A 57,671-nucleotide genomic window follows, 5' to 3' on the forward strand; every position below is an offset into this window, starting at 1 on the left:
TGCAGCCTCCTCTATTTTGAGGTAAGTTTTTCTCTGCAATAGCAGAAGGGCTAATCTTGCTACACGATCTGATTGATCTTCCATCTCCAGCGTCTGCATTTTCATACGTTTATACGCTTCCAAGTCTTCCAAGTTGAGTCTGTAACCTTTCCCCCTTTTAGAATCGATGATCGCTCCGAAAGTTGGTAATGTACTGGTCAATACACGCATATCGGTCCTTACTGTCCTCGCTGTTACCCCTAGCATGCCGGCAATCTGTTCACCGGTATATCTGTTCCCGCTTTCTAACAGTTCCAGAATTTTCATCTGCCTTTTTGACAGCAAATTGTATTACCCCTTCCTAAAAGATATGAACTTGTATGTTCCAAAAAAAGGTCTTGTCCCTAAGTCTTCGAAACATCATCTCGTAAAAGCAACAGAACCCTCTTTAAAGAATCGATACCACTGATGAATCTTCTCTTCTTCCCTGACCCTAAGTAATTTCAATATATCCTGTGCGAATTCCAAAGGTGCAGTTCCATTAGCGGTAATGAGCTTTCCATCCCATACAGATTGCGATTCGATATAGTATTGCTCGGCCCTGTAATCAAGGGCACCTTCCTTCAAATATTCCAAACTGTTGCTAGTATGCCTCACTTCCTCCAAGAACCCATACCTTCCAAGAAAAACAGTAGCATCACAAATAGCTGCCACTGGAATATTGTTTGCAAAGCAGTGTGCAATCAATTCTTTTACTAGGACAGTTTCGGGCTGTCTCCACGTGTTCCCGCCGGGAAGGATAAGCATGTGAAAGTCGATCGTCTCTGTATCTGCCAAACTGTAATCCGGGAGTACACGGAATCCTCCGATAGATGAAACTGGCTTTCCGTCCACCGTGACAGTCTTCACTTGATATTCTGATTGCCGCGCTTGCAGCTCTGCCGCGACATAGCTTGCTTCCCAATCCGCGTATTGGTCGATAAGGAAGATAAGAACTGTCTTTTTCATTCATGCAGCCTCTTTTCTACTCGTTTTATATGTTCCTGCTCATGAACATGAGCCTTTCTATTTCCTTGAATCCATTACGTTTATAGAAGTTTTCTGCTGGTAATCCACGGTCTGTCAGCAAGGACACTGTCTCTGCATCTGTCGTTCCAATAAGGTACTCCATTAATGCTTTGCCGATGCCTTTGTTCTGCTGATCAGATCGTACACACATTTCATTGATAAAGAATTCATCACCAGACCACCATTTCCTTTTTACACCGAATAGAAAGCCAATCACTTCTTCGTCCTCTACTGCAACAAGGCCTGTAAAACCCGGTGTATGATAAAAATCACTCAAATAAGCATATGCAGATTCGGCTGTCCAAGCTTCATTCCATGGAGTATCATTGAAAACCTTGGCATATGTATCTCCGCATGCTTTTACATCATTCTCTTTACATAAGCGAATTTCCATAACATCCTCACCTCAAAGTTTTTTTGTCTTCACCATTGATGCTGTCTCGTAACCTAGCTGACTATACAAATGCTGCGCACCCGTGTTGTTAGCAAATACATTCAGTGCTATTGTTCCAATTCCTTCTCGCTTCGCAACTTCTTCTAACAGCGTCAGTGCGGCACTGGCATAGCCCATCTTCCGGAATGCATCATCTATGTAGATATGAAAAATAAAAATCCTGTCCCTTTCTGGCTGCACGTTGTACCAGATGATACCAACATTCTCTTTCTTCTCCTCACAAAATACATTGCCAATAAAGTGATCTTTTTTCCTGTTTTCTTCTGTCAACAAATTATGCAGCTGTTTCTCCCCATCCTTGAGCGCCGCTTCTTTGGGGATTCCGAGATTAGCAGATACACTCTCTGCATAGTTAGGAATTTCAAATGCAATATAGCGCTGTACTTCTTCTGTATTCATTTTTTTGAATGTGACTTGCATTACGTAGTCCTCCCCAATTCCATATTTTTCTTTTTATTGTACAGGAATGGTATAAAAAAAAGATACAAATAACAAAAAAGACCTCCCACTAGAGGAAGGTCTTTTTTGTTATTTTTATTTGCCCCAGTCACGTCCATTGGATTTAATTAGATTTGAATACCAGTAATAAGAATCCTTCGGTATACGTCTTAGATCTAAGACTTCTTCATCCGTTGTATTGATATAAACCAAACCATAACGTTTCGCCATACCGTTGCCTGTACTAAGCAGATCAGTGAAAGACCATGGGTTATACGAGATGACCTCACAGCCGTCCATGATGGCTAGTCCTACTTGATAGATTTGGTCACGCAAAAATTCGATCCGTTTCGGGTCATGAACTTTGCCATCTTCTGATATTTGGTCATATGCTCCGTAGCCATTCTCTGTAATCATCATCGGAAGCTGGTAGTGATCCCACACATATCGAAGCATATATCGCATAGCTACTGGATCGATTTCCCAATCCCAATCTGTTGTCTCTACATATGGGTTCTCTGTAAGCTGATAAAGTCCAGGTACTTTAGGGAATTCCAGATTACCTTTTACACCGCTTTTATTCAGCTTATATTCGCGAGGCTCTTCATCGATTCCACAAGCCTTGGCCGTATTAGATCGGTAGCAGTTCAGGGCGAAGAAATCAATTTTCGCTTCCTTGATCAGTTCCATATCACCTTCGTGAATCTCTGGATCAATATCATTTTCTTTCCAATAGCTTTTGATGAAGCCATTGTATTCGCGATGCGCGTAGAGATCGTTCCATACTTTTTCAGTCAATTCTTCTGCATTCATGGCAGCAATCTGATCATCAGGGTGTGCGGACGCCGGATAAATCGGAACATAACCTGGGACCGGACCGATTTTACCGTCTTCAACGATTTCATGACAAGCAATGACTGCTTTCGCATGGCACATATTCATTATGTGATTGACCTTCCATTTATCCTTGAACCATGATTCCGGATACTTCGCAACACCAAGCCAATCACCATAGCAAATCTGCATATTTTGCTCATTCAGGGAATGCCAGTATTTGACCCTGTCACCGAACTCAGCGAAACAAGTACGAACATATCGGTCAAATGCTTCAATAATGCCGCGGTCATACCAGCCATTATATTTTTCATCGACCCAGACCGGCATATCATAGTGGTAAAGTGTTACGATTGGCTCGATATTATGTTTGATCAATTCATTTATTAGATTGTTATAGAAGTCGATCCCTTTTTGATTCGGTTCAGTTGAATCGCTAGGAAAAATACGAGGCCAAGCAATGGAGAAACGGTAAGAAGAAAATCCGCACTCTGCCATCAATTTGACATCCTCTTCGTAATGATGATAATGATCCGCTGCAATAGAGTTGTCAGTATAAGGTTTTTTCTTTTGACTGTTCAGATCGATAATTGCAGTTGTTCTGCCATCCTCATTCACTGCGCCCTCTACCTGCCAGGCAGCACTGGAAGCTCCCCACAAAAAGCCTTTCGGAAATACTGGATCTTGTTTGTAGAACATATTCCCATCCCTCTCCATTCTTTATTTGTGTTCCTATGATTACTGTAACCCTTCCTATCTTTTCATGTGGTGCAGCTTTTGGAACCTAGCTTTTGAACTTGCCAGATCTTCCAGCAAGGAATGTAGTTATGAAAGATACTATTGCCGCTAAAACGATAGTGACCAAGGCATACCAGAAGTTCGCACTCAAGCCTGATCCATCTGTCGGGATGAATGTTGGTATTGCTGCAATCCCAGGTGAAACAACTGCATATTGTTTTAAGAAGACAATTCCAGCAAATATACCGCCAACAAGTCCTCCTGCTATTGCTCCGACGAAAGCCGCTCGGAACCGGATCAATACACCGAAAATCGCTGGTTCCGTAATACCCATGACACCCGTAATACCAGCAGACAGACTCATCGCCTTCGTATCCTTATCTTTTTTCAGGAAGGACATGGCGAGTGCTGCGGCTCCGATTGCCACATTCGCAGCTAGCATGCCGCTCATTACAAACGCGTCATAGCCATTGTCTGCCATAGCCGCAAATACAAGCGGGAATAACGCCTGATTCGTACCGGTCATAACCAAAAGCGGCGTCAGTGCGCCAATTAATCCGACAGAAAGCCATCCGAGCTCCACATTGACGAAATTCAAACCAGATGCAATATACGTTCCGATGAAATTCCCAAGCGGGCCTAAAACAATCAATGTAACAGGAGTTACAATCAATATGGTAAGAAGAGGCTGAGCAAAGAACTTAATCTCTTTCGGAATGACCTTATTCCAACCCTTGTCGACTACCGACATGAACAATACACCTAGTATGATTGGTATGACTGAAGTGCTATAGGTCACTTGCGGAATGGCAATGCCTAAGAAATTGAGGCCTTCCGCATCATTGATACTGGAATGCACTAGGATTGCTCCAAGATACATCCCCATTAGAGGATTGATAGATAATTTCCTTGCAGCACTATAACCGATAAAGATTGGCAGGAAGAAGAATCCTGCATTATTAACGGCAGTTAATACCGTATACGTCCCGCTTGTATCTGAAAGACCGAAGAAAGTAACAGCTATATTCAGTACAGCAGCAACTAACCCCGCAGCAACTAGCACAGGAAGCACTGGCACGAATGTTCCGCTAATAAAATCGACAATCATTGCAAATGGATTCTTTTTTTTCTTCTTGTTTTCTTCATCCTGAACAAGATCTACTGCGGCAGCTTGTTTGGCTTGCGTCTCACTGAATTCCCCAACCTGCAAAACGCTGCTGTAAACATTTGCTACATCAGTTCCAATGATGACCTGCAGTTCGTTGCCTCGACTGACAACGCCCATGACTCCCTTCAGCTGCTTCAGCTCGTCTTGATTTACCCGCTCGATTTCAGAAACTGTCAGCCGCAGCCTTGTTGCGCAGTGATTGACGACTTTAATATTGTCAGGGCCGCCAGCACCTTCGATAATCTCTTTGGAGAGCTCATTATATTTGCTCATCTCATCCACATCCTCAAATTTAATGGTTGGTAATCTGAGTAATGCCGGTAGTTCATTTATTCTGTTTGACGTACTCGCTATAAAGCAGATCCAACATGAAATGTATTCCATACTTGCTGTAGATAGGGAAATTCAGCTCCTCGTTCTTCTTCGCTGAAAGATAATACACCTTGTCATAGAACGATTCGATTTGTGGATTCTCCACTCCGGTGATCAAAACTTTCGATGCCTTCAGTCCTTTTGTAAACGAGCAAGCTTGACCAGCAAATACACCAGAAGTAGAGAGCGTAATCAAGAGATCCTTTTCATCTAAATTCCTGATTAATTCATTTTCGGTGTAATGCTCGGAAATCAAGTAGATGATCCGTTTGTGGGTGATCAGCTTTTCTTGAAAATCCTTGATCAATCCTCCGTAAGCACCTGGAGTCATAAAAATGACATTTCGGCTTTTCTGAAATTGCTCTAATAAATCTTGTAAGACAGACTCACTTAGTGCTATCGACATATCCTGAATCATCTTATTGATTTCAAAGGAAAGAAGCTGCTGATAATTTAGTTGTTTATAGTACTCGATATTTTTGTAATACACTTCGTCATAGCGAAAGAATTCAGCTTTCAAATCAATGAAATTCTCGTATCCTATCGCTTTACAGAACCTCCTCACACTAGATCGAGATACAAAGCAATCTGTCGAGACATCAAAAATATTCAAATGCTGCAGTTCACTGTAATTTTCCAGGAAATAATGCGCCAATACATAATTTGTATCACGGACATTTCCTTCGTTGATGATAGAGAATAAACTGTGAAGCAAGCTGGAATGCAATGGACTAGATTGATCGGCCGTCATTGTCATAGTCTCCTTTTCAACTAGGAATAAGCATGATTGAAAGCGGTTTCTATTCCTACTATTATTGTAGAATGTCCAAGAGTTATTTGTGGTGCAAAAATTGAACCCAAAGCCATGTCATAAATATGTATTATGGTGAAAATAGCATACGCCTGCTCTCTATTTACGACAAGCACAAAAAAAGGCACATCCCCTAAAGATTTAGGATGTGCCTTTTTTTATTGAAATAAATGCTTCAAATATCCTTCCCGATTCTCCAAGAACCCTCTCGTAATCTGGTAATGTTCCGTCTCTTCATAATCCACAGACCGTATTCCGTCTTCACTGAAGTGCAAAATCTCCGCTCCTGGGTACCCAAGCAAAATCGGGGAATGGGTAGCGATGATGAATTGCACTTCCCCTGACTTCTCTAAGTCATGGATGATGCGGAGAAATGTAAGCTGGCGCTGCGGCGAAAGTGCTGCCTCCGGCTCATCGAGTAAGTATATTGCCTTGCCTCCGAAGCGATTCTGAAATAAAGAGAGAAAAGCTTCTCCATGGGACTGATGATGCAGCGATTTTCCGCCATAGGCGTGAATGGAGCCGATGTCATCAATATGCGAAGCAAAATGATAGAAAGATTCTGCCCGCAGGAAAAAGCCATTTGTCACTTTTGGCATCCAGGACAGCCGAATGTGATTAGAAAGTGCAGCTTCCGATGCTTCCAAGTCATATGTATTATTCCGCCCACCGCCTGCTGTATTGAATCCGCAAATATCTGCGATTGCTTCCATTAAAGTTGATTTGCCGCTTCCGTTCTCTCCAACGAAGAAGGTTACTGTACTGGTCAGTTCCAGCTCATCAAGCTGCTTAATTGCTGGGATAGAATATGGGTATGTATTCGGTTGGTGGTTTCCTTGCCGCAGTAGCTTTACTCTTTTCAGAAACACGTGTTCACTTCCTTCGCTGGCATTTAAAATTCAGGTTGTAACGTTTTTTTCATCCGATAAAAACAAACGTAATGGTAGATAAGTTCCACAATAAATAAAATCAAATAAGCAATGAGTACATGCAAAATATCGTTTATGCGAATCCATCTCATTAACCTTGCCATTATAACAAAAAAGAACAAGCAGCTGCCTGTTACCCAAGCAACCCTTATTTGATTGCCGTGGTAGGATAGTCGCTTTAGATTATTCAACCGTCTGCTATTTCGGAGGACTGATACACTTCTTACAAGGATACCTAATCCTGCTACAAGTATTACATACGCAAACGCGGACATCTCTTATCGCTTTTTATACAAAAAAACGTCTCAATTTAGGAAAATAAATGGGTTTTCACTTACTATTCGACTTTTGAATTTATCCTCCTGCTAATCATAGTCATTCTTATACACTCCCGCTTAAAAATAACACTGAACTGTGTTTCATGTACCTGTATAGTAAATAATATCCAAAATACCGATTGGGAATCAACGGAAACCGGTTTGCCAAGGACCGAATAAGGAAATGGATAAGTAAGCAGCATTTACTCCAATAGTCACATGACAATCCCTTCCAATTGCGCTACTATAATATTTGTGCACAGAAAAAGACCGTCCGGTGCTGCCAACACCAATCGGTCTGTCAGTAATAGCATGATTCCCTAGGGGATCTGCGCGAAAAAGAGGTATCGTAACCACCCTTCTCGAGCTGCCAACTCAAGGGTGGTTATTTTTTCTGGTTCTTTTCCGACAAGATCGCAACAATCAACGTTCCAAATCCGATCATCAACGTCAACGCCTCAGCCACCGTCATCCGCTACACCACCCTCCGTTAAAGGAAAGAGTAATGCGCAAACCACCCTTGAGTCACCTATGCTATTGTCCTACTATTATATCAAAGGTCAAGGGCCGAACATACGTTACTATAGTCCATATTTTTCCAAAATGATGTAGGACTTAAATAACTTTCTTCATTTATCTTACATGAGACAAGTAAATCATCGCCTTGCACATTCCTCTCTTCTTCCTCTTTTGCCGGAACGACTGCAAAGCATTATAATTTAAGAAGGAACTCCTATAATGAGGTGGATCAGCATGAACTTTAATCCTGTAACAAATAAAAGACTATACATACAGATTTATGAACAAATCATCGAGCAGATGAAGTCCGGAGCTTTCAAGGTTGGCGATAAGCTGCCATCGGAGCGGGAGCTATGTGAACAATTCGGTGTAAGCAGAGCCCCAGTTCGCCAAGCAATGAGTGCATTGGAGATGAACGGATTCACCTATTCCAGGCAGGGTGAAGGTGTTTTCATCAAATCATTGCCAGCAGATGAGATGTATTCCCCTGCATTCTTATCAAACGTCTCTCCAGAGGATATCGTGGAAGCTCGGATGAACATTGAACCGCTTATTGTACGGTTCGCGGCCATGCGCGCTACGGAAGAAGATTTGGAAGAGCTGAATGAGACAATCAAGCAAATGGAGAAAGAAACAAATGAAGGCGTGTATGTTCCAGAAACGGATGAAAAATTGCATAATGGGATCGCAAAAGCCTCCCACAATGATTTATACATCCAGTTCATGGCAACAATCAGCAGCGCTATGAAACAGCAGCAAATGTGGACCTTCATCCGCGATCGGACAGTAACAAGACCAGATTTCCGCGGCGTGAACTTTCATGAGCATAAGAATCTGATCGAAGCAATTGAGGATCATGACGAGGAAAAAGCAGAGGCCTTGATGAAGCTTCACATGGATAATCTGTATGAACGGTATTGGAAAGTATAAAAGGAGTCAGCATTTGCTGACTCCTTTTCTCTTTATTCCTTATTATCCTCTCGGCATTCCAGACATACACCGTACAATACACGTCCGCCTTCCGGGCTGTCTGTCACATCTATCACATCTTCGCAATCCTGACAAATAATCGTTTGCTTTGAATTCAATTTCTCTTCCATTTTCTTCGCCTCCGATTGATTTTTTAGTCATGCATCTATTAGCTTGATTTACCGAGTTTCTTTTCAGCTATCCGGGACACTGCTTTTCCGGACTGCTTCACTAGGAATATTATGATTAGCGAGCTTAGAATCATGCTGATTCCGAGAAAAATCATGCTCATTGTAAAAGAACCAGTTGTATCGCGGATATATCCGACTGCATATGGGCCGAAGAAACCACCAAGGTTTCCAATACTATTGATTAACGCTATTGCACCTGCAGCCGCTGACTCTGTAAGGAAGGATGGCGGTATTGCCCAAAACGGGGAATACGCTCCAAAAGCTCCGCACAGTGCTATTGTCAGCAGCACGAACGATAGAATAATATTTGATTCAGCCACATAACTGCTCGCAATCATAGCGATTGCACTCGTTGTTAAACAAGCAGCCACATGCCAGCGTCTTTCATTCTTTTTGTCCGAATGGTTCCCTACTAGAATCATTGCCACCATGGCAATGGCATACATCAGCCCAAGCAGCCAGCCCAGACCTTGCGTGCTTATCGATAAGGACTCCGACATAGACTCCGTCACGGTCGGGAGGAACATGTTGATGCCATAGTAGCCGAACATCCAGCAGAAGTAGCCAGCGGATAAAATAAGGACATCCCTATCTTTCAGCGCCTGCGCAAATGTATAATGCTTTACTTGCTGCTTTGCTTCCTTTTCCTTTTGCGTCACATCCAGCAGCCAGTTCTTTTCTTCTGGTTTGAGCCATTTAACATCTTCCAGACGATCATCCAAGTAGAAGAAACAGATGATTCCAAGAATCATTGCTGGAACCGCTTCCAAAATAAACAACCATTGCCAGCCTGCAAGGTCCAACCAAGTGATCTGCATCAAGAATGTAGATAATGGTGCCCCTACCGCATTTGCCCCTGGTATAGCCAGCATGAAGGCCGCGATTGCCTTTGCGTGATGCTTAGATTGGAAGAAGCCGCTCAAGTAATACACCATACATGGATAGAAGCTTGCCTCAGCTACACCCAATAGGAATCTAGCTGTGTAAAACTGCCATGGTTCTGTAACGAATGCCATGAGGATCGCGATGATTGCCCAGGATACCATGATCCGGCTGATCCAGCGCCGCGCTCCAATTCTGGTCATGATTGCACTTCCCGGTACCTCCAGCAAGAAGTAACCTAAGAAGAAAATACCCGCTCCTAGGCCATAAACGGCATTCGAGAAGCCAAGATCTTCATTCATCTGTAAAGCTGCAAAACTGATGTTCACACGATCCAGGATCGAGATAAAGAAACAGAGAAACAGAAACGGTATCAGACGTAATGTAACTTTCCGGGTAGTGGATTTCTCAAGCATGTGCTGCTCCAAGATTATTCCTCCAATCATTTCAGATACAGGACGGGGCCAGTGACCCGCCCCACTTTCTTAGTCCATATGCGAGCCACCATTGATATCGATTTCTTCTCCAGTAATGTAGGAGGATTCTTCTGATGCAAGGAATGCAACTGCAGCAGCGATTTCCTTCGTCTCACCTGGTCTGCCAAGCGGAATACCAGAGATGACTTGCAAAGCATCTTCCTGCGGCAGCGACTTCCAAATATCCGTATTCACTAATCCCGGAGCAACACAGTTAACCGTGATGCCGTCCAGCCCCACTTCCCGAGCAAGGTTTTTCGAGAATCCGAGCACAGCTGCTTTGGATGCGGAGTAATGCGCCCCTCCAAACACACCGCCGCCGCGCTTAGCGGAAACAGAAGACAAACTGACGATGCGGCCGAATTTCTGTTTGCGCATTGGCTCTAATACTGCCTGCGTGCAAAGGAACAACCCAAACATATTCACATTGAAGACCTTCGTGATATCTGTGAGTGTCATTTCCTCTACTGTTACTTTCTGTGAAATACCGGCATTGTTGACAAGGATATCGATACGGCCGAATGCTTCCAGCGTTTTTGCTACCATTGCATCAACAGATGCCTTATCTGTAACATTGACTTCTACTCCAAGTGCTGTCCCGCCGGCTTCCGTTATGACAGCTACGGTTTCTTCGATGCCTTCCTTATTCATATCGGCAATCACAACTTTTGCACCTTGCTCGGCAAGCGTCAGCGCGATAGTCCGGCCGATTCCTTTAGCAGATCCACTACCTGTTATGATTGCGACTCGTTCATCCAATTTGAACATGCTCTCCCGACCCCTATGCTATTAGTTTTATAGTAATTTATTTGCTGTTGCGATGATGTTTTCTACCGTGATACCATTGATTTCAAGCAGCTTCTCGTAAGGTGCAGATTCACCGAATCTATCCTGAACACCGATTCGTGCCAGCTGTCCTTTCCCTGCTTCAGCTATGACTTCAGCTACAGCGCTGCCAAGGCCATTCAAGATATTGTGATCTTCGACGGTGATGACTCTTCCAATGTCCAGGCAATCTTTGACTGCATCGACATCAAGCGGTTTGATCGTATGCATATCAAGCAGCTTGACGGAAACACCATTTTGCTCCAGCTGCTCAGCAGCTTCCATTGCTAGACGCACCGTATCACCATTTGCAATGATGGCAATATCTTCTCCGTCACGAAGCTGTTTTGCTTTGCCAATTTCAAACGTCTCGTTTTCGTCATAAATCATTGGTACTGCATCCCGAGTGAAACGAAGGTAAACCGGACCGTACATGGCAGCGGCTTCGGCAATCAATTTGCGGGTGGAATGATAATCCGCTCCCATAATGACCGTCATATTCGGGAAGGATCGCATGACGCCCATGTCCTCGATCGCTTGGTGGCTTCCGCCGTCATTCCCTGGTGTCAGACCACCGTGGGAGCAAGCGATTTTCACATTCAAGTTCGGATAGCAGACTTCCTGACGAATTTGCTCTGCCATGCGAAGAGATCCGAATACCGCGTACGTACTGATGAATGGAATCTTTCCTGTTGTCGCAAGTCCCGCCGCGATACCTGCTCCATTTTGTTCTGCGATCCCGACATTGATATGCTGCATCGGGAATTTTTCAATGAATTTATCCGTTTTACAAGATTTCCCGATATCGATATCCACGACGTAAATATCTTTATTTGACTCACCCAAACGGACAATTTCGTCTCCAAATGCAGCTCTTGTCGCTTTTTTCTCGACGGCTTTTTTTGTCACACTCATACCGGTAAGCCTCCTTCTAGTTCCTTGATAGCCAACTCGAATTCTTCTTTGTTCGGTGCTGTACCATGCCATGCAGCTTGGTCTTCCATGTAAGAGACGCCTTTTCCTTTTACGGTATCGCAGACGATGCACTTCGGCTTCCCGTTCTTCTGCTTCGCAAAGGTATCCAATGTCTCGACGATTTGCTCCATGCTGTGCCCATCTATGCGTGTCGTATCAAAACCGAATGCATCGAATTTCTTTTCCAGATCAAGCAGCGGCATAACGTCCTCACAGAAACCATCAATTTGCAGACGGTTGTTATCCACGAATACGATCAAGTTATCCAGCTTGTATTTGACTGCTGCTTGGATTGCTTCCCAAATCTGGCCCTCCTGACATTCTCCGTCACCTACCATCGCAAATACACGATAGTCTTTCTCATCACGCTGCCCTGCAATTGCCATTCCGACCGCGCAGGATAAGCCTTGGCCTAATGACCCTGTTGATATATCAATTCCGGGACATTTTTTCATATCCGGGTGACCTTGGAAAGGTGAACCATACTGTCGCAAAGTGTATACGCTTTCATTTGGAACAAAGCCTCGCAACGCTAAAGCTGCATATTGTATTGGGGCAACATGCCCTTTTGATAAGACGAATCGATCTCGATCTTCCCATTTCGGATTGGCCGGATCTACATTCATCTCCCTGAAATATAAAGCAGATATAACATCCGCAGCCGACAAGGAACCTCCCGGGTGTCCAGATTGTGCTTCATACACCATCGTGACTGCTGTTTTGCGTAATTCAATCGCATGCTGTTTCAACTGTTCAACACTTGTTTGCTGCATATGCCACACTCCTGTTCCTAAGTGATCCTCTTGTAAACTCATATACTTGTATACTTGTATTACAAGTGGTGTTGGAATCATCATAACTCCATTTTTAAATGATGTCCAGTATAAATGTTAAATTAATGCAAAAGCCCAGTTGATATTGTTTCAAATTCACATGACAATACAAAAAAACACAATTCTCTACACAGAATTGTGTTTAAAACCAACATATTATCGCTGTAAGAGTATTCATACCAACTGTTTCACCATCACCAGCTCTTCCCACAAGATTTCCCCAGTCATACGGAATCCTGCGTTTTCATAGATCTTCTTTGCAGCAAGATTATCTGGCACAATGCTTGTATAGAAAGAAATAGGCCCGTATCTGATTTTAATTAAATCGAATAGCGTCACAAGTGCAGCTGTCCCATAGCCCTTTCCTTGATACTGCTTGTCAATCATGAAACGGCACAGTTCCACGCGCTTCGTTTCCTGATCCGTTCCGAACATCAGAAAACCAACTAGCATATCATCCGCATATATACCATGTGGATACCACTGCTTCTCATAAGCGGCCTGCGCAAGCGACACCGCATTTTCAGCTACATTCTGTTTCTGTTCCTCACTTACTGTCAGCTTCATACAAGCATGCCAGTTATCCGCATCAATAGCTCTTAATATCATTCCCATTACAGAGTGCTCCCTTCTGTGCTTATTGGTAAATCTCTGTCGACGTGATCCATTTCATAAACGGCTTATAAGGATAATATGTCGTTCCGTCCAATACTACTTTCGGTGCATTAGGATTCTTATTGAGTAAGTCTGCTACTTCTGCTTTGGTCAAATTTAAATATGTATGCAAATCTTTCTCTTTAATTAAGGTAGGATATTCATCAAACTGAAAACCAGAACCGGGATTCTTAAAATTCTTCAGTCCATCGCCGATGAAATAACCAAGCGCTGCTATTCCCAGTCCGATCCAAAAGAAATCTATTTCCATGTAATCCACTCCTTTATTCCTTCACAAGACTTTTATTCGCTCCCTAAAAATCCAAAGAAACTAACAACAATTAATGCAGCTGCCGAAGAAATTAACAGACTGATGCTGCTAACTGTCATTCCCATTCCACTAAAGCCGCCAATTGTAAAGCTAGCTATCAGCAATACAATACTTATTAGTGAAAAAGCAAAAGGAATGATGTACATAAGTGGCGGCTTCTTATTTTTAAAGTATAAAGAAATGCCGATAATAAGTGCTGTGAAAATAATGATCATAATCCAAAACTCCATCGTAATTCCTCCTTTACAATCAGTGATATGTACACCTTTCCTTTCATTCAGGCTAACCTTCCTTTTTTACCGATTTGGAAAGTGTGATCTAAGATGTACTACGAATTTCATTACCAAAAGTTTCTATTTTTCTACATCCCTATAAATTTTCTTGTTAATTAACATGACAGAAGCTTTGTAACCTATTCCGCGACATGCTATATTTTTTAGAAATTAAAGACGGCTATTACAAAAGGTGAAGGAGTGTATGCAGTGCCATCAAAAGTCCTGATTCTCAGTCATCCGAAGCTGACAAATGTTGTACAGCAGGTAATGGATAATACGGAGCAACTACCGGATGTAACAATCCGTGATGTCCATTTTGGTCATGTTGTGGATTACTTGAACGATCATCTGCATACGATCCAGCCGCAGATGATCATTACTGGCGGAGCACATTGGACGATGCTGGATAAAAGTGTTTATCAATCAGCGCTACCTATCCTTCAGATTCCCATTACACGGTACGATGTGCTGCAGGCTGCCTTGCAGGCCCGCCAATTTGGCCGACGCATTGCTGTAATTCATTATGAAGAGGATTTGCATTATCAGGATGTTGTACAGCATCTGGATGGAGAATATTTGTTTTTTGCGTACAGCTCCAAACATGATGCAGCCGCATTGCTTGCATCACTCAAACAAACCGGCATTGATGCTATCATTGGCAGCGGCTTTATTTGCACCCTCGCTGATCAATTAGACATACCTTCCGTTTTTCTTCATTCGAAAGATTCTATCATAAAAATATTGGAGCATGTAGCCCGCCTGGAGTCCTCGCGAATGGAAATAGAACAGGTTACTAGAAAATGGGCGCAGGAATTCATGCGTCACCCACTTGATGCATATGAATCTGCTTCGTTATCAGGTCCATCATGGATACGCCAACCCTTTCAACCTCAAAAAAGAAGCATAAGTCAGCTTACGCTCGATGATTTTCTATATCCATTGAAAGTACCAGCTTATTGTAAGGAAAATCCCTATCTATCCGTGGGCGTCCTGGAGAGTAAAGAAGGAATTGGACATTTAACGTCCTCCCTGAACCAACTGGAAGCTGACTGTGGAGAAAACCTGGTTTACTCTATCCGAAAGAATCGAGCTCATGTGCTATTCTTTTCCACGGACTCGAACCAGATAGGAGAACGATTAAAATTTCTCAAAGCAATACCTGATCTTATTGCTGGTATCAGCTCCGAAACGTCCTGGTCTGACGATCCTGCAGATAAAATACGGGAAGCACAGATTGCACTGGAGCTTGCCAAGCAATCCAATTCAATTGAAACTATCTGCCTCCTAGACCATAACAGTCCGTATCACATGCTGCTGCCACTTGTACGCAGGGAATCCCTTCCAGAAATAAAACTGCTTCTCCCGCTTTGCGGACATCGCAATACAGCCAAGCTGCTGGAAGTGCTGCGACTGCTGCTGGATCACGGCTTATCCGTTACTACAGTTGCGAATCACTTAGGAGTATCCAGACAAACTGTGTACGGCCACCTAGAACGAATAGAAGCTCTGATTGGCTTACTGACTGATCCTGAAAAACGCTTTGCTCTTTCACTTGAGCTGCGTGTTCAGGAGCTGAAGACAGCCGTGGAGAAATTGGATACTTTGCAGACGAATGCAAAGATCTTTCCTATAAGCATGTAAGCAAATCAAAAACACATCTCCCCACAAAGAGATGTGTTTTTCATATCTTATGTCGTTATTGGCGCAGCCTTCAACGCTGTCAAATACTCCAGCACCTGCTGTTTCGGCAATACATCGGCATACCTTGCATTCACATCAAACAAATTCGCATCATGTGATTCCTTTGCTTGATCTCCGACACATTCCTCCGGTACTATCGTCTTGAATCCATATGAAAACGCGTCAATGATTGTTGCACGTACACAGCCACTAGTTGTGCAGCCTGTGACAATGACAGTGTCCACTTGCTTTGTCGTCAGCAGTGACAGTACCTCTGTTCCGAAGAATGCCGACGGATATTTTTTCAATACAATCGGCTCACCCGTAACTGGCTCTACTTCTGGACTTACTTCTGCTGCATGTGATCCGACAGTAATCCATCCGATATCTGTTTTCCAATTACCTGTGTCCCATTTGTCTTCCCTGTAGCCGACGACTGTATAGATGACTGGAATGTCCTTTTCGCGCGCTAACTCCAGGAGCTCTGCCGTTTCAGCCGCAGCCTGCTTAATGAGGGGACTTTTTCCGGTCGGATATTCACTGTTCGTAAATGCATGCTGGAAATCTACTAGTAATAGAGCTGGTTTCTCTCCAAATCCCACTTGCTTTTGACCATAACCTGCTTGCTGGTAGACTGATTGTTTATCTGTCATATGCATCCCTCCTGTTTTATGTAAGCAATAGAATCCCACCGAATATCGGCAGCAAAATAATCACTGTCCGCAGCACCTGCACTGGAGCGAGACGTGTGAATTTCGCGCCAATGAATGAGCCTATCATCGTACCTGCGACTACTTGTACGAGCAACGTGATATCAATGAACCCAGCTTGGGCGAAACCGAATGCTCCCAGAAATGAAATCGGAATAAGTACAAACATGCTCGTCGCTGCCGCCTGTTGAATACTTAGCCCAAAAAATATCATCAATCCCAACTGAATCAAAGGCGTCGATCCAATGCCAAAGCACCCAGACAAAAAACCCGTGCTGCCGCCAACTCCTATCGCCAGCAGCAGATATTGCTTTTTGCTGAACACTTTCTCTACTTTTACACTGCCACTAAGCCTAGTACGGAAAAACAGCAGGATAGAAGACACAAATAAAAGCAGAGCTGAAACGATAATTAGCGGTGTTTCTGGCAGCTCTGCTGCTACTTGTGTGCCCAGATAAGCACCAACAGCACCAAATGCCCCGACCATAGCACCAGTTTTCAGCTGTATATTACCTTCTTTGAAATGACTGATCGACCCGGAAATAACCGTGAAGATCATGGCTGTTGTGCTTGTGCCGAGCGCTGTATGGATCGGAATCTGGAAAACACTAATTAAAAGAGCTAGCACAAATCCAGATCCTCCCCCGCCGGCAAATCCCAACAGCAAACCTAATGCAAACATTGTCGCCAGCATCACCATACGTTCCGACCTTTTCCGTTTAAATTAGTGAAGAAATCACACAACCTGTTCGATCGTCACACCTTCCAAAAGGCCCTCAACCGCTTGATCCAGTCTTGACTTGCAGTCTTCCCCAAGCTCAAAGCTGTCGTCCGCAGCACGTACTACTTGCTTATCCTGGATAAATACACCCTGCTCAATCGCATTAGCACCTAACACAGACAGCACCGGCTTTAAAGCAAACTCAAGCATCAACAAATGTGCTGTTGTACCGCCCATTGCCAGCGGCAGCACCTTTTTGCCAGCCAAGCCTCTTTCTGGAACCAAATCAAGGAAGCATTTCAACACACCAGTATAAGAAGCTTTATACACCTGCGTTGCCACTACGACGACATCTGCATCCTTCACGAGCTGTGTCGCGTGGATAATAGCATCACTCGTGAAGTTGGCATACAGCAAATCCTCCGCCGGCAAATCCGCAACTACAACATGCGATACATCACAGCCTTTGCTTTCCAAATCAGCAATCACATAATCAACTGGTCCATTCAATCGGGAAGTTTTCTTTGGACTGCCTGTAATCACAACTGCTTTCGTCATATTAATCGCCCTCCATTTTTGTTAGTTTACTACTTCCGTTTGATAGCGTTCATAGACTTCCAGTTTGCGGTTGGCCAGCCAGTCGACACGATTACGCGATTCAACAAGTTCAGCTTTACTGATCTCTGCAGATACATGCTGCCACTCTCCATCTGCTGCTACCGCCATTACATCCCCGAATGAATTGAGGATACAAGACTGTCCGAAATGATGGCGGAGGACCTCCTCGCCCTGCAGCTGTTCTGCTCCTGCTTTATTCACACCCATGACAAACAGATTATTTTCCAAGGCCCTCACTCGCAGCTCTGCCACATACAGATCCTTGCGGAAGCCGTACGTCGCTGTCGGCACGACGATCGCATCCACATCCTGCACACGCAGTGAGCGCCAAGCTTCTGGGAATGATCGGTCAAAGCAAATAAGGATGCCTATCTTCCACCCATTGTCCAGGGTGAATGTCGGAAACGCACTTCCGCCGCCACCGTATTGTTCGAAATAGAATTTCTCATCCGTTTTCATCGTTGCATCATCGACCTTCGGCACATGCACTTTGCGATAGCTGCCGATCAGGCCTCTTGTCGGAGAACAGACAAACGCTGTATTGTAGTAATTTGTGCGGTCACCTTCCTCTGCTCTCTCGAAAACTGTTCCAATCAAATGTGTCCCTGTTTCTTCGGCTAAAGCTGTCATCGCTGTTACTGTCGGCCCATCCATCGGCTCGGCAAAATCAAAGAATGTCTCATCCGTTGTTGTGACGGCTGCAAAGTAAGGCGCCGTCATCAGTTCTGCGCAGACAAGTAAATCTGGCTTTTCAGCTGCAATCACCCGCCTGCACTCTGATAGGATTTTCTCTAGATTTGTTTCAACATCTCCTGCATAAGCACCATTTTGCAGTCCGGCAATCACCATGCTATCCTTCACTTGATCTCCCCCTTAGCCGATGATTTCTTTTACGACTGTATTTCGAAGTCCTTTGGCATCCAGCAACGGAACGATGTCACTTTCAAAGAAATTCATATCTGTTACAAAGTCAGGGAATGTGAACAGCAAACCATCTATCATCGTTTCCTTCTCGATTTTTTCAATCTGCGCGGCAATTGTCTGCGGGGATCCGACAAGCGTTGGCACGATAAAAATTTCACCAAGCAATTCCATTGTAGAACCAGTCTTATCATTATCACGAGCACTCTGCAGACCATCAAAGCCGCCTTTATCTGTTCCTTCAATAAAGTTCAAGTAGATATCTTCCGCCTCTTCATCCGTTTCAGCAGAAATGATGGTGTAAACGGCATACGTCTTGATCGACTTGTTCATGCTTGCCGCCATTTCCTTACCCTTGGCGCTAAGCTCTGCAATACGTTCAAAGTCACCTGCGACGAAATTGATATCCCCATGTTTGATTGTGAATTCCAAACCTTTATCAGACATACCCGCACAAACAATCGGTGGGTTCGGTTTCGTTTTTGGCGTCGGCTGACACATGCAATCTTCCAGCTCAAAGTATTTGCCCTTATGCGTTAGCCGTCCTTTATCCCACAGCTGCTTCACAACTGTCAGCCATTCATCGGCATAATCATAACGATCGCCATAGAACTCATCACCAGGCCATAGCCCCATCTGAGAATACTCATACTTATTCCAGCCCGCCACAACATTCAAGCCGAAGCGCCCATCACTGATATCATCAATCGTCGCCGCCATTCGCGCTGCCATTGCTGGATTATATGTGAGTGGCTGCACTGACGCATAAATCCCAATCTTGTCTGTAACAGCTGCCAGACCAGCCATCAAGTTGAAGGACTCCATCGCATAATCCCAATGCTCTGTCTTCCCGCCATATCCGCGATACTTCACCATCGACAACACAAAATCCAACCCCATATTCTCCGCCCGCAGCGCAATATCCTTATTCAATTCAAACGTTGGCATATACTGCGGTGAGTTATTCGACATGATCCACCCATTGTTCGCTATTGGCAAGAAAATTCCGAAGTCCATATTATCGCTCCTTTTGTGTTGTGTATTTAACCTACATAAATTGTATAATTATTCAGAAAATAAAAGGAGCTTACAATGTGTAAAGGAAAGGTGACAATGTGTAATAATTAAGTACAACTTCTCGTATTAAGCTATAATGAATTCTCACTAATGTATCGAAAAGGTGGGTAATCCGTTGGTTAATCTTGCACAACAACTCTCACACATCTATTGGATCGGCGGCTCTCCATGTGCCGGTAAAACAACCATTGGCCGTAAGCTCGCTGCTGAATATGGCTTTACCTATTACAAATGCGATGATTGCTATGATGACCACATGTTCCGCAGTACACCGTATCAGCATCCTAACATGTACAAAATAAAAGACCAGACCTGGAATCAGGTCTGGTCTACGCAGTTTTGTTCTCTAACCGTTGAGGAACAAATTGAAGATGTAGTTCGTGTGTATGAGGAGCAGTTTAGTTTGATACTGGAGGACTTGTTATCCCGTCCTAAAACAACTCCTATTATTGCGGAAGGAGCAGCACTGCTACCCCATAAGGTAGCTCCCCTTCTTACTGACTTGAACCATGCAATTTGGATGGTGCCGACACCAGAATTTCAGATAGAGCATTATAAGAAAAGAGATTGGATTCATCGTATTCTTGAGAAGTATTATGATCCTGATTTGGCTTTTTCTAATTGGATGAGGAGGGATAATGGTTTTGCGCAAAAGGTTGTAAGGGACGCAGAAAACATTGGTCTTAGGGCTTTAATCGTTGATGAAACTCTCTGTCGACCATGGTTATGAAATAATAGGAAGACAAATGGGGTTAATATACAAAGAAAACGGAAGATCATTACTTCCGTTTCTTCCTCATATCCAATCTATTTCGAAATTCATCGTATGCCAAGACTCATTCATTGTAATTTAGCTTACACTTCTTCTTTTTGTTTTACTATAAGCATTCTTCCAAATAAAACCTTGAAAAACAATTCCACTTATTCCAATTAAAGCAATTACACTCCCTGTTAAGCGAAAAGCTGTCATTACCCCTATTTGATTTATGAGAATCCCTCCCAATAACGGACCTATGATGAACAAAGTGCTCAAGCTAGAATCTACAATACCAGACACTCTGCTAATCATTTCTTTCGGTGGTTCTTTTTGAATAAGATAGTTTACACCAGCAAAGACAAGTCCATTTCCTAGCCCTCCAATAAAAGCTAAGCCAAGAGCGATATAAATATAGATTTCTCCCGTAGTCAAAAAACCGAAACCACTTGTCATTAATCCAAGACTAAAACAGCCGGTACCAAAGAACCAGCCATACCTACGGATTTCCTTGATCCGGTTTAAAGCAATTACCATTGTTAGAGAACCTAGTCCAATCCCGCCTACCATCCATCCAGTCAATTCTTCCCTATCAGGATAAAGCATGCTAAATAACGTAACCAATTGTGCGTCAATCATTTGGACCACGAGTGTGCATAACAGACCAAATAATAAGCTGGCAAACAGGATGCGATTATGAATTACTGCCTTCCATCCTTCTTTCCATGATTCCAATACACCTACATTCACAGCTGCCTCATCTCTTTCAACTAACGAAGTGATTAAACGAATTCTGTATAACAGCAATGCAGACAGAATGAATGCTACTGCGTTCATCCCCATTGCAACTTGAGTGGAAAAAATACTTACCACCGAACCGCCAATAAGTGGACCAACAACTTTAACCAATTGGATTACTCCCCCATTAAGAGTTACCGCCTGCATCAATTGTTCTTCTTCTACTATCCTTCTCATAAGTCCTTGCTGTGCAGGCACGCTTATTGCACCGCAAGTACTACGCAACAGTAATATCACCAGCGCTACATAAGGCGTACTGGCAAAAAGTAATATAACCGTCAGTACCGCCCGCACCCAATCTGAATAAATAAGGATTTTCCGCTGATCCCATCGATCGGCTAATACACCAGCCCATTGCCCAAGGAGAACACTAGGTAAGGCGTAAAACACTGGAATTAGAGCTATAAGCATCGGATCTGCATTCCAAGTAAAGCGAAACAAAATCAGCACAGCAATGAAATCAAACCAGTTCCCTAGATTAGCCAATCCATTGGCTAAGAAATACTTTATAAAATTGTTATTCTTCCATATACTCATTACATACAGCTCCTGTTCTTAATATTGCTTCCAGTTTACTGATGCAATGTCAGAGGAATATCAGAGACTTCTTATAAATGCTTTACCAGTTCACGGCTAATATACGGATACAATTGTGTAAGTCGAAAGTTTTCTTTATACTGTTCTAATTGTGTTGCGTAATAAGCTTGTAACTCTGGATAATCATCGTATTCTTCTAAAAATGTGATGATTACCTTCAAGCTTTGGAAGATGCCTGGTACATATTTAGCCTTGCGGAATTGAGCAAAACCATCTGCTATAGATTCTTGTGCACTAGCCGGATTGCCTTTATAAAGCTGATACATTCCTTGCATAATTGAAAAGAGAGCTTTCTCCCGTGAAAAAGGACGCTTTATAAGCTCGCTTTCAATGCGAGCTATTCCAATTTCTATCGCTGTTTCATTTTGTTGAAGGAAAACAAAACCTAATTCCATTAAGTACAAAATGAGAACGAATCCTTCCAAATCACCATCTATAATCTTTTCTTTAGACTCTTCAAGAAGAACTGCTGCCTCATCCAAGTTCTTTGTAAGAATAAGCAGACTTAGACGATTCAGTAATCTAATCTCTAATTTATGCTGATGAGGCAATTGATCATAATTCAAAGCCTTGGTAAAGTAGGACAGACTCTTCTCTGTATCCTTACAAGCATAGAAGTGAAGATGAAGCAGATAATAGCACTTCTCCCAAAAATCAATATGTTCAACATGGAGTAGATTCTCAAAATCTCCATTCATAAAGTAGAGGTATAATTGGCTAGAAGCATCTAATTCCACCCCAAATACGGATTGATTCTCCGACATAAGTCTTAGAGCATCACCTTGCCCATACAAATGATATTTCCGAAACAGCTTGCCGACATTATCAGCCAATTCGAGATCTTCCGAAAGCGGATTAGATTCAGACGAAGACTGCTGATCCAATACATACCCCTGCCCTCGAACTGTTCGAATAGTTACCACATCTGACAGAGGAGCTAACTTCTTCCTCAATCGATAAATATGATCATCTACCGTCCTATCAACCGGATCAGACATAGGCCAAAGACGATCAAGTAATGCCCTGCGAGAAAAAATACGAGCAGGATGCTGATAAAGCAATTGAAAGAGCTCATACTCTTTAGGCAAAAGCTTAATTTTCTCAGAAGCATAGCTTATTTGAAAAAGATCTGACTGAAATGATATTCCCCGCATTTTACCAATCCCTTTATCTAATTGTGTTTTCTAGTGTTGATTTTTATCTAATACTTCAACTTCATTATTAATTCTGTCATCTGTTCCTTTACTTCTTACTTTCTTTCACAACTTAGGAATTTACCCAAAATTCTATGAGGCTCATTCCATATCTCTGAGCTGAATTTTTTTTGAAATTAACAACAGTCGGCTAGCTCCAACCTTTGTATTTTTCCAAGCAAGGAATTAGTAAATCAACATTTCTATTGCATGTGTTTTAGGTGACAATCTGGCATCACTCACTCAAGATTCGTTCTCCCAGGTACTTATTTCCTTTATATTGATTACACTTCCCACATACTGGTACAAGGTTTTGTATCTCAGAAATATATCCCGTCGGTTTTATTAAGGAAGCTAGGGTTTGAAATCATACCATACAACAGAACCTCCCCAGTAATAGTACATCACACTTCATCAACCATAACAGATTTAGCATTTCTTCTATCTCATGTTCAACGGAGGAATTATAGGGATATACCATTAACGAATGAGTTCGTTATACTGGATGATCTTCCTGTTATCTTTACTGCTTTAGGCATTTGAAACAGTGAATTAATTCTCAATTTCTTTACTCCATCTTCTAATTAACATTATTTTCATATAGTTAACGATACAATATTTTACTGCTACCTGCTCATCCTCCATGAAAAAAATCTAAAGTTTTCTTTTTAATTCCCGACAAAAATAAAAAGTGCAATCTCGGGTTGTAAGATTGCACTTTCTAAAGAATATATTGTTTCTACATGAAGATTAGTGAATATCACTCTTCCTAAAGTTACCACCCTTCACTTCTGCTACATCATAAATCGTAACAAAAGCTCCATCATCAATATCATTGATGATTTCTTTCAGCTTGCTTTCCTCTAGACGGTTAATGACACAAGTAATTTCCATGAATTTCTCATGCGTATACCCGCCGTATGCTTCCTTATAGGTAGCACTTCTTCCAAGTCGGTCGCGGATGGTTTCTACCATCAGCTTAGGCTCGGTTGTAATGATTTTGAAGGTTTTCGAACCGCTTAGACCTTCTTCTACAATGTGGATGACTTTGGATGCGATAAAGTAGGCGATTGCGGAGAGAATAGCTCCCTGCAGACCAAATACAGTGGAAACGAAGATGAAGACAAACATATTAAGGAATAAGATCAAATCACTTGTTCCAAATGGTAATTTACGTGCTAACAGAACGGCCAGCATATCAATGCCGTCTACTGCTCCGCCGTTACGCAATGCAAGACCCATACCTAAACCTAGGATAATACCTCCGACTACAGTGACGAGCAGGGTGTCTCCTTCAATAATGGCTGGCGTGTGATGCATAAGTACGGTACCAATTGATAATGACGCGATTCCGATAATGGAATAGATCGCGAAGCTTTTCCCTATCTGTTTATAACCCAACCATACAAACGGAAGGTTGATAATAGCGATTAGTGCACCTAGCGGCAGTCCGGCTAGCTGAGAAATGACGATACTGATACCAGTGACGCCTCCGTCTGATACATTGTTTGGGATCAGGACGGTTTCCAGACCGTATGCTGCAATGAATCCCCCGAGGATGACGGCTAATCCTCGTAACAAGATGAATAACTTACTTCGGTTACGCTTTCTGATTTTGCTCATTCAGATACCTCATTCTAAATTTTTTAACTTTATAATTTTATCATAAGCAGTATGGAGACCGCTAATAGGTAGAGATTACATTGCAAAAAGAAAGGCCATTCCCCAATAAATGGTTCATCTTTCTTATAATATCGAACTCTAAGCCTTCCGCTTATTATATTTCTTCGCGCACTAATTTATTTAATTGCTTTTCAAAATTTGGGTAATGTCTCTTTAAAATCTCAAAACAATAACATTGGAAGCTCGTTTATAATATGATATCTGCCTGACCTCGTATACCTCCATGTTTCACTGCTTGGTCAGAAAGGGAAAAATAAGATACTATATTATGTAACTATTAAAATTCGATACAATAGCACAAAATCCACCTATACTTGCAAATTTATCTTATAATAGAAGAAGTAAAATTATGTAAAAGTTAGTAATTCTGAAAGGAGATACATAATCTTGAACACCAAATACTTAGACTTACTAGCTCAGAAATATGACACGGAAGAAAAAGTGGTCACTGAAATCATCAATCTAAAAGCAATTCTTAATCTCCCTAAGGGTACCGAGCATTTTGTCAGTGACTTACACGGGGAATATCAAGCCTTCCAGCACGTGCTGCGAAATGGCTCCGGCAGAGTAAAAGAAAAGATCAGGGATATCTTCAGCGGCGTCATCTTTGAAAAAGAAATTGATGAGCTGGCTGCTTTGGTTTATTACCCAGAAGAAAAACTGCAAATCATTAAAAATGATTTTAATCAGGATGAGGATCTTAATGAGTGGTATAAAAAGACGATCAAGCGAATGATCAAGCTTATTTCGTACGCCTCTTCTAAATATACGCGCTCCAAATTACGGAAGGCATTGCCTAGTCAGTTTGCTTATATTATTGAAGAACTGCTATACAAAACGGAGGAATCCGGAAACAAGGAGCAATACTACCACGAGATTCTCGAACAGATCATCTCGCTCGGACAAGCTGATAAGCTGATTACAGGACTTGCGTACAGTACGCACCAGCTTGTAGTGGATCATCTGCATGTTGTTGGTGATATCTATGATCGCGGACCTGAACCGGATAAAATCATGGAAGAACTCATCAATTATCATTCTGTAGATGTACAATGGGGAAATCATGATGTGCTCTGGATCGGTGCCTTTGCTGGATCAAAGGTTTGTCTGGCCAATATCCTTCGTATCTGTGCACGCTATGATAACTTGGATATTATTGAAGATGTGTACGGCATCAACCTGCGTCCGTTGCTGAATTTAGCGGAGAAATATTATGACGATAACCCAGCGTTTCGTCCTAAAGTGCAAGCAGATAAGAAAACATCCGAAGAAGAGATTATACAAATAACAAAAATGCATCAAGCAATCTCCATGATTCAATTCAAGCTGGAAAGCCCGATTATCAAAAGACGTAAGTTCTTCAATATGGAAGAACGGTTGCTGCTTGAGAAAATCAATTTTGACGCAAATGAGATTACACTAAATGATGTAACGTACCCATTAGAAAATATATGCTTCACTACGATTAATCCGAAACAGCCTGATATGCTGTTGGAAGAAGAACAACAAGTGATGGACAAGCTGTTATTCTCTGTACAACATTCAGAAAAGCTGGCCAGACACATGAACTTCCTTATGAGAAAAGGTAGTCTTTACTTGCGATATAATGGCAACCTTTTGATACATGGATGCATTCCAATCGATGAAAATGGCAACATGGAGAAGATGGAGATTGACGGTAAATCCTATGCAGGACGCGAGCTGCTGGACAGGTTTGAACAATATCTTCGCCATTCCTTTGCTCATCCAGAGGAAACAGATGATCTGGCGACAGACATGGTCTGGTATTTATGGACCGGTGAATATTCTTCCCTCTTTGGAAAAAGAGCCATGACAACATTTGAACGTTACTTTATCAAGGATAAGGTGACACATAAAGAAATCAAAAACCATTATTACCATCTTCGCGAAAACGAGGAAACCTGTGAAAAAATCCTGGCGGAATTCGATCTTGATCCGGAGCATGGCCACATTATTAACGGCCATACACCTGTTAAAGAGATTGAAGGCGAAAACCCAATTAAGGCGAACGGCAAAATTATCGTTATCGATGGCGGTTTTTCGAAAGCTTATCAATCAAAGACAGGTATCGCAGGATACACCTTATTGTCTAATTCCTACGGCATGAAGCTTGTCGCTCATAAACATTTCAACTCCAAAGACGAAGTGCTGAACGACGGAACAGACGTACTATCCGTTAAGCGATTAGTTGACAAAGAACTGGAACGGAAAAAGGTTCTGGAGACGAATGTTGGAGAGGAATTATGTCAGGAGATTAATATACTGAAGGATTTGATGGAGTATCGGTATATGAAATGAGGTTAATTAGCCAATCGTATGCTATAAAGGCCCCTAATTTAACATAGGGGCCTTTATTATTATAAATAATCTCCATACTTTTATCCTATATCAAAGTGTAAAAACGTTAAATTTCGTAACTAATAAATAAGCAGTATAAAACATGATACAAGTAGATAGAAAGGAAGCCAACTTATTAGGAACTCTCAATAACTAAAAATTATAACTACTATTATTCCTACCCCTAGTAACGCCCCTATAAAGATTCCTAGTCTGCCAGCCATCTCATTAATCACAGAATTATCAACACTTGAAAAATCCAATTTATCCATATAACCCCTCCGCTCTATCTATCGGCTGAATTATTAGGTTCTTTTAACTTAACCTTTAGCTCCCTTTAAGCTTTTCATTTTTTTACTTCAGCTAATCAAGGATCAAATCGTAGGCCTTAGCAGAGGCATGATAGACGTCGGTAATTTTTTGATCGGCAGTATCATGATAGATAGCTAACAGTTTGAATCAGGAGATAGCTTTAACACTGAACTACCCTGTGCTTTGGCAAACTTCCAGCATTCTGCTGCTTTCGTACCAATTAAAGTAATAAAAATAAATTCCCAGCCTTCACTGTCTTCGAGCAAGTAATAACGATGATCACTTGGTATTTCCACGATAAATGCTTCCCCTGGCTTCAATACATAACGTGTTCCTTCTATCTGAATCTGTCCTGTTCCGGATTAGGTGTATTAGAATACGTAATTCAATTACATAAACCCACTAAATTCCGGCAATAAATAAATGTCCTATCAGAGTAGATCTACTGAATTATTTTTTCTAGCAGACTGCTATTGGAAGGCGAATCTGCAATCTAAGTCTAGAAAAGCTTAGTAACCAGTTAAAATCACTCCTCACCTTTGGTTTGTCTTCTTACAATGTTAACGATGTCTTTTACTGATATTTCCCTTAAAAATTTAGTAGAATGATTAAATGGCATTGAAAACAAATACATGTTATATGGGGGCATATCTATGAGAGACCGAAAAAGCGGCTATGGTCATTGTCCAAATGATGAGGCTTGCCCGGTAGAATATACGCTTGATGTGATCGGTGGAAAATGGAAAGGCGTAGTGCTGTATCATTTAATGGAAGGACCAAAGCGATTTAATGAATTTCGAAGAATTTGTCCAGGTGTCACCCAGCGTATGCTGACACTTCAACTTCGGGAATTAGAAGAAGATGGCGTGATTCACCGGGAAGTATATAAGCAAGTTCCTCCAAAGGTAGAATACTCTTTAACTGATTTCGGAAAGACATTGATTCCTATTATTTCTCTAATGAAAGATTGGGGAGAAACGTATAAAGAAACGGTCTGACCGGACAAACTGGCAGCAGAACTGGCAGTTTTTTATCTCCAATAGTATAAAAATTTATACTATCACACATAAATGTGCGTACTTACACTTATAGAATTGATCTACTATACTGACTAGGCAGGAAGAAAACAGTCAGGAGTGAAGATACAATGAAACAAGACAAAATGAAAGCAGTGGGACTTTTCAAATACTTACCGATAGATGACCGGGAAAGTTTAATAGATGCTGAGATTGACAAACCGATCCCTACCGGAAAAGATTTATTAGTAAAAGTAAAAGCAATATCGGTAAATCCAGTCGACACAAAGGTCCGCTCACCGAAAGATACCACAGAAAAACAACTTAAAATACTTGGCTGGGATGTAGCAGGCATAGTAGAACAAGTCGGTCAGGATAGTACTATGTTCAAACCAGGAGATGAAGTCTTCTATGCTGGCAGCATAACTCGTCCAGGAGGCAACAGTGAATACCATCTCGTTGATGAAAGAATTGTTGGTCACAAACCAGACAGTTTAGATTTTGCTAATGCTGCTGCGCTGCCGTTAACTGCAATAACAGCATGGGAAGCACTATTTGATCGCTTAGGCATCCACTCAGATCCCTCTAAGAATAAAGGAAAAAATATATTAATCATAGGTGCAGCAGGCGGAGTCGGTTCTATAGCAACACAATTGGCCAAACAAGCTGGCCTATCTGTCATTGCAACTGCTTCTCGAAAGGAATCAACTGATTGGGTCAAGCAGCTAGGAGCAGATTACGTCATTAATCACTATGAAGCATTCAGTCCCCAGCTGTTGCATAATGGGGTAAAGGAAGTCGATTTTATCCTTTGTTTGAACAGCACAGAAAAACATTGGAACAATATGGCGGAAGCAATTGCTCCTCAAGGAAAAATATGTTCTATTGTTGAAACAGATGAAAATCTAAACTTAACCCTGTTGAAGAATAAGAGTGTAACATTTGTATGGGAGCTAATGTTCACTCGTTCAACTTATCAAACAGAAGATATGGTCGAGCAGCATCGTTTGTTGAACGAAATAGCTCGTCTTGTTGATTCCGGAATAATCCAGACAACTGTATCAGAAAAAATAGCACCGATAAACGCTGTCAATCTTCGTAAAGCACATGCAATCCTTGAATCAGGACGCACAGTTGGAAAGGTTGTACTCGAGGATTTTTAACAAATAAACGCCGATTACCCTGAAAAAATGTTATGTAGAAGAAAGAAGGAGTGTAGAACTTTACCACACTTCTTCTTTGCGTTTTTTTATAGCATTCCAGCGCTAATACGAATTACGGTCGACTTTAAAAATTTCTTGCAGGCATTTACACACCTTCAGCCTTTCCCCCACATACTCTACCCATGGAGGTATGTATATGACCAATTTTTATTCCTTCCATGGAACTGTAACGATGATTAGTGATTTCCAGGGCAATGGCCGAGCGGATGGCTGCTATAAATTCTTTACTGTCGAAAACGATACAGGATCAATCGTGAATTTTGTTGTATCACCTACTACTTACTTCGTGGATCATGCAATGGTATCTGTGGGTGATCGTGTGACTGGCTATTATGATGGAGATGCACCTGCTATTCTTATTTATCCCCCGCAGTATCCAGCGCTTGTTATGGTGAGGGAAACCCAGAATCAGAATGTGAAAGTCAGCTTCTTCGATAATCAGCTGTTGAGCAGTGATGGACAATTAAAGCTGAATATATCCCAAGTCACGCCGCAGCTATTAACGAACGGGCAAGCCTTTACTGGTAACCTTGGTAACCGGGATTTAATTGTTGTATATGGACCCACTACGATGAGCATTCCCGCTCAGACTACTCCTTATTGGGTCATTGTTTTGTGCAAGAGTTTATAGAAAAACGTGAAATCTTGATAATCAAGATTTCACGTTTTTTTGAGCGTCCAATATCGACGTTCTGTGTTTTACTGCTTTCTTATTTCAACTGCTATTCGTAAATTCGAGATAATTCCAAGCAGCACTATGAATGAACAAACTCCCTTTTCAAAAGCTGTCCCTAGCAGTTGTTGTATAAGACCAACAGAACACAGCACAACAAGAAACCAACATACAATGGTTATGCCTCTATTGAATCTTCCAGCTTTATTTCCAGCAACAAAAAAAGTAAAAAGTCCTCCTATCATACAAATAATCATACTGATGATAGATAGTTGGAATTGAGCTGCGAACGAATCCGATCGTCCCCCATTTACCCATGTATATGGAATAATGCCGCTAATTACCAGAATATGAAGCAAGATTGTGAAAGCGTAAAAACAAATCCCCAATAATACCGCTGTTTTCATACTTATGCCTCTAATAGCGATAAACAAGAAATCACCTCAGTTCGAGCTTCGCTTCTTGATACATATGTAGACTTTCTGCCACACATACCTTTTTCACTTCTATTATATTTCTCGTATATAAAAAAGGCGCACCATGGCGGAACGCCTTTCAAACACTACATATTATTCAGATTGCTCTGTATCCTCATCTGTATCTTCTTCTGTATCATCCGAATCTTGCTCTTGTTCTTGCTCTTGTTCTTGCTCCTCCATTTGCTCATCATCAGCTGGATCTTCATCGTCACCATTATTACATGCGGCCAACGTAAGAACTGACACCATTCCCAATGCTACCATCCATTTTTTAAGCATTGAAACCTCTCCCTTTAAGAAATTAAGGTACATAAGTACGATACCAGAGGCTTGTTAAGGAGAGGTCAATTCATTGTAAACAGGCTGTTAATGCGAACGATCATTATTGACGATAATCGACATGATAGAGTTGAAAATCCAAGAAATGAATTGTTATTACGGGAAATTCAGCAATAAATTCAAGACAAAAAGCATCTGCATCTAAATCGTTTCAAGAAATTGAAGACATTTTTACTTCCGACTCTTCTACCAACAATTTTTTAGACACCTTTGTTGCAAATTAGCTCTCCTCCAGTTGATTAATAGGTAAAAGATAATTCTCCAAACGAGAAACCAGCAGATGTTCCATTGTATCGCCTCTTCTAACTTTTTGTTCCTTAATTAAGTCATGAAGCAGCCAATACAATTACCATGTTTCAATGTGGGAACAATCTGTTCGTCTGTAAAACTGAATTTCTGAAACATAACAATTCCATGTTTAGTTGTTTGATATGGAATAATAAATTTCGATAGTCAATACAAGCAACATTAAAAAGTGAGTAATCACTTTACTCTCTTCTTGAAGTACTATATACTGACGGTGTATTAGTAATGGGAAAATTAAAAGGAGGTTTTTTTCAGATGAAAGGTGAATGGAAATCGCTGATAAAAAACAAGGCGAGTTTAACAGGTCTTATTGCTGTACTGTTTATTCCAATTTTATATTGCGGTACATTTCTCTGGGCATTTTGGGATCCATATAGCGAAACTGACAACCTTTCTGTAGCTGTAGTCAATCATGACGAAGCCGCTGATATTAATGGTACACAGTTGAATTTTGGCAATGAAATCATTGGTCAATTAGAACAAAATGAAAACTTTGGCTGGGAGTTTGTTTCAGAAGAAGAAGCTATGGAAGGCTTACAAGATCGCAGATACTTTATGATGGTTGAAATTCCAAGTGATTTTTCTAATAATGCAGCCACTGCTTTCAGTACAGATTCCAGTCAACCGACCCTTCGATACATGCCGCATGAAAGCCTTAATTTCCTAGTTAGCACAATTGAAAGAAGCGGAGTAGAAAAACTGCAGCAAGAGGTTTCAAGTACGTTAACATCAAGTTATCTTAAAACCCTAGCAGAAACCATGACTCAAACAAGTAATGGAATGACTACAGCTAGCGAATCAACTACCCAATTGGCAGATAATATAGCTAGAATGCAAGATACTTACAATATATCGGTTCAATCTAACCCGAACCTTGCTGCAAACCAGAAAGAACAACTAACATCCTCTTTTAGTGCCATCAATGACGGTGCCAACAGTTTAGCCACCAGCTTATCAGATGGTTCTGAACAACTTCAGAACATCAACCTCACCCAAGGAAACCTGGATATGATTGCATCTCCAGTAAAAATTAATACTGATAAATTCACAAGTGTCCCAAATTATGGGCATGGATTTGCACCCTTCACCTTATCTCTTGGCCTCTTTATAGGGGCAATGCTGATTTCAATTGTTTTCCCTGTACGAAAACCAGTCATCAAGCCAAAATCTTCATTTGAATGGTTTATAAGTAAGTTCAGCATCATTGCAGTGGCCGCCAGCATTCAAGGTATCATTGCCGCAGTATTCCTCTTAAGTGTCCTTGATTTAGAAGTAGGCAATATTGGCTACTTTCTATTATTCACTGTGTTTTCCAGTTTGGTTTTTGTTACTCTGATACAACTGGCTGTTTCTTTACTAGGAGAGAAAGGGAGATTCATCATCATTTTATTGTTGATTTTGCAAATTACCAGCAGTGGCGGGACTTTCCCGGTAGAAATGATTCCAGCAATTTTACAGGAAATTAGTGCATTCCTGCCTATGACCTACTCAATTTCTGGATTTAGAGCGCTGGTAGCCAACAGTAACTATGATTTGATGTGGCTGAATATTGGTCTATTATCAATATTTGCATTCATTTCAATCCTTGGAACCTTCATACACTTAACCATTAAATACAACAGAAATAAAGATAAGGACGACCATTGGGAAGTATCGAGTAAAAACTTTGTTTGAAGTGTTTCATTGATTATCATTTTGTGCAGCATGAAATGCACTATGATAAAATAAGTTAACCGAGATTCCATGCATCCTGCCTTATAAGCATTTTGCATGGAATTCTTTCTAAAATAATCCATGAGTTGGGTGAACTATTTAATGGAACAAAAACTAGCCGACAAAATCAAAAAAATAAATGAAGAACACTTGAAAATGACACAAAAACAAAGCAGGATTATTGAAGCTGCCATTGAAGAATTCTCTCAAAACGGTTATGCCTCCACTTCTACCAGTCAAATTGCTAAAAAGGCTGGCGTCGCGGAAGGTACTATTTTTCGTCATTATAAAAACAAAAAGAATTTATTACTCTCCATTGTTACACCTACTATGACAAAATTGATTGCACCTTTTGTAATGGATGGTTTTGACACTGTTTTTGATAAAGAATATGAATCTTTTGAAGATTTTCTAAGGGCTATCTTAATAAATCGAGTTGATTTCATTAAAGAAAATTTATCGATTTTAAAGATCTTTATGCAGGAAATTTCATTCCATCCCGAATTACAGGGAAATTATAAGGAGTATATTGCACAGCCCTTATTCAAGCGTTTGGAAAATACCATTATCCACTTTCAAGATAATGGTCAAATAAAAGATCTGCCTGTACATACAGTCATCCGTTTCACCGCTTCTACAGTCATTGGGTTCTTATTTACCAGACACATTATTTACCCGAACATGAATTGGGATGACTCTAGTGAGATCGAACAGACAATAAATCTTATTATAAATGGTCTCTCGCCGGAAGCAGATTAAAATATTTGACTGACTTTCTTAAAGTTGAACTCCCCTCCCCCCCCCGAATTATGGACACATATAAAAGTGTCTATTATTCGGGATTTTTGTATTTCACACATGACACATGAAAGGTGTCCCCCAACAAATCACCTTTACAGCATATAGTTTGCCAGATTGCACTGGATCTTCATCATCATTGTAGTTACATGCCGACGTAAGGAGTAGTCAATTCAACTTTTTATAACTTGTATAAACCTTTAAACTTGGCTGAATTTTGTCGATATATATAGTGTATATTAATGAATCTGAAAGGAATTACATAGTGAAAATTAAAACAAAACTTTTAGGAATCATCTCGATTTTAATATTTTCCTTATTATTAATTGGGGTTTCATCCATTTTCATCAATTCTTCTATTACAGCGAAGAATGATATCCTAAAGGATAAAATGGAGTTTCAAAACAAAATCAAACATGTCCAGTATAGACTAGCTGGCTTATCGAACGATGAAAGAGGTTTTATCATCACTGGCAACCAAGATTTCGCTGACGGAATGGAAGAGAAATCAGATGATATCTTCTCAACTTTAGATCAATTGGAATCACTGATCCACAATAAGGATTATTTGACGAACGTAAATGATATTCGGAATAACTTCTCAGAGTTTTGGAGTATGAATCAGGAAGTTGTATCTCAATTTGGCTCCAATCCCGAACAAGCGGAATCACTTCACTTAGGAGAAGAAAGAACATTACGGAAGGAAGTATTAGATCCATCTGTTAATGAGCTAGTCGATCAATTAAATAAAGATGTCGATGAATTAGAAGCAGAAATTAATAGATATGGAACTGTAAGTGGATGGTTCATAAGTACAGTGACAATCATCTCTATTATTTTGGGAATCATTCTGAGTTTGCTTCTTTTGAAATCCATCTTGGTACCTCTAAGAAGTTTAAATGGCCAGCTAGAGGATATTGCACAGGGAGATGCGGACCTGACTCAAAAAGTAGAAGTCAAAAGTAAGGATGAATTTGGTCAGCTTGCTGCATCCTTTAATGCTTTTGTTCACTCACTAGCTGGTATCGTAAAGCAGATCGGCAGTTCATCCCAACAGGTCGCGGCCGCTTCAGAAGAATTATCGGCAACCTCCGAACAGTCCAGAGCTACCTCGGATCAAATCTCACAATCCATGAAGGAAATTGCTTTAACTAGTACCAATCAAAGTAACATGACAGAACAGAGCTCCGGATCCATAACAGAGATTTTAGAGAGCCTTTCCAATGTAGCTGACAATACGAATAGCATTGCTGAAAATGCCTCCTTTATGAAGGATAAAGCAGAGTTGGGCGCCTCTTCTGTAAATATGATGTCAGAACAAATGACTGTCATCCATCATTCTGTTAAAGAAGCTGGGAACGGATTAGAGTCATTGGTGAAAGGCACCACAGAAATAAGTCATATGTCCGCTCTCATCACAGACATCTCGGAACAAACCAATCTCCTCGCATTAAATGCAGCTATCGAAGCAGCACGAGCCGGAGAACAAGGAAAAGGTTTTGCCGTTGTAGCCGAGGAAGTCCGAAAGCTGGCTGATGAAACTAATCAATCCGCCAGCCATATCAAGCATTTAGTTTCCACAATAGAAACAGACTCAAAAGAGACCGTACACAACATCCATAACGTACAGCAAAATGTGGATGCAGGAATGAATTATGCTAACGAAAGCCAGCAGCAGTTTAACGAAATACAAAGCCTTGTTGGACAAGTAACAGCCCAGATTCAAGAAGTGGCAGCTGCCACCCTGCAGTTAACTGCAGGTGTAGAAGTTGTGCAGCATAGCCTCTCAACTCTTGAAGCAGGATCAAAAGAAACAGCCTCCAGCTCAAAGGCTATTGCCTCAGCAACAGAGGAACAATTAAGTTCTATGGAGGACATCTCGAATGCGGCTGTTTCCCTTTCGGATTTAGCCGAAGAGTTACAGACGATTGTTAATCGGTTTAAGTATTAAAAAAGATCCCTCGGAGATATTCTGAGGGATCCTTTTTAATATTATCCAACGGCTTTTTACAATGCCAATGAAGATTATAATCCATTCTCTATTAACCATTTCATAATGCTTTCTTCTCTTTCCTTACTATCGTCTTGCTTTGCATCGTATTTACGCATTTTCTTCTGTGAAACGATAGTTCCATCTACCATAAACAGTATTCTTTCCGTTTTTGCTGCCACCTTTACATCATGCGTGACGAGCATTATCGTAGTCCCACCTTGATTAATCTCAGCAAGAATGGCCATAATCTCTTCTGTCGATTTGGTATCTAATGCTCCGGTAGGTTCGTCTCCGAATAGGATAGCCGGAGTATTTATCAATGCTCTGCAGATGCCTGCTCTTTGCAGCTGTCCACCAGAGCCTTGCGTGATAGTATGGTCTGCAAGCTTTTCAATTCCTGTCATTTTCATCAGTGTTTTTGCTTTTTGATTTATTGCATTCTTATCCGCATCTGTTGATACGAGTGCAGGAAACATAATATTGTCAATCAGAGACAGATTCTTTAACAAATTAATATCCTGAAAGATAAAGCCCATCGATTCCAATCGAAGCTTCGCCAATTCTTCTTCTTTTAGACTGCCGATTTCACGTCCTTTAAACTTTACTCTGCCAGATGTCATTCGATCCATGCCACTTATATTATATAACAGTGTTGATTTCCCGCTTCCGGATGGCCCCATAACCGATACGAATTCACTCTCTTTTACCTCCAAGTTTATATCCTTTAAAATATGAAGCTCATTATCATTTCCTAATGCTACTTTTTTGGTCACACTCTTAGCTTCTATTATATTGGTCACCTAAATTCCTCCCATAGCAAGATTAATGTCAAAGTGTATATCCTCAGAGGGCTCTGGAACGTTTTTTCAGAAAAATAGTTAGTACTTATATGCAGGGGCAAAGTCAGTACTGTCAACTTCTCAAAACAACAGATAAATCATCTTTTATTGCTACTTTACAGGAGATAACTATCGTCAAACCAACGGCTGTAAGCAGCGCTAGCGGACAAAGCAGCCAAGTCTGCCAAATAGTATGCACAAATTCAATTTTTGCCGCTCCCATAGAGGACATGGCCATACTTACAAGAAATTCTCCCAGAAGACTCGCAGCCAAGACTCCAAGTATGATTCCCATTAGCAGTACCATCAAAGTTCCTGCCATATATTGATGACTAATTTGCTTCAAAGTCAGTCCCACACTTCGCATGATAGCAATCTGAGACATATCCTTTGATAACAGCATTCGAAGGAATAATGCCGTGATTAATACAGCGATGATGGTCGCGATTGAGATTCCGCCTAGCACGACAGTCCCCATCTGATCAATGATATTGCCAAGCGTCTGCTGCGTATATTCTTTGATATCATTTACCTGAGCCGTGCTGTAAGCATTCTGGTAATATTCCATTTTCTCACTAACAGCCACATCTTCAGCCAAATCCAAACTCATGATATACCATAGAATGGCTTCTTCATTGACTCCTAGACTACTATGCGCTTTTGCTGTTTTTCCTCCATTTGTAATATCCTGATAAATCCCTGTAACTGTTAAAGTCTTTTCTTCCCTGCCAACCCTGACAGTTACTTCATCTCCTACCTTTTTATTCAAACCGTCTTTTGTGGCATTGGCAAAGGACAGTGAGATTTCTCCTTGTCTCTCCGGTGCTCTTCCTTCCAAGAATTTTAATGGAAATACAGAAAAGTCTCCGATTTCAATATTCATATTGTCCCAGGAACCTTCAGCATTTTTTACCTGGTAGGAGCTTGTAATGTAGGGGGCAAACTTTTCAATATCCGAATCATTCTGCAATTCTTCCTGCAGTTTTTCAAAATTGTCTGTGATGGAGTCGGTTCTTCGAAGATCAATTCTTATGTCTTGTTTCCCTATTCCCATATATGTGGAGAATTCAGGTGAAGTTATGGTGTTGTATATATTTACAGGGAGTATGACTATGAACGTACATACGATAAAAATAACAAGCAGAAGCCTGTATAACTTGAATCGTTTGCCTACATCCCTAAGCCCCATGTAGATATTAGTGCTAAGAAATTTGTTCTTTAGCAGCGGGAAGCTGTATTTCCGTTTTTTTCCTTGCTTCATGATATCTGAGCGTAAAGCTCGCACCGCAGAAATCTTATCGATTCTTTTTAGTACACGTTTGCAGTACATCACAATCATGACATACACGAGTAATGGAGCTATAAGCGATAGTATATATTTTAAGCTTCCTGATAAATCGTTGGATATATAAAGCCTCATATTACTGTTCAACAGATTTACGGCTGCAAAGGAAAGCAGATAGCCGGTAATACCGCCAGCTGCTGAGATGACTCTGTATTTGTTCAAATAGATCTTTTTTATATCTTTTTTTGATATCCCCATTGCTTTCATAACGCCGATTTCTCTACTTTCTTCCTCAATCGTTGCCAGGAATGTAAGTCTGATACAGAGCGATGCAATCACAAGAAGCAAAATACTTATAAATATAATGACGAGTGCAACTATCATATCCGACATGCTATTAAAAATCGCAAATATCTTACCTTCCAATATAGGTCCGTTTGCCGGAAGACCTGCTTCGTTATAGGCTGCCCGAACAACAGCAGGATCCCCGCTTTCATTCAGCTTGAACTCGATTAGATATTCCAGTTCGCCAGCCTGCATTTTAAGCATTTCATTATAGTCAAACTGATTAATCACAAACCGTTTCGAGGAAGTAAGGGGAGAGTTCATCTCAAAATCTCTTGCATAATCTGAAATAACAAATGCCTTCTCATACCAGCCACTTTTCACCGTAATCGTATCACCTATTTTTAAGTCATGTTGTTCCATGAAATAGATGGGAACAGCTACGAAACCTTCCTTCACATCAAGCTTTTCATTATCCAGATTCAATATAAAATCAAAATGCTTATTCTGGACCACGAATGAAATATCCTGTATCGTTCCAGCCATCGTTTGATTTTGACCAAAATGAATATTGCTTCCATCAATATTCTGAAGAACCATTGTCTCCTGCATCTCTATATGGTCACGGTATTGTTCTGTGAACTGGTCTATCTCTTCTTGGTCATATTCTCCGGCATGCATCACTGTAATGTCGGATGGTGCTGCACTTTCTTGAAACTTTGATATTCCCTGAATGAGGTTGGCAATGTTGTTTATGGCACTTGCTGCCAAGATAACAGCCATAGTGATAAATACAAACACTGTAATCGTTACAACTTTGTTTCTGATTAAATCGTTTTTTATCATTTTCAAAAACATGTTTTTTTCTCCTTCCTGCATCAATAATATTTGTTTTTGATTGGCCTTTGCTATAACAAACAACTTCATTTCTTCAGAGGAATAATTACACAAAGCTTTTAAGGATTAATGACTTTCTAAAGTAATCATACAAAATGGTATTTATTTGATAAACCTGAATGAGGCTGATTATTTATTACGCCTTCAGACCTAATTTTAGTAGGTTGACTATGGAATAATCTTGAAATTACAAAAATATAAAAAGGAAGCCTTTCACAAGTTTTCCAAACTCATGAGAGGCTTCCTCCAAATTGTTTGTTGTATAGTGCAAACATAACACCCCACCCACTCAAGCAAGTGGGTAGAGTTATATTATTCATCACCTTCATTATCTTCTTCATCTAAATTTATTCCAAAGAAACTAGCAATGCTGAAAGGGCTGCGCCTGCTGCAGGAGCTGTTGATCCTCCGGTAGGTAGGAATTGATTGCAAAAGTAACAATGAAACCACACCTGCGCCAGTAATTGCAACAGCTGTATATGCTGGGTTATTGTCTCTTGCATTAAATAATTCCCATCCATAAGTGGTGCTTCTATCCAATAAAGGATGTACTTACAAGTAAATGCTTATAAAAATAAAGGTATACGTAAACATTTGTTTTTACGTATACCTTTATTTTTTAATGCAGCATCTAATGATTCTCACGATATTGAATCTCTATTATGTTAAGGATTCACTATTATAAAAGCTACTCGTTATGAGTAGCTTTCTGTAACTTCAAACGGAAATCAGATTTGATATTATAGATTAGTTAACTTTACTTTTTATTCTCTTTTTTAGTTCTGCATTTTCTTCTTCTGATAAATTATTTCGGAATTTAGGAACCACTAGTGTAATATCTTTAGGGAAGTAGAGAAAAATGTATAATTCGTCCTCGTCAACTTTCTTAAATTCCTTCCATTCCAAACGGTTCTTATTACCATCTTTAATGACCTCTAAAACTTGCTGGTTAAATTCAATCTTATATGTTCCTTTTAAGGATTCATTGAACCCCTTTTTATAGCCTTCATTTAAAGCATTTTTTTCATTCAATTTATGGAACATGTAGTTACCTGCTAGAATCCAGATTACTAAAAGGATTGGATAAGTAATTAGAGCAAACATAAGGCTTACTTCACCTGTGAACATCTGATAAACAGCATAACAAATAAATAGTAAACTTGAGATTATTAAAGGTAAGATTCTCTTTTTTTTGTATTGACTCGAGTTTTTTACGAAGTTTTTTTGTAAGTGGACGAAAGATCTATCATCTAACTTAAATTCAGCGATCATATCTTACTCCTTTCAAATATCAATGTTATGGTATGGTACCACAGTATATAAAATTTAGAAATAGGTCCTTTATCTAATAAAATAGGTGTGATATGGTTTCCAAAAAACAGTAAATTAATTTCCTTAAAAGTTCAGTATGTCGTACTTTTTTGAACGTATATAACAAAAGGAGAGCTGTTTAAAGATAGCTCTCCTTTTGTATATACCTGATTATAATTCAACCTTCTATTTTGCTTCTTCACCAGACTAATTCTACTATTCTATCTTAAGTATCAAATTTAGACGATAGTGCAGACCTTATTACTGAAAAGCAAGCAACGAAACATAGAGCCACTCCTTTTTTAATAGAAGAATGAAATATAGAAAAAGCGCTAACCTTAAGGTTTAGCACCTTTTAATGTATTCAGGAATTGTTACGTAAAAACTCATCATTAGTAACATCGGTTATAAACATATGCCCCGGCGCATGCGTAATCACAAGCGGAATTTGAGAATGAATCGCTGCAGATTGGGGCGTTACGCCGCATTCCCAAAATACAGGTGTTTCTCCTTCTCCGAACTCAGTAAATTCTCCGAAATCAGGCTTGCTAATATCGTCGATACCTATTTCTTTAGGATCTCCTACATGAATTGGAGATCCATGCATGTTCGGAAACTGTGCAGTGATATCAATTGCCTTTTGGACTAGCTCATTTTTAATGGGTCTCATGGAGACTACGACAGGTCCACTAAATTCACCAGCTTGCTTTGTTTGGCGGTTTGTTATGTACATCGCCACATTCTTATTTTGTTCAATGTGTTTTAAAGGAACGCCTCCCTTTAGCAATGCACTTTCAAAGGTAAAGCTGCAGCCAATCAAGAACGATACAAAGTCATCCCGCCAGATTTCTTTAAGATCCTGACGCTTCTCTGTTAGTTTGCCATTTTCATATACAAAGTAAAGCGGGATATCACTTCGAATATCCGAGCCAGCAGCAAGAGCAGACTCAATTACTCCTGGTTCTAAAACATCAATAATCGGACAAGACTTCGGGTTTCGATTAGCAAACAATAGAAAATCAAAAGCATATTCCTTTGGTACAATTGCTAAATTGGCTTGAACAAAATCACTACCTAAGCCAGAAGTATGGGTATTGTGTTCACCGCTTCTGATTTTTTCTCTTATGGTGCTTGGATTCATTTGTAATTCCCCCTATTCTTGTATATAGCTCCTGGTCTAGTTTTTCGTTTATATCAACACCTTGAGTTTAGAGTGCTGAATAAAGAAACACTCATCTCCAACTTTATACGAATATCCTGATTATTAAAAGAGCTCATAAGTAAATTGCAGGGAGCCATCAAAAACGCTCCTGTATTATTTAATAAAATAAGTCCCACTCTAACTATCCAGAAAGGAAAAAGGCTTCTCAAAAGTCTAATTGACTGATGAGGAGCCTTTTGTATATTGATTTACTCAATAATTATGCTTTTCTTCTTATAAAGAAGAATAAAGATCCACTTACAAGAAGTATAAGCCCAGCTAACAAGTACTGATAGTTATTAGTGGCAGTGTCTGGTAGTTTCTTCCCCTCTTCTGCTACAGGCTGTTGCTGGTTCTCTCCATCCTCTGATACAAGCTGCGGCTGGTTCTCTCCGTCTTCCGCTACAGGCTGCGGCTGATTCTCTTTGTCTTCTGTTACAGGTTGTTCCTGATTCTCTTCCTCTTCTGTTACAGGTTGTTCCTGATTCTCTTCCTCTTCTGCTACAGGCTGTTCCTGATTCTCTTCGTCTTCTGTTACAGGTTGTTCCTGGTTCTCTTCGTCTTCTGTTACAGGTTGCTGGTTTTCACCTTGTCCAGGATTGTCATTTGCTCCAATATGGGCAACGATACTGTTCTCGTTATATGTGACTGTTACCTCATGACCATCTGCAGTTATGTTATCGAATTCACCATTCACTTTGTCAGCAGTCATCAAGGTAATGTCCCCGGCCTTATTCAATTCATAATCAGACAGATCTAGATTCAGATCTCCACCATCTAAGTATAACTGTCCGTCTGCATGCAATTGCGTGTCGCTATTATCCATCGCAAGATCCAGGCTTCCAGCTTCCATTGTGACGTTGCCTTTTACATGCAGAGGCTCTTCACTAGTAACGGATACTGTACCATCTTCTACGTAAAGATCTCCTTCACCAAAAGCAGTGGCCGCGGCGGCTTCTAATGTTCCTTCCTCCAGCAATGTACCTCCTGTGTAGCTGTTACTTCCTGTCAGCGTAAGTGTACCTGTCCCTTGCTTGGTCAGCATACCACTGCCAGTTATATCATTTCTCCACCAATCATGGGCGTTGAATCTTCCTTTAGAAGCATCCATATTGACTGTTACATTGTCTAAAAACGCACCATATCCATCAGACGCTGTTACCAAATCCAGTCTGCCCCACCCTTTTGATTCATCTAATACAGGGTAGCCTGATTCAATCTCTGTGGTATACAATACTTCTCGACGTTGTTCATCCGACAAATAAGGCTGGCGGGTTTCCAATAAAACTTCCGCCCCCTTAGGTACGACAGGGTCCAAGCCTTTTTCGCCATTTTGAGGCAATCCGTATGTGAGTTTCTCACGATAGAATGCTTTATTCGCATCATGGTCTTCCCATTTCTGCTCATCGTATGCACTTTCAAACGTATAATCCTCTGTTACCGTATGAGCATATTCGTACAAGCTCATTCCTTTTGCATCAGCTAGTTCTCCGAATACTTCCCCAGCATTTTTATACGCTTTATCCATTACATCTTGGTTTTGATCAAGGTTGTATGCGTAAGCAGTCATTGCCGTAGATTGAATTCTTCCGCCGATAACATCAAGCGGTGAGTGCATGCCAGTCACTATTCTATTCTCACCCAACTGAGCTGCTCTTGTTAAAAACTCAGCATATCTTTCAGGCGTCGCGTATGCAAAACCGAATGATGATAAATAAGCTGCACTTGTGTGTCCGCTTGGAAAAGCACCGTCTTTCCCTCTTCCATCTTCCGCTTTTCTTTTTACATATTCCAATGCAGGAATTACTTTCACATTTGATTCATATTGCTGGTAATGTCTTTCTCCCGTTGCTTTTTTGCCGCCAGAAGGTAACGCTTCTTCTGCAGCTTCACCACTGCCGATCGTGGTCCATATAGGTAACCCATTCTCATCCACAACTTCTTTCACTTCGCCATTGGAATTCATTCTCCAAGGTCTTGGAGATGAGAAAAAGTACTTAGAAGGATTGGAGGAAGAAGGACTTCTAAATCTAACCAGATGTACTAAATCCATCGCATCTGTTAGTTTCGTACCTTCCCATTGTCCCATTCCTTGCGACTGATCCTCGACAGTTTCTTCCTCCAATACTACATTCATGTCCGCTTTTGAGCGGATAACACTTGTAGTTGGATTAACAATATCTGCATATGTATTGGCCAAAGGTCCATAAGCATCCATTACACTGTATATCTTATCCCGTTGATCATCATAGTAAGCCGCCAACGCTTCTTCGTCTGTCCGGTTATTCGTAACGTCTTCCACATACTTAATATTAGCTTCCCAAGTAGCAGGGTCCCTGATTTCTTCATTAGCGTATGTTTGCTTGTCTGCTACTACCTTTGTCGGATCATTTTTATAGCCATCAAAATAAACGGTAGGCCCGTCGCCATAATTAGCAACCTCACCGTTTGCACCCGGTACAGTCAACGCTGTTCCGTCTCTCCAATCAGGCTGATTCATCGACCAAACCTGATCAAAGCCGTCCAGGATACCGATAAAAGGATTAGTCCCAGCTATATTCTTTAGTATAGGATCATTTGCATTCCCGCCATTATCCACTGCTGGGAAAGGCTGCTCAGCATCAGGTGGAGTTGTATTTAATTCTTCAGAAGTTCCTTGAGGTTTTGAAGGCTTTGTAAATTCCTGCTGACTAGCTGCCAAAACAGGAAGCTCAACAGAATTCACAGTCAGCACAGCAAGTAATAGTAGTACGGTTATTTTTTTAAAGGAATTCATATTCTTTATCTCCTCTTCTGCTGCGTAAAATAATCACAAGTTCAACTTTATGGGATTCTTGTTAAATGAATGTAGGGAAATTGTTGAAATTTGGTGTTTTTTTTGTGAAGATGTAGAACGGTGTAGTTAAATACTGAAAAAGTGTGGGGGCTATTACTGAAAGTACATGACTAGGAAATCTAAAAATAAAAAAAGCCTCTCAAAAGTGCATCCACTATTGAGAAGCTTCTATTTAGATGTTGTGACAACTCACTATTATCTCGGACGTTCTATTTTTTTATATTCATCCATATATTTACCGCTATTAGCTACAAATGAATGGTAAAGTGCTTTAATTGCTAAATTTTTCTCTAAGCCCATTTCAGCTTTCAGCCTTTTTAACTCCTCATGTAACTCACTCTGTTGATTAATTAATTTTGTCATCGTTGTTTTACTGTATTTCATTTGAACACATCCTTAATTCAGTACCTTTATAAATACGACCTTTAAATAGTTAAATTCAGGAAAGTCATGTGGTACAGTAAAATCTTCTGGTAATTGGTGTTCTTCTAATATTTTGTAGCGCGTGTTAGATTCCGTAAATGCTTTATCAATAAAGGATTTAAACTTTTTCATATTGAAGCTGGCGTTATTTGTGGAAGCAATAATTATTCCACCCTGGTTTGTTATTTTCAATGTGTCTTTTAGCAGCTTAGGATAATCCTTAGCAGTACTGAATGTTATTTTCTTTGTTCGCGCAAAGCTTGGCGGATCCAATACGACAACATCAAATTTCAAATCATGTCGGTCCGCATATCGGAAGTAATCAAATACATCCATCACCTTGATGTCCTGTGCTTCATAGTCAATTTCGTTGACTGCAAATTGCTCAATCGTCTTTGGCAGGCTCCGTTTTGCCACATCCACACTTGTTGTCTTTGTTGCACCACCAAGAACAGCTGCCACTGAGAACGCACCTGTATAAGAGAATGTGTTTAAAACCGTTTTTCCTTTTGAATAATGGTCACGTAATGCTTTTCGGACATTACGTTGATCTAGAAATATCCCTGTCATTGCGCCATCATTTAAATCAACCGCATATTTCATCCCGTTTTCCAAAACGATTAAAGGAAATTCTCCCTTTTCACCTGACACATAATCATCTTGTTCCACGTATTGGCCATTGGTGTTAAACCGTAATTTTTCATATAAACCTCGAACTTGTACCACTTCACTCAAAGCATGATATATATCTTCACGGAAAGAATAAATCCCTTCACTATACCAGCTCACCATATAAAAGCCGTCATAGAAATCAATGATCAATCCGCCGATACCGTCTCCTTCCCCATTAAACACACGGAAAGCAGTGGTATCGTCGGTATCGTATAAGTTCTTCCGTTTTGCAACAGCTTCACTCATTTTTTTAACAAAGAACTTCGTATCGATTTCCTCATGTTCCTTACGAGTTAAAATCCAACCTATCCCTTTATTTTGTAGACCATAATAGGCTGTTGCAATGTACTTGCCGCCTGAGTCAACTAAGCGTAAGATACTGCCCTCATCCATCACCACTCCTGAAGTTTCAATCGCTTCTTTTGTGAGCAGCGGATAGCCATTCTTTATATCTTTAACCGACTTTGGTTTTACTTTTACTTCTACTAACTGTCTCATTTAGTCATCCTTAATTTTTATGATTTATTTTTATTATGCCATTATTTTTTAGAATAAGCGAAAGGAGAAGCGGAACCACTCACTGTTACTTTTGCCTTCACTCTCACTCTATAGACTGCGCCCATGGCGGGCCTCTTAAGAAAAGAGCCCTGATTCAAATCAGCGCTCCTTCTTTTATTACCTTTATTTTTTAAGCTTAACAGATACACCACTTCTCGCAGACTCCAAAGCAGCATACGTCACCTCATGAGTTAGATATGCATCACTATAATCAGAGCGGATTTGAGAGGTGTCGCCAGTACGAACGGCATGAATAAATGCCTCATTTTCCCGGACGTATGGATTTTCCATATCCTTATACATCGTCTTTATGCCTTCTTGGTCTATTTCTAGTTTATCGACCTGCCAATCTAGTATTCCTTTATCTGTATAAAGCTTGAGCCCTACATCTCCCATGCCACTAGGAAGGATACACGTATTCGACAGGTTAGCTACCACGCCATTTTGCAGCCGTAAACTTACCGTACCAATGTCCGGCACCGTAACATTATCGTGCTTGTTATGCTGTACTTGATTGCCATACATCGCGTATACTTCTTCAAACTCACCGCAGACGTATCTTAGTAAATCTACAATATGCGTTGTTTGTTCGATAAATTGACTGCCAGACTTCTCTTGATCTCTCCACCAGCCCACCATGGGCATCTCGCCCATCCATTTACCCAATACCATACCAAGCGTTTGGCTATTTACGTTTTCTTTTAGATGCTGAACCGAATCACTGTATCGAAAATGATACCCAACAGACGTAATCAGAGAACTTTCATTCATACGCTCTAACACCTTAGCTGGGATCTTGTCTTCTACCCCCAGTGGCTTTTCGATGAGGAAAGGAATACCGCGTCCAATAAGCTCTAATTCGATCTCTCCCCGAACCATTGGCGGCGCAACAATATAAACCGCATCAAGATTCTCTTTGTCCAGCATTTCCACATACTGATCATATCCAATTGCACCCTCATAATCTGACGCCATCTCTGCTGCTTTCTCTTTGCTTGTTCCGCAAATACCCTGGATCTGAACCCCATCCATCTTTGATAAAATGTCCGCATGCTTACGGCTAAACCAACCTGTTCCAATCATTCCGATTTTGAGTGTCATGTTTTTATCTCCCTTGTTTGTTGGTAGTGAGCTTTAAAAAAGAAAGATGAAGCTTACGTTTTAAAAGCATAGTGTCCTAACAGATCGCTTTGATGACAATAACTTTGAGGTAGTTAAATTCCGGATAGTGATCTGGTACTGTAAAATCTTCTGACAACTGGTATTCTCTAAAATTTTAAAGCTTTTACCAGTTTCAGTAAATGCTTTATCGATATGAATGGACCTAGAGCAAATCCGAGAATTGGGAAACGGTATCGAAAAACAATGACTTGAAATCGGAGAACAGGAACAAGAAAGTGAATTCACATTGCGCCAGAAAGAACGTGAAAACGACGTTAAACTGAAACAGCAGCAAGTAGAAGTACAAAAACAAAAAGGTGAAGCGGAATATCACACCAAAACAAGAGAAGCATAAGCCCGTGGCGAAGCACCAAGATGTCATCCTAAGAGAGAAACTAACCGACATTATGCCGGATTATGCGACAAAATAGTCATCTAATGATGCGTATGCAAATACTGTAAGATTAAATAAGCAGTACCAAGATACTGTACTAACGCACAGGTGTCTCTTTTTCATTACTGTTAAAAGATAAGGTTCCTGTAAACTTTAAATTCCTGAAGCAGTTGGCAATCATCATAAACCATTTACCCCAAGTTCTTCATCCAGTTTTTTATTAACCATCCTATTTAACCCCAAATTAACTCCACTCTTTACTTCTAGGCGAGATAAATGTCTATTGTCTTTAAACATGTACTTTAAGATAAATATTTTTCCAATTTATATTGACTACATTTGTCGTCTTAATTATAATAAAAACAACAAATGTAGTGTATGGGAGGTAATCATGTTTACTATCACAGAAATCTGCAATCTGCTTGATGTATCAGTAGAAACAGTTCGGAGGTGGATTAGGTCGGGAGATTTAACAGCCGAAAAAAATGGAAAAAGTTATCTTGTGAAGAAATCAGATTTAAAAAATTATCTCAGTAAAAAGCATAGCCAAAACTCCCCTCTTCTTAAAGTGATAGAAGAAAAAAAAGGTACAGAATTAGTACAAACTTATATGGAAAAAGTAAATGGTTTAATTGGAAGAGAAGAAAACAAAGGGGAAAATACGAATACTAGTCATATACAAGAAATTTACAGAGTTGAAGAACAAATATTAAAATATGAACAAATGATACACGAATATAAAGCCAAAATCTTATCTTTAAAAAAGGAAGCAATTAATATTAAGAAAAAGTTGATTTAAAGGGAGAGAATAAAAATATGAAAACATTAAATAGAGCAAAATTACATGATGAGGTAATACAATATCTTTTAAATAATAATTATCACTACTTTAAAACTCCATTATACGTACTCGACAAAGAACTTAATCCATTGAGAAATGTAATAAGAGAGTATGGTAATTCCTCGGAAGAAGATTACAATTTACATTGGAGTGCTGCTTATAATACCAATCCTTTCTATCAAGAATTGTTAAAAAGGTTCTCCAATAATATCCATAATGCTAATTTTATTTTCAAAGCAGGAGATTTAATTGCAGTTGTAGATAACATTTGGCATATGATTGAATTAAAAACAACTACTAATGCAGATAATATATATCATTTTAACTTTGACTCATTTGCAGCTTATGACTCATTACCACTCGAAACAAGACAATTTATCCACATCTTGTTCTACAATAGTACAACTCAATCTTTCTTTATAGGACGATACAATGATTTAAAATTTAAGAGTACCTGCTACGTTTATCCAGAGGTCAGTGATCAAAGAGAGGATACAATAAGGGGCTACAGTAGATTTATAGATATTGAACGTAACCACAATCCTAATGTTGCCAAAGATATAGATAAATCACAGAACGCTTACCTTAAAATTGATCTTAATGAACAGATTCCTGGGGTCCTATCATCAATACCTAATCACATTAACAAAATTACAGCCTTAAACCACAAGTTGCGCTAAAATATATCATGCAATAAAACTACAAATATACTTATATTTGTAGTTTTTAGCAATTCCATTTAAGTTCTCTTTTTATAATATAGTTTAGTGCTAATTTTTATCATGGTCCTTAAGTTTTAATTTTAATATTGATTTAAAATAATGATTTAAAATCCACATCTTCGTCTGAGAAATCCTTCTTTAAAGAAACGAGTTTTTTCCATTGAATCTAAATTCCAATACATGTTTTTGTAAGATGTTTGACCCGTCAATCTCAGATATTATATCTTTCTTCATATATTTTTTTAGTTCAATTAATACATATTCAGAATATCTTTGTTGTTTCTTTAATTATCTTCTCCATATCTTTTAAATTCATTTAACTTCTCCTTTTTTTAGGTTGGATTAATTGCTTTATTCATAATATTTCAATTGATGGTTCCTTCCTAAAAAAAAATATTGACAGCCCCCGAGTAGTCTTAATTTATTAAAACAGTCACAAAAAATACTTCTATCATTAGAGCGGTTAATTATTAGCGTTGCGATGTGTTTTATATTTCTTACAAAAAAAACATATTCCACCCTGCCAACTATGCAGGGTTGCCACCATCTAGCTGGAAAGCTATTACTGCTTCAACTTCAAAGTCAAGAAGAGAGCCCAATTGCACAAGGAACAATCTTTGAATTAGGTAATTGTTTTCACAGAGTAAATTAACAAGACACGTCAATTTATACCACGTAATAACATTATTAAACAAAATATACATAAAAAGAAGGACTTTTAAACCATAAATAGAAGATATCTATGTACCACAATATTTCCAAGAGGAGGATCTAATGTATTATCCATTATTAAAAAATTCCAACAATGAAATGAGGGCTCTAAGGGAATTAAAAGATGAGTCCCGTAACAAATTAATTCCTATCATTGAATCAAAAAGGATTAAAAGAACAAATGTACAGAACTGGGAAGCCTCTTTCAGAACACTAGGCAAATTTTTAAAGGAACGTGTGAAAAATACTAAGTTTATTTATGATTTTAACTGTGCTTTAGAAGAGCTTGGAGAAGAAGAACCGCTCACTTCATCTACTACGGGTGAAAATTTAGTGCAACATTGCCTGGGGAAAATGCAAGATGAGGAATTAGATCTAATCCCTTGTTTTCAACACGATTCACCAGATTGGCTAATTCACGCTGTTCTTCAATCCAGCTATGAAGAAATTGCAATTAGAATTAGGTGTCATGATTTTCAAGAATCATTTAATCGATTTGTAGTTCAAAAACTTATGTCTGATTTAGAGTCAGTATCTGGAAATAATGAAGTGACAATTATCTTAGATTTTTTCGACCAGCCGACGACATTAAGAAGGCTTCAGAATGCAATCGAAGATTTTTCCAGAATTCATCATAAGGAGATAGTTTACTTAGCAACAGCTTGTCCAGATAATGCCAGTGGTGCCGATCCACATTCACTTACTATGATTGGGCCACGTACAGAATTCAGTACATTTCTTGAGTTGAAGGTACAATACCCCGACTTAAGATTTGGAGATTATACAACAAGATTAAAAGGGGAAGTTCTAACAGGATTTAACCATTATAATTCCTATGTGAAGATTTTTTATAGCACCGAAACTGATTATTGGATAGCAAAATCTAAACTTATTGGGGATGACGGAGAGTTTACCTTTTATGAAGTATGTCAGGAATTAGTAGATCAGGATTTCTACCCTGGCTCTGATTTTTCTTTTGGTGACGGCGAAATCCAAAAATGTGCTGACGACAAAATTACCATAGGAGATCATCAGACACCTATAGCAATTGGCGTAAATCACCACATTGAGACCACTATTGCTCAATTATCAAGTTTCCCTCCAGTCCTTTCTACCCTTGAGCGTTGAATAGACATAAGTCTTAATTACACCAAAATCGGCTTCTGCTTGTAAAAAAGACAGGAGCTGTTTTTTTCTCATTTTCTTCAAAGATTTAGGTAAACCTAAATAATCAATCAATCCCTCAAGCTCTTTTTTCCACAATAATTTAATTATTATTTCAGGATCTTGATACGAAACTCGGCGTCCCTTTCTCACGTTGATTAGTCTTGATTGATCCGCACTAATAATCTTAATACCCCACCATTCTGGTACGAGGGTCTTCACTTGGGAAAGATATTTTCTAGAAGAGACTATTGTCATTCTCTCGAATGCTCTGTTGTAATATTCTATCTGACGCGGTAATCTCTTGAGTGTATCCACATCACTTTTTATCTCATAACCGTGCATAATTCCGTTTACAACCGCTACGTCAACTCTAGCTGCACCAAAATCTAAACCAAGCTCATTAATAATTCTTGTCTCTTTACAATCACCATACACCTTAAATAATTCATTTGTGAGCAACTTCCTCACCTGCAAGTCATTCAATAATTCCATAGTTATCACCCAAATACATCATATTGCTAAATAAAACCATTTTCAAGATAACAATACTAAAATTCATAAAAGGTTTCGCCTAGAACACTGAAGCCAATAAGAAATCAAAATATATCTTTAGTTCTTAGTTCTAAAAAAGCGTCAAATCCTAAGGTTTGACGCTTTTTCTTATAAAGACGGACTCAGATCATTCCGCCCAATAATCAGGGAGTACAATGCAGTGAAATAGTTATTATTATCGTCTTGGTATAAGGCTTTTTCCATGTCTGTAAAAAATATTAAAAAATGGAATTAAAAATAACTACGACTAATATTTTGAGAATTTTCCGGTGATCTTTCTACTTAACTAGTTGTTTACATCGAGGTAGCATCTCTTCAATCTTTGCAACAATTCGTTTTTGTTCTTCGAGTGGTGGCAGAGGGATAACATAATTTGTAATTGTATCTGTACCAACTCTTTGTTGTCCTGCAGTTCCAGTCATCTTGGTTACACAAGTTGAAACGAAAATAGGACTTTTGATAAACCACAAGAAAAATTCCAAACATATATCATTGTAAGCTCTTAGTACATGAAGCTCTGTTGTACCAGCTCCTACACCATTCTCAAGATTTAACATTATTGCAGATTTTAAGTTTTGAAAACATGGAGTTATCTTTGCCATCACTATATCGCCATCTCTAAAATGCGTGTAGCCTTTCTTCACTTCACCCCAAGACTTGGTTTCAAATGAAAATTCACTTCTATATCCATCTTCTATTAATGTCATTGGAATAAAGGATACAGTAGTATCATCATTCACAGTATTTCGAGGATTAATTTCAAAAATATCTCCAAGTCTAACCCATTTCCAATTCTCAGGGATATCATATGGAATCTCATCTTCTGTAATTTCCATGAGTTTCTTAGGTTTTTTAACTTTACCTTCTTTAACTAACACTTTCTTTTCTTCTTGAATCTGCTGATATAATTCTTCAGCAGTACCCTCTTCTTCACGCTGTTCAACCAGCTTACCTTGGACCGCATATTGCAAAGTAGACTTTTGCATATCCTCCGGAAACTTCTTGTTCAGCTCCTCCACTTCTGAATAAGCTACATCGTATTTATCCACATAAGGCATGAGCTCTTCGATCTTTGCTACGATACGCTTTTGTTCTTCCAGTGGGGGGAGTGGCAGACAGTACATATTCATCCTCACCATTGTTAATGTCGATACTGTTGTACCTCCTGAATTACTTTTTATTTGTTTCTCCATGAGTTTTGATTCCATAATTAATTTAATATACTCTGAGGACACATCGTAAAAATTTTCTAAACAAATTACACTTGCATCTTTATAGTAGAATATATCATCATCTTTAACTATGTAAGTTTTGCCAAGAGTTCCTACAGCAGTAACCATTAAATCTCCTGCCTTTGGTACTCCAGATTCCGCAAATTTATTGAATAATTCTTCGTCAATAAATAACTCGTTATCTACATTACCAAACTCAGCTAATTTACCAATTTCCCTAGCTCTGTAAAAAGGAATGCCTTCCTTTCTCCAATCAGATTGATGGACACGCCTAGCTGATACAACATTTACAATTTCACCAAACCTAACCCATACCCAACTTTCTGGAATATCAAAGGGCACTTCATCTTCTGTTATCTCTGAAAGTGCTTTTTGCTTTTTAATCTTCTTCTCTTTTATAAACTGCTCTTTTGCTGCTTTAATCTGCTCAAGCAGTTCTTTTGCAGTTCCTTCTTCTTTTCTCTGTTCAACAAGTTTTCCTTGTATCGCAAGCTGGAGGATACTGTTCTTCAAGTCCTGTGCATTCATTTAATTACCTCCAAGCATAGAAGTAATCTGGTCTAACACATGATCGATTTCAGCATTAAGAGAGGCTCGCTTCTCTTGATATTCTTGAATCAAATCCATTGGCTCTAGAATCACTTCTTCCTCGTGAGGAAAGCCACAAAGATCAATGTTATAGCTTCGATCTACAATTTCATTGATGGAATATTTCTTTGCTTTTGGATAAAAGTCAACTTCAATTTCTTCTCGATTTTCCCACCATGTCATGGCATCATTGAAGTGTTCCAGCCTCATCGGTCTTGTCTTTGAGAAGTTCTTATAGCCTTCTGGCATATCCACACGATAGAACCAAGTTTCCTCCGTGGGTTTGCTGTTATCAAAGAACAAGATATTAGTCCGAATAGACGTATAAGGGGCAAAAACACTATGAGGCATCCTTATTACTGTGTGAACATTGAATTCACTGAATAACTTCTTCTTGATATTGAACTTGGCATTATCAGTTCCAAACAAGAAGCCCTCAGGAATGATGACTGCTGCTCTACCATTCTTCTTCAATCGATACATAATCACATTCATAAACAAGTCAGCTGTTTCAGAACTTCTCAGTTCCATCGGGAAGTTGACTTTAACGCTCTCTTTTTCACTTCCACCATAAGGAGGATTCATTAGAATAATATCGAAAGGGGCCATTTTTCGAAGTTCTTTATAGTCTGTTTCTAATGCATTACCATGAAGGATATCTGGATCATCAATATCATGTATTAACATATTGGTTACACTCAGCAGATGCGGCAATGCTTTCTTTTCAATTCCATATACAGACTTGTTATAGATTCCCCTGTTTTCAAGAGAGTTACCAACTTGTTTATCCAATGCAGATAAAGCAGATGTCAAGAAACCACCAGTACCACAAGCGAAGTCAGCAATTTTTTCACCTAATTCCGGTTTGACTACCTCTACCATAAAGTCTGTCACAGCTCTCGGCGTATAGAACTCACCAGCATTTCCTGCACTTTGTAAGTCCTTAAGGAACGATTCATAGATTGCACCAAATTCATGACGCTCTTTATATTCTGTGAAGTCTATCTCATCAATGATATTAACCACTTGACGAAGCAGTATACCATCTTTTTGATAATTGTTGGCATCTTCAAAAGCTGATTTCACAATAATTTGACTCATTGGTGTTTCTTCATCAATTTCTAAGTTTTTAAGCGCTGGAAACAGTTTGGTGTTAACAAAATCCAGTAAAGAATCTCCTGTAAGAGCATCTCCATCTTTTTTATCAACTGCCCAATTTCTCCATTTTAATTCTTCTGGAATAATGGACGTATAATTGTCATCATAAAGCTCCCATGCTTCTTCCTTTGCATCGTATATTTTCAAGAAAAGAATCCACACGATTTGCTCAATTCTCTGTGCATCTCCATTAACGCCTGAGTCGTTTCGCATGACACCTTGAATTCTTTTTACAAAGTTACTATTAGCCATAATTATTCCCTGCCTTATCTCTGTTGTTTGTTCTACTTATGCGTAATAAATTTCATTCTCTAGTTCTTTTACTGCTTTCAAATACTTTTCTTTTCCACCAAAGGCTTTGACTATTTTCATTGGACTACCAATTTGGGCAAATTCCTTTAGTTGAAGTACCTTTGTGTCTTCAATTTCTTTAATGCCGTCATTAGCGTACTTATCAAGAAGAGCTCCAATGACCTGCTGAGCAATATCTGAGTACTTGTATAGATAGTGGCGTTTCTTTACATTCTCCGCTCGCTCTTTTTTTGTCAGTGGTTGTTTATCGTAAGCCAAATGACAAATGAGATCAAAATCATCTAGTTCTGTTTTTCCCAACTCTTCTCTGACCGCATCTAGCAGTACACCACTGTCTTGTAATTCATCAATGATAGCTTGTTTTTTCTCGGATGCTGTCCAAGTTCTCAAAAAATCATCTAGCCTTGCATATTGCTCTAGAATATTTTTCTTTGTGTAGTCTATCAAACTTTCAGTGATAAGCTTTCCATCTTTATCAACATATTGGACTCTCTCTGAAAGTACCTTAACAATAATATCACCTATATAATATTTGCGAGGTTTATCTTCACCTTCATCATTAAAAGGTGGTGTGTCTCCAGTGCCATACTCACCCTCATCTTCTCTAACACCTTCATTACCAGAATCTTCTCCACCGCTTTCTTCTTCATCTGTAGGAGGCTCTGGTTCATCCACGGGAGCACTACCATCAATATCAATTACCACTTCAGGTCTACCATCAAATGCAGGATCAGCAAAGAGTCGGCTAGAATTTCGAAAGTCCATAATGGTAAAGTAGGTCTTACCGTATTCTTCAAGAAGTCTTGTACCGCGACCAATAATCTGCTTAAATTCGGTCATGCTATTGATATTATTTTCTAAAACAATTAATTTACACATTTTGGCATCAACACCAGTAGTCATAAGCTTACTAGTTACTGCAATGACTGGGTAAACACTTTCTTCATCAATAAAATGTTCTAGTTGCGCTTTTCCTTCATCGTTATCCCCCGTTATACGCATAATGTATTTATCATTTTGCGCATACAAGTCTTTATTTTCATTAATGAGTGCTTGCCGCATACGCTCAGCATGCTCGATGTCCACACAGAATACGATGGTTTTACTAAAGCGATCGGTTTTCTTTAAGTACTCTGTAATTTTAGATGCTATCACTCGTGTGCGATCGTCAATCACAAGAGACCGTTCAAAATCTTTTACATTGTACTCTCTATCCTCAATTTCATAACCATGTTTATCAACTTTTCCAGCTTCCGGTCGATATCCTTCGAGATCTCGATCCAATCCAATTCTGATGACTTTATAAGGCGCTAAGAAGCCGTCGTTAATTCCTTGTTTTAATGAGTACTCATAAATGGGCTCACCAAAGTAAGTCTGGCTGGAAGCCCCTTTTGTTTCTATTGGCGTTGCTGTACAACCAATGTGAGTAGCCGATGAAAAATAATCTAGAACCTTTCTCCATGCTGATTCTTCTTTTGCACTTCCTCTATGGCACTCATCTATTACGATTAAATCAAAAAAATTCGGCTGGAACTGACGGAAAGTCTCTTCTCCATCGTCACCAGTAAGCTGCTGATAAAGAGCTAAATAAATCTCATAGGAACTGTCGAGATCTTTATTTTTCACCTTCGCCATCTTCCCACTAAAAGGCTTGAAGTCTCCCGAAATGGTTTGGTCAACCAGTACATTCCGGTCTGCTAAGAAAAGGATTCTTTTCTTTAAACCGGATTTCCACAACCTATAGATAATTTGAAAGGTCATATAAGTTTTACCGGTACCTGTGGCACTAACTAAAAGAACGCGTTCCTGTCCTTTAGCAACCGCATCAACTGTTCTATTGATTGCGACCCTTTGATAATATCTAGGCGTTTTATAATTAGGCACATAATAATAAGGCTCTGAGATAACCTTTTCTTCAGCCTCATTTATATTTTTATCAATTAAGTATCTTTGGTATAATTCTTCTGGCGATGGAAAATCTTCAAGTCTTACCTCTCTTACTTCACCGGTAATCAAGTTCTGCTCGACAAAGGCATCCCCATTAGAAGCGTAAACATAGGATACGTCTAGTGCTTTCGCATATTCGATTCCTTGCTGCAAACCTGCTCCTACCGAATGATTATTATCTTTGGCTTCTATAACTGCTAAAGGAAAGTTATTTTTGTAAAAAAGTACATAGTCTGCTCTTTTCTTTTTACCTCTGGCAGTTACATTTCCACGAAGTATGATTCTACCAGCTGTAAACGCGTATTCAAGTCTGACTTGCTTATTTATATCCCAGCCTGCATTAGTAATTGCCGGTGTTATATATCTAGCTTTAATATCTTCTTCAGATAAACTTCTCTTTCCCATTAACTCAGCCCCTTCACCAATTTTTTTGCAGAACCTATTACTCTATTTCAAATTTCCTTCAGTCTCCATGTTGAGTTCAATTCCACAATCTATCTACTTGATTCACGTCTATTATACACCTTTTTACCTACATAAATTTTAAAATAATTAGGTAATAGATGAGGAGTAAGTATT

55 protein-coding genes (2 of these 55 cut by a window edge) are annotated in these 57,671 nt (G+C 39.7%); 13 read left to right on the plus strand and 42 right to left on the minus strand.

What is annotated here, in order from left to right:
- The 9 genes from SFC25_RS08585 to SFC25_RS08625 all read right to left on the minus strand — a co-directional run.
- Positions 1-324, minus strand: the start of a protein-coding gene (locus SFC25_RS08585; RefSeq protein ID WP_411214873.1) for a BglG family transcription antiterminator. It extends 1,548 nt beyond the left edge of the window; 324 of the gene's 1,872 nt are visible here — the first part of the coding sequence; it begins with the start codon at positions 322-324; the stop codon falls past the left edge of the window.
- A gap of 75 nt (positions 325-399) precedes the next feature.
- On the minus strand, positions 400-987 hold the full coding sequence (locus SFC25_RS08590) for a type 1 glutamine amidotransferase family protein (RefSeq protein ID WP_411214874.1): 588 nt from the start codon (positions 985-987) through the stop codon (positions 400-402).
- A gap of 25 nt (positions 988-1,012) precedes the next feature.
- On the minus strand, positions 1,013-1,441 hold the full coding sequence (locus SFC25_RS08595) for a GNAT family N-acetyltransferase (RefSeq protein ID WP_411214875.1): 429 nt from the start codon (positions 1,439-1,441) through the stop codon (positions 1,013-1,015).
- 12 nt (positions 1,442-1,453) lie between these two features.
- Positions 1,454-1,921, minus strand: coding sequence for a GNAT family N-acetyltransferase (locus SFC25_RS08600; protein WP_411214876.1), 468 nt, complete (start codon positions 1,919-1,921; stop codon positions 1,454-1,456).
- 114 nt (positions 1,922-2,035) lie between these two features.
- On the minus strand, positions 2,036-3,472 hold the full coding sequence (locus SFC25_RS08605; protein ID WP_411214877.1) for a glycoside hydrolase family 1 protein: 1,437 nt from the start codon (positions 3,470-3,472) through the stop codon (positions 2,036-2,038).
- 85 nt (positions 3,473-3,557) lie between these two features.
- Positions 3,558-4,952 carry a PTS transporter subunit EIIC gene (locus tag SFC25_RS08610; RefSeq protein ID WP_411214878.1) on the minus strand — a complete coding sequence of 465 codons (1,395 nt, stop codon included), beginning with the start codon at positions 4,950-4,952 and terminating at the stop codon, positions 3,558-3,560.
- Positions 4,953-5,004: 52 nt separating this feature from the next.
- On the minus strand, positions 5,005-5,802 hold the full coding sequence (locus SFC25_RS08615; RefSeq protein ID WP_411214879.1) for a MurR/RpiR family transcriptional regulator: 798 nt from the start codon (positions 5,800-5,802) through the stop codon (positions 5,005-5,007).
- Between the two features lie 218 nt (positions 5,803-6,020).
- Positions 6,021-6,731, minus strand: coding sequence for an AAA family ATPase (locus SFC25_RS08620; RefSeq protein ID WP_411214880.1), 711 nt, complete (start codon positions 6,729-6,731; stop codon positions 6,021-6,023).
- Between the two features lie 762 nt (positions 6,732-7,493).
- Entirely contained in the window at positions 7,494-7,580 is an 87-nt protein-coding gene (locus SFC25_RS08625; protein ID WP_280137069.1) for a putative holin-like toxin, read from the minus strand.
- 266 nt (positions 7,581-7,846) lie between these two features.
- On the opposite strand from SFC25_RS08625, the gene SFC25_RS08630 reads away from it, so the two are divergent.
- A complete protein-coding gene (locus tag SFC25_RS08630) occupies positions 7,847-8,557 on the plus strand; it encodes a FadR/GntR family transcriptional regulator (RefSeq protein ID WP_411214881.1) in 711 nt (236 codons plus the stop codon).
- A gap of 32 nt (positions 8,558-8,589) precedes the next feature.
- Here SFC25_RS08630 and SFC25_RS08635 read toward each other — a convergent pair whose 3' ends face one another.
- The 8 genes from SFC25_RS08635 to SFC25_RS08670 form a co-directional block, all read right to left on the minus strand.
- Positions 8,590-8,727 carry a hypothetical protein gene (locus tag SFC25_RS08635; RefSeq protein WP_411214882.1) on the minus strand — a complete coding sequence of 46 codons (138 nt, stop codon included), beginning with the start codon at positions 8,725-8,727 and terminating at the stop codon, positions 8,590-8,592.
- Positions 8,728-8,765: 38 nt separating this feature from the next.
- The gene (locus tag SFC25_RS08640) at positions 8,766-10,097 is read right to left on the minus strand and encodes an MFS transporter (protein ID WP_411214883.1); all 1,332 of its coding nucleotides are present in this window, start codon (positions 10,095-10,097) and stop codon (positions 8,766-8,768) included.
- A 57-nt stretch (positions 10,098-10,154) separates the two neighbouring features.
- Complete coding sequence (locus tag SFC25_RS08645; protein WP_411214884.1) at positions 10,155-10,913, minus strand: SDR family NAD(P)-dependent oxidoreductase; 759 nt, start codon at positions 10,911-10,913, stop codon at positions 10,155-10,157.
- 27 nt (positions 10,914-10,940) lie between these two features.
- Positions 10,941-11,885, minus strand: a complete 945-nt coding sequence (locus tag SFC25_RS08650; protein WP_411214885.1) for a transketolase family protein — start codon at positions 11,883-11,885, stop codon at positions 10,941-10,943.
- Positions 11,882-12,718, minus strand: coding sequence for a transketolase (locus tag SFC25_RS08655; protein WP_411214886.1), 837 nt, complete (start codon positions 12,716-12,718; stop codon positions 11,882-11,884). Before SFC25_RS08655 ends, SFC25_RS08650 begins: the two co-directional genes overlap by 4 nt.
- Before the next feature lie 234 nt (positions 12,719-12,952).
- On the minus strand, positions 12,953-13,393 hold the full coding sequence (locus tag SFC25_RS08660; RefSeq protein ID WP_411214887.1) for a GNAT family N-acetyltransferase: 441 nt from the start codon (positions 13,391-13,393) through the stop codon (positions 12,953-12,955).
- 22 nt (positions 13,394-13,415) lie between these two features.
- The gene (locus SFC25_RS08665) at positions 13,416-13,703 is read right to left on the minus strand and encodes a DNA-binding protein (protein ID WP_411214888.1); all 288 of its coding nucleotides are present in this window, start codon (positions 13,701-13,703) and stop codon (positions 13,416-13,418) included.
- Between the two features lie 32 nt (positions 13,704-13,735).
- Entirely contained in the window at positions 13,736-13,993 is a 258-nt protein-coding gene (locus SFC25_RS08670) for a YesK family protein (protein WP_411214889.1), read from the minus strand.
- Between the two features lie 252 nt (positions 13,994-14,245).
- Between SFC25_RS08670 and SFC25_RS08675 the strand changes: the two genes are divergently transcribed.
- The gene (locus tag SFC25_RS08675) at positions 14,246-15,679 is read left to right on the plus strand and encodes a PrpR N-terminal domain-containing protein (protein WP_411214890.1); all 1,434 of its coding nucleotides are present in this window, start codon (positions 14,246-14,248) and stop codon (positions 15,677-15,679) included.
- Positions 15,680-15,726: 47 nt separating this feature from the next.
- Here SFC25_RS08675 and SFC25_RS08680 read toward each other — a convergent pair whose 3' ends face one another.
- Genes SFC25_RS08680 through SFC25_RS08700 form a run of 5 tightly spaced genes read right to left on the minus strand, consistent with a single transcriptional unit; the run spans position 15,727 to position 19,705 of the window.
- The gene (locus tag SFC25_RS08680; protein ID WP_411214891.1) at positions 15,727-16,371 is read right to left on the minus strand and encodes an isochorismatase family protein; all 645 of its coding nucleotides are present in this window, start codon (positions 16,369-16,371) and stop codon (positions 15,727-15,729) included.
- A 16-nt stretch (positions 16,372-16,387) separates the two neighbouring features.
- Positions 16,388-17,128: a sulfite exporter TauE/SafE family protein gene (locus tag SFC25_RS08685; RefSeq protein WP_411214892.1), complete on the minus strand. Its 741-nt coding sequence runs from the start codon at positions 17,126-17,128 to the stop codon at positions 16,388-16,390.
- A gap of 36 nt (positions 17,129-17,164) precedes the next feature.
- Positions 17,165-17,707: an NADPH-dependent FMN reductase gene (gene ssuE, locus SFC25_RS08690; RefSeq protein ID WP_411214893.1), complete on the minus strand. Its 543-nt coding sequence runs from the start codon at positions 17,705-17,707 to the stop codon at positions 17,165-17,167.
- A gap of 21 nt (positions 17,708-17,728) precedes the next feature.
- On the minus strand, positions 17,729-18,628 hold the full coding sequence (locus SFC25_RS08695) for a carbon-nitrogen hydrolase family protein (RefSeq protein ID WP_411214894.1): 900 nt from the start codon (positions 18,626-18,628) through the stop codon (positions 17,729-17,731).
- A 12-nt stretch (positions 18,629-18,640) separates the two neighbouring features.
- Positions 18,641-19,705 (minus strand): LLM class flavin-dependent oxidoreductase, encoded by a 1,065-nt coding sequence (locus SFC25_RS08700; protein WP_411214895.1) that lies wholly within the window; start codon positions 19,703-19,705, stop codon positions 18,641-18,643.
- A gap of 175 nt (positions 19,706-19,880) precedes the next feature.
- Between SFC25_RS08700 and SFC25_RS08705 the strand changes: the two genes are divergently transcribed.
- On the plus strand, positions 19,881-20,495 hold the full coding sequence (locus tag SFC25_RS08705) for a hypothetical protein (RefSeq protein WP_411214896.1): 615 nt from the start codon (positions 19,881-19,883) through the stop codon (positions 20,493-20,495).
- A gap of 120 nt (positions 20,496-20,615) precedes the next feature.
- On the opposite strand, the gene SFC25_RS08710 is transcribed toward SFC25_RS08705, so the two are convergent.
- The 3 genes from SFC25_RS08710 to SFC25_RS08720 form a co-directional block, all read right to left on the minus strand.
- Positions 20,616-21,854, minus strand: a complete 1,239-nt coding sequence (locus tag SFC25_RS08710) for an MFS transporter (protein WP_411214897.1) — start codon at positions 21,852-21,854, stop codon at positions 20,616-20,618.
- Positions 21,855-21,925: 71 nt separating this feature from the next.
- Positions 21,926-23,068 (minus strand): winged helix-turn-helix domain-containing protein, encoded by a 1,143-nt coding sequence (locus SFC25_RS08715; protein WP_411214898.1) that lies wholly within the window; start codon positions 23,066-23,068, stop codon positions 21,926-21,928.
- Between the two features lie 789 nt (positions 23,069-23,857).
- On the minus strand, positions 23,858-24,730 hold the full coding sequence (locus tag SFC25_RS08720) for a YitT family protein (RefSeq protein WP_411214899.1): 873 nt from the start codon (positions 24,728-24,730) through the stop codon (positions 23,858-23,860).
- 447 nt (positions 24,731-25,177) lie between these two features.
- Here SFC25_RS08720 and fbp point away from each other — a divergent pair, with 447 nt between their 5' ends.
- On the plus strand, positions 25,178-27,109 hold the full coding sequence (fbp, locus tag SFC25_RS08725; RefSeq protein WP_411214900.1) for a fructose-1,6-bisphosphatase: 1,932 nt from the start codon (positions 25,178-25,180) through the stop codon (positions 27,107-27,109).
- A 185-nt stretch (positions 27,110-27,294) separates the two neighbouring features.
- Here the strand turns inward: fbp and SFC25_RS08730 are convergent, their stop codons facing one another.
- Both SFC25_RS08730 and SFC25_RS08735 read right to left on the minus strand, forming a co-directional pair.
- A complete protein-coding gene (locus tag SFC25_RS08730; protein WP_411214901.1) occupies positions 27,295-27,420 on the minus strand; it encodes a hypothetical protein in 126 nt (41 codons plus the stop codon).
- Between the two features lie 174 nt (positions 27,421-27,594).
- Positions 27,595-27,807, minus strand: a complete 213-nt coding sequence (locus SFC25_RS08735; protein ID WP_411214984.1) for a cupin domain-containing protein — start codon at positions 27,805-27,807, stop codon at positions 27,595-27,597.
- A gap of 306 nt (positions 27,808-28,113) precedes the next feature.
- On the opposite strand from SFC25_RS08735, the gene SFC25_RS08740 reads away from it, so the two are divergent.
- The 3 genes from SFC25_RS08740 to SFC25_RS08750 all read left to right on the plus strand — a co-directional run bounded on the left by SFC25_RS08740 (position 28,114) and on the right by SFC25_RS08750 (position 30,330).
- Complete coding sequence (locus tag SFC25_RS08740; protein WP_411214902.1) at positions 28,114-28,458, plus strand: winged helix-turn-helix transcriptional regulator; 345 nt, start codon at positions 28,114-28,116, stop codon at positions 28,456-28,458.
- A 149-nt stretch (positions 28,459-28,607) separates the two neighbouring features.
- Complete coding sequence (locus tag SFC25_RS08745) at positions 28,608-29,639, plus strand: zinc-binding alcohol dehydrogenase family protein (RefSeq protein WP_411214903.1); 1,032 nt, start codon at positions 28,608-28,610, stop codon at positions 29,637-29,639.
- Between the two features lie 196 nt (positions 29,640-29,835).
- Entirely contained in the window at positions 29,836-30,330 is a 495-nt protein-coding gene (locus tag SFC25_RS08750) for a hypothetical protein (protein ID WP_411214904.1), read from the plus strand.
- 68 nt (positions 30,331-30,398) lie between these two features.
- Here SFC25_RS08750 and SFC25_RS08755 read toward each other — a convergent pair whose 3' ends face one another.
- Together SFC25_RS08755 and SFC25_RS08760 are read right to left on the minus strand one after the other, a co-directional pair.
- Entirely contained in the window at positions 30,399-30,779 is a 381-nt protein-coding gene (locus tag SFC25_RS08755) for a hypothetical protein (RefSeq protein WP_411214905.1), read from the minus strand.
- A gap of 162 nt (positions 30,780-30,941) precedes the next feature.
- The gene (locus tag SFC25_RS08760) at positions 30,942-31,130 is read right to left on the minus strand and encodes a hypothetical protein (protein ID WP_411214906.1); all 189 of its coding nucleotides are present in this window, start codon (positions 31,128-31,130) and stop codon (positions 30,942-30,944) included.
- A gap of 621 nt (positions 31,131-31,751) precedes the next feature.
- Here SFC25_RS08760 and SFC25_RS08765 point away from each other — a divergent pair.
- From SFC25_RS08765 to SFC25_RS08775, 3 genes are all read left to right on the plus strand, one after another.
- Entirely contained in the window at positions 31,752-33,170 is a 1,419-nt protein-coding gene (locus tag SFC25_RS08765; protein WP_411214907.1) for a YhgE/Pip domain-containing protein, read from the plus strand.
- A gap of 141 nt (positions 33,171-33,311) precedes the next feature.
- Positions 33,312-33,968 (plus strand): TetR/AcrR family transcriptional regulator, encoded by a 657-nt coding sequence (locus tag SFC25_RS08770; protein WP_411214908.1) that lies wholly within the window; start codon positions 33,312-33,314, stop codon positions 33,966-33,968.
- A gap of 304 nt (positions 33,969-34,272) precedes the next feature.
- The gene (locus tag SFC25_RS08775) at positions 34,273-35,958 is read left to right on the plus strand and encodes a methyl-accepting chemotaxis protein (protein WP_411214909.1); all 1,686 of its coding nucleotides are present in this window, start codon (positions 34,273-34,275) and stop codon (positions 35,956-35,958) included.
- Positions 35,959-36,032: 74 nt separating this feature from the next.
- On the opposite strand, the gene SFC25_RS08780 is transcribed toward SFC25_RS08775, so the two are convergent.
- The 8 genes from SFC25_RS08780 to SFC25_RS08815 form a co-directional block, all read right to left on the minus strand.
- Positions 36,033-36,800, minus strand: a complete 768-nt coding sequence (locus SFC25_RS08780) for an ABC transporter ATP-binding protein (RefSeq protein ID WP_411214910.1) — start codon at positions 36,798-36,800, stop codon at positions 36,033-36,035.
- 112 nt (positions 36,801-36,912) lie between these two features.
- Complete coding sequence (locus SFC25_RS08785) at positions 36,913-39,267, minus strand: ABC transporter permease (protein WP_411214911.1); 2,355 nt, start codon at positions 39,265-39,267, stop codon at positions 36,913-36,915.
- 786 nt (positions 39,268-40,053) lie between these two features.
- Positions 40,054-40,578 (minus strand): YcxB family protein, encoded by a 525-nt coding sequence (locus SFC25_RS08790; protein ID WP_411214912.1) that lies wholly within the window; start codon positions 40,576-40,578, stop codon positions 40,054-40,056.
- A 403-nt stretch (positions 40,579-40,981) separates the two neighbouring features.
- A complete protein-coding gene (locus SFC25_RS08795; RefSeq protein ID WP_411214913.1) occupies positions 40,982-41,758 on the minus strand; it encodes a putative hydro-lyase in 777 nt (258 codons plus the stop codon).
- A gap of 280 nt (positions 41,759-42,038) precedes the next feature.
- Positions 42,039-44,594, minus strand: coding sequence for a phosphatase PAP2 family protein (locus SFC25_RS08800; RefSeq protein ID WP_411214914.1), 2,556 nt, complete (start codon positions 44,592-44,594; stop codon positions 42,039-42,041).
- A gap of 255 nt (positions 44,595-44,849) precedes the next feature.
- Positions 44,850-45,038: a hypothetical protein gene (locus SFC25_RS08805; RefSeq protein WP_374078714.1), complete on the minus strand. Its 189-nt coding sequence runs from the start codon at positions 45,036-45,038 to the stop codon at positions 44,850-44,852.
- Between the two features lie 12 nt (positions 45,039-45,050).
- Positions 45,051-46,247: a class I SAM-dependent rRNA methyltransferase gene (locus SFC25_RS08810; RefSeq protein WP_411214915.1), complete on the minus strand. Its 1,197-nt coding sequence runs from the start codon at positions 46,245-46,247 to the stop codon at positions 45,051-45,053.
- Between the two features lie 183 nt (positions 46,248-46,430).
- A complete protein-coding gene (locus SFC25_RS08815; protein WP_411214916.1) occupies positions 46,431-47,408 on the minus strand; it encodes a Gfo/Idh/MocA family protein in 978 nt (325 codons plus the stop codon).
- 845 nt (positions 47,409-48,253) lie between these two features.
- Here SFC25_RS08815 and SFC25_RS08820 point away from each other — a divergent pair.
- The 3 genes from SFC25_RS08820 (at position 48,254) to SFC25_RS08830 (ending at position 51,264) form a co-directional block, all read left to right on the plus strand.
- Complete coding sequence (locus tag SFC25_RS08820; protein ID WP_411214917.1) at positions 48,254-48,661, plus strand: helix-turn-helix domain-containing protein; 408 nt, start codon at positions 48,254-48,256, stop codon at positions 48,659-48,661.
- 17 nt (positions 48,662-48,678) lie between these two features.
- Complete coding sequence (locus tag SFC25_RS08825; protein WP_411214918.1) at positions 48,679-49,383, plus strand: hypothetical protein; 705 nt, start codon at positions 48,679-48,681, stop codon at positions 49,381-49,383.
- Between the two features lie 816 nt (positions 49,384-50,199).
- Positions 50,200-51,264 (plus strand): beta family protein, encoded by a 1,065-nt coding sequence (locus tag SFC25_RS08830; RefSeq protein WP_411214919.1) that lies wholly within the window; start codon positions 50,200-50,202, stop codon positions 51,262-51,264.
- Here SFC25_RS08830 and SFC25_RS08835 read toward each other — a convergent pair.
- From SFC25_RS08835 to SFC25_RS08855, 5 genes are all read right to left on the minus strand, one after another.
- Positions 51,226-51,795, minus strand: a complete 570-nt coding sequence (locus SFC25_RS08835; protein ID WP_411214920.1) for a sce7726 family protein — start codon at positions 51,793-51,795, stop codon at positions 51,226-51,228. The two genes, SFC25_RS08830 and SFC25_RS08835, sit on opposite strands and share 39 nt — an antisense overlap.
- A gap of 338 nt (positions 51,796-52,133) precedes the next feature.
- Positions 52,134-53,615: a restriction endonuclease subunit S gene (locus SFC25_RS08840; RefSeq protein WP_411214921.1), complete on the minus strand. Its 1,482-nt coding sequence runs from the start codon at positions 53,613-53,615 to the stop codon at positions 52,134-52,136.
- Positions 53,616-55,085, minus strand: a complete 1,470-nt coding sequence (locus SFC25_RS08845; RefSeq protein WP_411214922.1) for a class I SAM-dependent DNA methyltransferase — start codon at positions 55,083-55,085, stop codon at positions 53,616-53,618.
- A gap of 36 nt (positions 55,086-55,121) precedes the next feature.
- Positions 55,122-57,497 (minus strand): EcoAI/FtnUII family type I restriction enzme subunit R, encoded by a 2,376-nt coding sequence (hsdR, locus tag SFC25_RS08850; protein ID WP_411214923.1) that lies wholly within the window; start codon positions 57,495-57,497, stop codon positions 55,122-55,124.
- 147 nt (positions 57,498-57,644) lie between these two features.
- Positions 57,645-57,671: the 3' portion of a hypothetical protein gene (locus tag SFC25_RS08855; protein ID WP_411214924.1), read on the minus strand. 621 nt of this gene lie beyond the right edge of the window; the window shows 27 of its 648 coding nt (coding positions 622-648); its start codon lies off the right edge, out of view — the gene reads right to left on this strand; its stop codon occupies positions 57,645-57,647.

It is taken from the genome of Terribacillus saccharophilus, from assembly GCF_046592595.1.
Taxonomy (GTDB): Bacteria; Bacillota; Bacilli; order Bacillales; family Amphibacillaceae; genus Terribacillus; species Terribacillus saccharophilus_C.

What these genes read in the sequence shown, in the direction of transcription:
- ssuE (WP_411214893.1), bottom strand. Translation starts at nt 17,707, where the DNA reads ATGACGAAAGCAGTTGTGATTACAGGCAGTCCAAAGAAAACTTCCCGA.
- SFC25_RS08655 (WP_411214886.1), bottom strand. Translation starts at nt 12,718, where the DNA reads ATGCAGCAAACAAGTGTTGAACAGTTGAAACAGCATGCGATTGAATTA.
- SFC25_RS08615 (WP_411214879.1), bottom strand. Translation starts at nt 5,802, where the DNA reads ATGACGGCCGATCAATCTAGTCCATTGCATTCCAGCTTGCTTCACAGT.
- SFC25_RS08845 (WP_411214922.1), bottom strand. Translation starts at nt 55,085, where the DNA reads ATGGCTAATAGTAACTTTGTAAAAAGAATTCAAGGTGTCATGCGAAAC.
- SFC25_RS08645 (WP_411214884.1), bottom strand. Translation starts at nt 10,913, where the DNA reads ATGTTCAAATTGGATGAACGAGTCGCAATCATAACAGGTAGTGGATCT.
- SFC25_RS08740 (WP_411214902.1), top strand. Translation starts at nt 28,114, where the DNA reads ATGAGAGACCGAAAAAGCGGCTATGGTCATTGTCCAAATGATGAGGCT.
- SFC25_RS08635 (WP_411214882.1), bottom strand. Translation starts at nt 8,727, where the DNA reads ATGGAAGAGAAATTGAATTCAAAGCAAACGATTATTTGTCAGGATTGC.
- SFC25_RS08820 (WP_411214917.1), top strand. Translation starts at nt 48,254, where the DNA reads ATGTTTACTATCACAGAAATCTGCAATCTGCTTGATGTATCAGTAGAA.
- SFC25_RS08685 (WP_411214892.1), bottom strand. Translation starts at nt 17,128, where the DNA reads ATGGTGATGCTGGCGACAATGTTTGCATTAGGTTTGCTGTTGGGATTT.
- SFC25_RS08730 (WP_411214901.1), bottom strand. Translation starts at nt 27,420, where the DNA reads ATGGATAAATTGGATTTTTCAAGTGTTGATAATTCTGTGATTAATGAG.
- SFC25_RS08815 (WP_411214916.1), bottom strand. Translation starts at nt 47,408, where the DNA reads ATGACACTCAAAATCGGAATGATTGGAACAGGTTGGTTTAGCCGTAAG.
- SFC25_RS08600 (WP_411214876.1), bottom strand. Translation starts at nt 1,921, where the DNA reads ATGCAAGTCACATTCAAAAAAATGAATACAGAAGAAGTACAGCGCTAT.
- SFC25_RS08790 (WP_411214912.1), bottom strand. Translation starts at nt 40,578, where the DNA reads ATGATCGCTGAATTTAAGTTAGATGATAGATCTTTCGTCCACTTACAA.
- SFC25_RS08795 (WP_411214913.1), bottom strand. Translation starts at nt 41,758, where the DNA reads ATGAATCCAAGCACCATAAGAGAAAAAATCAGAAGCGGTGAACACAAT.
- SFC25_RS08770 (WP_411214908.1), top strand. Translation starts at nt 33,312, where the DNA reads ATGGAACAAAAACTAGCCGACAAAATCAAAAAAATAAATGAAGAACAC.
- SFC25_RS08710 (WP_411214897.1), bottom strand. Translation starts at nt 21,854, where the DNA reads ATGAGTATATGGAAGAATAACAATTTTATAAAGTATTTCTTAGCCAAT.
- SFC25_RS08830 (WP_411214919.1), top strand. Translation starts at nt 50,200, where the DNA reads ATGTATTATCCATTATTAAAAAATTCCAACAATGAAATGAGGGCTCTA.
- SFC25_RS08745 (WP_411214903.1), top strand. Translation starts at nt 28,608, where the DNA reads ATGAAACAAGACAAAATGAAAGCAGTGGGACTTTTCAAATACTTACCG.
- SFC25_RS08750 (WP_411214904.1), top strand. Translation starts at nt 29,836, where the DNA reads ATGACCAATTTTTATTCCTTCCATGGAACTGTAACGATGATTAGTGAT.
- SFC25_RS08810 (WP_411214915.1), bottom strand. Translation starts at nt 46,247, where the DNA reads ATGAGACAGTTAGTAGAAGTAAAAGTAAAACCAAAGTCGGTTAAAGAT.
- SFC25_RS08720 (WP_411214899.1), bottom strand. Translation starts at nt 24,730, where the DNA reads ATGAGCAAAATCAGAAAGCGTAACCGAAGTAAGTTATTCATCTTGTTA.
- SFC25_RS08630 (WP_411214881.1), top strand. Translation starts at nt 7,847, where the DNA reads ATGAGGTGGATCAGCATGAACTTTAATCCTGTAACAAATAAAAGACTA.
- SFC25_RS08610 (WP_411214878.1), bottom strand. Translation starts at nt 4,952, where the DNA reads ATGAGCAAATATAATGAGCTCTCCAAAGAGATTATCGAAGGTGCTGGC.
- SFC25_RS08660 (WP_411214887.1), bottom strand. Translation starts at nt 13,393, where the DNA reads ATGGGAATGATATTAAGAGCTATTGATGCGGATAACTGGCATGCTTGT.
- SFC25_RS08590 (WP_411214874.1), bottom strand. Translation starts at nt 987, where the DNA reads ATGAAAAAGACAGTTCTTATCTTCCTTATCGACCAATACGCGGATTGG.
- SFC25_RS08665 (WP_411214888.1), bottom strand. Translation starts at nt 13,703, where the DNA reads ATGGAAATAGATTTCTTTTGGATCGGACTGGGAATAGCAGCGCTTGGT.
- SFC25_RS08715 (WP_411214898.1), bottom strand. Translation starts at nt 23,068, where the DNA reads ATGCGGGGAATATCATTTCAGTCAGATCTTTTTCAAATAAGCTATGCT.
- SFC25_RS08595 (WP_411214875.1), bottom strand. Translation starts at nt 1,441, where the DNA reads ATGGAAATTCGCTTATGTAAAGAGAATGATGTAAAAGCATGCGGAGAT.
- SFC25_RS08765 (WP_411214907.1), top strand. Translation starts at nt 31,752, where the DNA reads ATGAAAGGTGAATGGAAATCGCTGATAAAAAACAAGGCGAGTTTAACA.
- SFC25_RS08805 (WP_374078714.1), bottom strand. Translation starts at nt 45,038, where the DNA reads ATGAAATACAGTAAAACAACGATGACAAAATTAATTAATCAACAGAGT.
- SFC25_RS08840 (WP_411214921.1), bottom strand. Translation starts at nt 53,615, where the DNA reads ATGAATGCACAGGACTTGAAGAACAGTATCCTCCAGCTTGCGATACAA.
- SFC25_RS08625 (WP_280137069.1), bottom strand. Translation starts at nt 7,580, where the DNA reads ATGACGGTGGCTGAGGCGTTGACGTTGATGATCGGATTTGGAACGTTG.
- SFC25_RS08650 (WP_411214885.1), bottom strand. Translation starts at nt 11,885, where the DNA reads ATGAGTGTGACAAAAAAAGCCGTCGAGAAAAAAGCGACAAGAGCTGCA.
- SFC25_RS08755 (WP_411214905.1), bottom strand. Translation starts at nt 30,779, where the DNA reads ATGAAAACAGCGGTATTATTGGGGATTTGTTTTTACGCTTTCACAATC.
- SFC25_RS08785 (WP_411214911.1), bottom strand. Translation starts at nt 39,267, where the DNA reads ATGTTTTTGAAAATGATAAAAAACGATTTAATCAGAAACAAAGTTGTA.
- SFC25_RS08680 (WP_411214891.1), bottom strand. Translation starts at nt 16,371, where the DNA reads ATGACAGATAAACAATCAGTCTACCAGCAAGCAGGTTATGGTCAAAAG.
- SFC25_RS08835 (WP_411214920.1), bottom strand. Translation starts at nt 51,795, where the DNA reads ATGGAATTATTGAATGACTTGCAGGTGAGGAAGTTGCTCACAAATGAA.
- SFC25_RS08800 (WP_411214914.1), bottom strand. Translation starts at nt 44,594, where the DNA reads ATGAATTCCTTTAAAAAAATAACCGTACTACTATTACTTGCTGTGCTG.
- SFC25_RS08825 (WP_411214918.1), top strand. Translation starts at nt 48,679, where the DNA reads ATGAAAACATTAAATAGAGCAAAATTACATGATGAGGTAATACAATAT.
- SFC25_RS08700 (WP_411214895.1), bottom strand. Translation starts at nt 19,705, where the DNA reads ATGGACTTCGGAATTTTCTTGCCAATAGCGAACAATGGGTGGATCATG.
- SFC25_RS08605 (WP_411214877.1), bottom strand. Translation starts at nt 3,472, where the DNA reads ATGTTCTACAAACAAGATCCAGTATTTCCGAAAGGCTTTTTGTGGGGA.
- SFC25_RS08760 (WP_411214906.1), bottom strand. Translation starts at nt 31,130, where the DNA reads ATGCTTAAAAAATGGATGGTAGCATTGGGAATGGTGTCAGTTCTTACG.
- hsdR (WP_411214923.1), bottom strand. Translation starts at nt 57,497, where the DNA reads ATGGGAAAGAGAAGTTTATCTGAAGAAGATATTAAAGCTAGATATATA.
- SFC25_RS08670 (WP_411214889.1), bottom strand. Translation starts at nt 13,993, where the DNA reads ATGGAGTTTTGGATTATGATCATTATTTTCACAGCACTTATTATCGGC.